Source organism: Aquidulcibacter paucihalophilus (genome assembly GCA_030285985.1).
Taxonomy (GTDB): domain Bacteria; phylum Pseudomonadota; class Alphaproteobacteria; order Caulobacterales; family Caulobacteraceae; genus Brevundimonas.
In genome coordinates, this window is the sequence record CP127384.1 from 113,056 (window position 1) to 169,756 (window position 56,701).

The following is a 56,701-nucleotide window of genomic DNA, read 5'->3' on the forward strand; positions in this document are numbered from 1 at the left end:
GCCGATCGCCCTGACGCACGGGGACCGGACGGTGCGGGGCGAGGCCATGGTGACGCGCTACGGACTCGAGGGCGGGGCGATCTATGCCCTGTCGGCGGGGCTCAGGGACGCGATCGGGCGGGACGGGTCGGCGGCCCTGACCGTCGACCTGCGGCCCGACCTGACGGTCGAGGCGCTGGCGGGGCGGCTGGCGAAGCCGCGCGGCAAGGACAGCGCGACCAACTGGCTGCGGAAGGTGGCGGGGCTGTCGCCGGCGGCGGTGGGACTCTTGCGCGAGATCCCGGGCGAGTTGCCCGCGGGCGCGGACAAGCTGGCGAAACGGATCAAGGCCGTGCGGCTGACCCTGACCGGGGTGCAGGGGCTGGCGCGGGCGATCTCCTCGGCGGGCGGGGTGCGGCTGGACCAGGTGGATGCGGCGCTGATGCTGACCGCCCTGCCCGGCGTCTTCGTGGCCGGCGAGATGCTGGACTGGGAGGCGCCGACCGGGGGCTATCTGCTGCAGGCCTCGATGGCCTCGGGGGTGGTGGTGGCGGACGGGGTGCTGGGATGGCTGGAGGGGCGGCAGGGTCCGCTTTCGGGCTGAGCCGGCGCGCCTGAGCCCGGGGCGGGTCGGAACGGTCGTCGCCTCATGGCCAAGGCGTTGTGTTGCAGAGTGGACCGCCTGAGCCGACAGCGATAATCAACTGTGTATCTCCAACGAACAGGCTGCGATGGCTCCCCCTGATATGCGAACCCTGGCCGCTGTCGCCGGCCTGCTTATTTGCGCATTCATGTTGGCGTCGCTTGTCAGCACCGACTTCCGGCGGTCGGGCCGCAAGATTGCCGCGCGCGGAACCGTCATGGGCCATATGGCGAGCCTCGAGGACGGGGTCCGTACCTATGCCGCGATTGTCCGCTATGAGATCGACGGCAAGTCCTTCGAGCAGATCGATGACGTCTGGTGGCCGTATCGTACGCCCAGGGAAGGTGCCGCGGTGCGACTGCTGTTTCCTGTCGGACACCCGGAACTCGCCTACCGGCCGCGACCCTGGTTGCGGGTCCTCACCTACGCGTTGGTCGGGACCCTCGGGGCCGTGATGATCGCTATCCTGTCAGGGGGCGTTTGAACGCCATCCAGCCACGGCCATGAAACGAGCGGTGGTCGCGAGGCGAGTCTCACCGACTGACGCGGTCCGCTTTCCGCCTTTGGCCCACCGTCCGCTCCCGACCCGTTGCGCACATTCAGGCCGCTATTCCGCGCCACGCTCAGCGATCTGCTTCTTCATGCGATGTCGTGCCCAGAGGGCGACCGGAACCGTCAACACCAGGAATGTGACCACGGTCGCACCGAGCCCGTCTGCGAACCTCCAAGCGAGGAAAGCGCACCAGCCGATCCAGAGCGGCCAAACGATCCAAGGGCTGACTTTCATGTCCTCGGTCCGTATCGCACGACACGTCCGCTTTCCACCTTTGGGCGACCGTCGGCTCCCGACCCAAAGCGGACCTAGGGGCGCTTGAACCGTGACGGCGTCGAGGTGATGGTGAGTTGGGGGAACTGCCATGTTTCGACGAGACGCTTTTGCACTCATCGCCGCGGCATTGGTCGGGAGCGTCATCGCGGTCTATGCGAGCTTTGCGGGCACCCCGTTCTTTCCGGCGTCTTTGCAGACCACAGTGGGGGAGTGCCCTGAGGACGAGTATTATCCCGCTCATAGGCGGCCGGTCCTCGAACCCGACGAGGCTTCGTGGTTTGGCCATCAGTTGATGGCTCTGCATGAGGAGCCGCTCTTTGGGGGCAGCACACCCCAACGACCGACCCTCCGGTTCACGCTTCTGGCTGACATCTCAACAGCGACGGTCCGGGTGACGGAAGTCGAAGGGGGCCGTCTCCATCTCACCGCCAAGTGGATGCGCCCCTGCAAGGACGCGAGCGGATGCGTCGTACACAAGCTTTTGTCACCCGAGGAGGAGGCGCGACTGGAAGCCGCGGTGGAGCCTCTGCTGCGCACACCGCCCTATGGCTGTTACAGGCCGGTCGACAGCGGCAGCGCCATCCTGGAGGCCCGCGGTCGAGACACCTACCGTCTGTGGCACCAAACGGCATCCGCCAACGGTGATGTCGGCGCGGCTGGTCTGGTTGCTCTCGAAATCGCGGGATGGTCGCTCGATGATGCACTTGGACTGCCTGCTCAAGATCCACGGCGGACTGGTTAAGAAGGCCAAGGGCTTCAGGTCGTTGGAGAGTCGGCTATTCGGCGCTATCCGCGAGACCGCTTCCGACCCGTTGCGGACGTTGGTCCGAGGGCAATGCATAGCTTCACAAGCTGGCGACGTTTGGCCCGTAGGCCGGAAGTGGTGTTAGGTCGCTCCATGATCAGGACTGGCCTTCGAGTGCTACTCGCGCTGGCAGTAATTGCCGCATGGTCGCTGATCGCGTTTCACTACCACTTGCCTGTGTGGTTGTTCGCCGCCGTGCTGGTGGGACTGAACGTCGCCGCGATTGCGTGGTTCGAGATCACAGGCCGGCGGGATAAAGCCAGCGATGCGGATTAACGTCCGCTGTCCACCCTGGACGGCCGTCGAATCCCGGCCCGAAGCGGACTTTACCCATGATCAATCGAAGCGTTCAGTGAAGCTATGGGTGCGGAAATCCAGACCGCATCTGCTGCAATAATCCGGGTTGTAAGAATGGTGCATCCTGCTGCGTCGCTCCCGGCCCTTCCTGTCGGTTCTTACCCGACCGGAAGTGGCCAATCCGCACCTTGGACACTTCAACAAACTTCCAGCAATGGCGTAGCCGAAAAGAGCGATGAACGCCCAAAGCCAACTCATCTGGGCGATAGCGACAAAGCCTATGAAGGCCGGAAGAGCCCCAAAGCTGTAGGCCGTCGTGACTGTCTTGATTGACGGCATGGCAAACTCGCCCCTGAGCCATTTTATCCTAACATCGTCACGTCCGCTTTCCACCCATAGCGGACCCGCGCAACGTCCGCTGAGTCGTACCTCCCGGGCTTCGCGGCTGCGCCGCTTGCCGGAGGATGACGAAAGCCAGGGAAGGGCGCTAGAGTTGGGGATGACCCAGCACCGCATCCTCCTCGCCGCCGTCGCCGCCCTCCTGTCGGCATCCCCCGCCTTCGCCCAGCAGGCCGAAGGGGCGCGGCTGAATGAGCATGTGCGGGTGCTGGCCTCGGACGAATTCGAGGGGCGCGGGGTGGCGACGCCGGGCGAGCAGCGGACGGTCGACTATATCGTCGGCCAGTTCCAGGCGCTGGGGCTGGAGCCGGGCGGACCGGACGGCCAGTGGGTGCAGCGGGCGCAGTTGGGGCGGACGCGGCAGGACGGGCCGGCGACGATCACGGTCAATGCCGGCGGCGCGAGCCGGGCGCTGGCGCGCGGACCCGACATTCTGGTGTCGAGCGATCGGCCCGTGGATCGTATCACCGTCGCCAACGCCGAGGTGGTGTTCGCCGGCTATGGCGTCAGCGCGCCGGAGCGCGGCTGGAACGATTTCAAGGGCATGGACCTGCGCGGCAAGGTGCTGCTGGTCATCGTCAATGACCCGGACTTCGGCGCGCCCGAAGGGCATCCGGTCGCGGGGCGGTTCGACGGCAATGCCATGACCTTCTACGGCCGCTGGACCTACAAATTCCAGGAGGCCGCGCGGCAGGGGGCGGCGGCGGTGCTGGTGATCCACGACACGGCGGGCGCCGGCTATGGCTGGAGCGTGCTGGAGGGATCCTCGACCGCACCGAAATTCGACATCGTGCGGGCCAACCCGGACGCCGAGCGGGTGCCGGCGCAGGGGTGGATCCAGGGACCGGTCGCCGAGCAGCTGTTCGCCGACGCGGGCCTCGACTATGCCGCCCTGCGCGCGGCGGCCCGGACGCCGGAGTTTGCGCCGGTGACCCTGACCGGGGTGACGATGTCGATCGATTTCGGCCAGACCGCCGACCGGATCGAGAGCCGCAATGTGCTGGCCCGCATCCCCGGTGCCGGGCATCCGGAGGAGACGGTTCTGTATGGTGCCCACTGGGACGCCTACGGCCGCGCCACGCCGGTCGGGGACGACGACATCTATAACGGTGCCGTCGACAATGCGACGGGTGTGGCCGGGCTGATCGAGCTGGCGCGGCTGTTCAAGGCGGGCGCGGCGCCCGACCGTTCGGTGGTCTTCGCCGCCTGGACGGCCGAGGAGGCGGGACTGCTGGGGGCCGAATACTACGCCGCCAATCCGGTCTGGCCGCTGGAGACGACGGTGGCCAACATCAATATGGACAGCTTCCTGCCCGGGACCGAGATCTCGCCGCAGATCGTGGTCATGGGCGCGGGCAAGAGCGAGACCGACGCCTGGCTGGAGCGGCGCGCGACCGAACAGGGCCGCACCCTGATCCCCGATCCGGCCCCGCAGGCCGGCGGCTTCTATCGCTCCGACCATTTCCCGCTGGCCAAGATGGGCGTGCCGGCGCTGTTCGGCGCGGCGGGCTTCACCGGGCACAACGCCGCCAGCCGCGACTATGTCGCCAACCGCTATCACAAGCCCTCGGACGAATGGACGAGCGACTGGGTGATGGACGCGGCCGCGGTGGACGTGGACCTGCTGTATCTTGTGGGTCGCGATCTGGCCGACAGTCGCGCGTGGCCGGCGTGGAATGCCGGGGCCGAGTTCGAGGCGGCAAGGCAGGCGTCGGCGGAGCGGCGCCGCTAGCCTCTATCGTCATCCTCCGGCGAGCGCAGCGAGACCGGGGGACCCAGCGGCGTGCGATAGCGCGAACCTGTCGGGAGCGCAGTGTTTGACGCTTCGCGCCGCCCGCTGGGTCGCCGCCGTCGCGGCGCCGCTGGGTCCCCCGATCTGCGCCGCTGCGCGGCTTGTCGGAGGATGACGAAAGGGGGTGGGGTGGTTAGTACGGACACATGACCACCCTCCCCGACATCCAAGGCCTCTGCCCGCCCCGCTTCGCCGCCGTGAAGGACGCCTTCGCCGCCAACTTCACCGACGCGCCCGAAGGACTCAACGAACAGGGCGCGCGGTTCAGCGTCTGTGTCGGCGGCGAGGTCGTGGTCGATCTGTGGGGTGGCTGGGCGGATGCGGCGAGGACCATTGCCTATGGCGAGGACACGCTGACGCCGGTGTTCTCGACCGGCAAGGCGGTGATGATGCTGCTGATCGCGACCTGCGTGGAGCGCGGCCTGCTGGACTATGAGCGGCCGGTCGCCGGCTACTGGCCGGCGTTCGGGCAGGCCGGCAAGGCGCAGGTCACGGTCGGGCAGCTGATGAGCCATCAGGCCGGGCTGCCCGGGTTCGACACCTCTGTGGAGCCGTCGATCTGGTTCGACCGCGAGGCCGCGCTGTCGCGGCTGTGCGAACAGGCGCCGATGTGGGCGCCGGGGACGGCGTCCGGCTATCACCCCATCACCATCGGCCTTCTGGCCGGGGAGCTGTTCCGCCTCGTGGACGGACGCAGCATGGGGACGGCGCTGCGTGAGGACTTCCCCGGTCTGGACCTGTGGATCGGCCTGCCCGAGGCCGAGCATGGCCGCGTGGCGCAGATGAAGAAGCCGACGTCGGCGCCCGACCTGGGAACGATTGATGAGGTCAAGCGCGCCGCCTTCCTCGACACCGGCTCGGCCCCGGGCGGGCGCGGCTCGGCGGAATGGCGCACCATGGAGCTGCCCTCGGCCAATCTGCACGGCACGGCGAAGGACCTGGCGCGGATCATGGCGGTGATCGCCAATGGCGGCGCGCTGGACGGCCGGACCGTGCTGTCGCCGGGCGTGCGGGCCGAAATGCTGCGCGAGCGGATTCATGGCCGCGACAGGGTCCTGCCGTTCGACATCAGCTGGGCGGCGGGGCTGATGCGCAATGAGGGCCTGCACATCTTCGGGCCCAATCCGACGGCGGCGGGCCATTGCGGCTGGGGCGGATCGTGCGCCTTCGCCGATCCGGACGCGCGGGTGTCCGGCGCCTATGTGATGACGCGCCAGTCGCCGCATCTGATCGGCGACCCGCGGGCGGTGCGGTTGGTCGAGGCGGTGTACGGGGGGTTGTGAGGGGGTGATTGGTGGTTGGTGATTGGTGGTTGATGCCGCCGCCATTGGTGCAGGACGACACCGGCAGATCGAACCCGAAACCACCAATCACCAACCACCAATCACGTCTTCAGACCGGCTCCGCCGACCGTTTCAGCGCCTCGCGCGCGGCCCTGTGCCGGAAGAAGGCGGCCGCCGCGAAGACGCCGGCGCCGCCCCAGATGAAGGCGAAGCTGATGATCCGCAGGGGCGTCAGGGCCTCGCCCGTCGCCACCCCGACCGCGAACTGCAGCGTCGGGGCGAGGAACTGGATGAAGCCGATGGTCGACAGCGGCAGACGCCGCGCCGACCAGGCGAACAGGGCCAGGGGCAGGACGGTGGCCGGGCCGTTGGCGAGGGCCCACAGGGTGTTGACCGGGCTGTCGAAGGCGACGCCCGCGCCCGTGTGCTGCAGCCACAACACCCAGGCGAGGCCGAAGGGGACCAGCAGCAGGCATTCGACCAGCAGGCCGGCCTGGGCGTCGATGGGCACGCGTTTGCGGATGACGCCATAGCTGGCGAAGCTGATCGCCAGGACGATGGAGATCCATGGCGGGCGACCGAGGGCGGCGGTCTGGAAGGCCACACCGACGGCGGCCAGGCCGATGGCGACCCAGCCCCATTTGTCTATCTTCTCGCGGAACAGCCACAGGCCCACGACCATGTTGAGCAGCGGGTTGATATAGTAGCCGAGGCTGGCCTCGAGCGTCGCGTGGTGGGTGGTGGCCCAGACGTAGAGGCCCCAGTTGACGCCGATCAGCAGGGTCGAGGCCGTCAGCCAGCCGAGGGTCTTCGGCGAGGCGAAGGCGGCCCGCACCTGGCCGCCCTGTTTCGCCAGGAACACCAGCAGGCCCGCGACCGCCACCGACCAGAGGGCGCGGTGGGCGAGGATCTCGAGCGAGTCGAAGCCGAGCGCGCCCTGCCCCATGAAGAGCAGGGGCATGAAGCCCCACATGATGTAGCAGCCGAAGGCCGAGACCAGGGCGGCGCGGGGCGCGACGGGCGGTGCGGATGGCACGGCCGTCAGACCGTGATGCTGCGATACCCCGAGGACGGTTTGATGGTCCCGGTCTCGTCCAGCAGCTGGGCGATCTGGACGGCGTTCAGAGCGGCACCCTTGCGCAGGTTGTCGGAGACGATCCAGAGCGACAGGCCGTTCTCGACCGTCGGATCCTTGCGGATCCGGCTGACATAGACGGCGTGTTCGCCGGCGGCGTCGACGGGGGTGATGTAGCCGTCGTGCTCCTGCTTATCGATGACCATGACGCCCGGGGCGTCGCGCAACAGGGCGCGGGCCTCGTCGGGGCTGATGGGGCGGTCGAACTCGAGGTTCACGGACTCGGAGTGGCCGACGAAGACCGGCACACGCACGCAAGTGACGGTCAGCTTGATCGACGGGTCCATGATCTTGTGGACCTCGTTCCACATCTTGGCTTCCTCGTCGGTGGAGCCGTCGTCGAGGAAGGTGCCGATGAAGGGGATGACGTTGAAGGCGATCTGTTTGGGGAACAGTTTCGGCCGGGCGTCACCGAGGCCGTAGATGGCCTTGGTCTGGTTCCACAGCTCGTCCATGCCCGCCTTGCCGGCACCCGAGACCGATTGATAGGTCGAGACCACGGCGCGCTTGATCCTGGCCGCGTCATGCAGGGGCTTGAGGGCCACGACCAGCTGGGCGGTCGAGCAGTTGGGGTTGGCGATGATGTTCTTCTTCGTCGCCAGCTTGATGGCGTCCGGGTTCACTTCCGGCACGATCAGGGGCACGTCCGGGTCCATGCGGAAGGCCGAGGAGTTGTCGATGACGATGGGGCCGGCCTTGCCGATCTTCTCGGACCACAGGCGCGAGGCGTCGCCGCCGGCGCTCATCAGCACCAGGTCGACCGACGAGAAATCGAACAGTTCGATGTCCTCGCATTTGATCGTCTTGTCGCCCCAGGACACCTCGACGCCCTTGGACTTGCGCGAGGCGACGGCGTGCATCGCGTCGACGGGGAATTCGAGTTCCTCGAGGATGTTCAGCATTTCCCGGCCGACATTGCCGGTGGCGCCCACGACGGCGACTTTGTAACCCATAGGAGTTGGTCCTTCGGACGCCCTGTGTTCGCGACGCGGTCGCTCGCTGCTTGAGGGCGGAATGCGGGGATGAAACTGGGATGTAGGCTTTCGCGGGCGCGAAGCAATCGCTTTTCAGCGGTCGCGGGCGCCGCTAAGCCCGAGAACGATGCCCTCACGCATACGCACCGCTTATGACCGTCGTTTGGCCGAAGGCCGGCTGACGCCCGATCCGTCGCAGATTCCCGTGGTCGAGGCCCTGACCCGGCTGGAGAAGGACCTGGGCCGGCGCGGCCTGTTCGGGGGCCATCCCGAGGTGCGCGGCGTCTATCTCTGGGGCCCGCCGGGGCGGGGCAAGTCCCTGCTGATGGACATGTTCTGCGCCTCCGTCCCCGAGCCGCGGAAGACCCGCGCCCATTTCCACGCCTTCATGGCCCGGGTCCACGATCTGGTCCGCCAGTGGCGCGAGGGGGATGCGAAGGCGCGGAAACGCGTGTTTGGCCAGTCGAAGGGCGACGACCCGATCAAGCCGGTGGCGGAGCTGATCGCCTCGGAGGCGCGGCTGCTCTGTTTCGATGAGCTGCAGGTCACAGACATCGCCGACGCCATGATCCTGGGCCGGCTGTTCGAGGCCCTGTTCGAGCGCGGCGTGGTGCTGGCGGTGACCTCGAACCGGGCGCCGGACCAGCTGTATCTGAACGGCATCAACCGCCAGCTCTTCCTGCCCTTCATCGCCATGCTGGAGCGCAAATGCGTGGTGGTCAGCGTCTCGGGCGCGCGGGACTGGCGGCTGGACCGGCTGATGGGGACGCGGGTCTGGTACACCGGGACCGACATGGGGCGGCGCATGGGGTTCGAGGGCCTGTGGGAGCAGCTGAAGGGCGAGCAGCAGGAATCGCCGACCCGGCTGACCGTACTGGGGCGCGAGGTGGTCATCACGCGCACCGACGGAGGGCTGGCGCGGGCGACCTTCGCCGAACTCTGCGAGACCGCGCTGGGGCCGCAGGACTATCTGGCCATCGCCGAACGGTTCCACACCCTGTTCCTTGAGGATGTCCCGATCCTGGGGCCCGACAATCATCAGGCGGCGCGGCGGTTCGTGACCCTCGTCGACGCCCTCTACGAAGCCGGGACGCGGCTGGTGGTGCTGGCCGGGGCCGCGCCCGAAGCCCTGTACCGCGAGGGGGTCGGTGCCTTCGAATTCGAGCGCACGGTTTCGCGGCTCAACGAAATGGCCAGCGCGGACTGGCTGGCGCGCGAGAGAACAGCGTAGGCCGGCGCCACAATTCCGCTTGGCCGGATCGATCTAACTTCGGCCGTCCCTGGAGATCGCCCATGCGCCTGCCCGTCCTGTTGTCCGCCCTCGCCCTGTCCGTCGCCCTGCCCGGCGCCGCCCTGGCCCAGACGCCGCCGCCCGCGGCGGCCTCGACCAACGGCGTGTCCATCGCCGAGACCCGGGCCTGGCTGACCAGCCTGGGCGGTTCGGTGGGCGAGCCGGTGGTGAGCGACGGGGTGACCAGCCTGAAGGTCGCCGACGAGCCCCTGCCGTGGAACCTGACCTTCTACGGCTGCGGGCCAAGCCTGTGCGACGACGTCCAGTTCAGCGCCATCTTCACGGGCCCGATCACCCAGGATCAGATCAATGCCTGGAACCGCGAAAACCGCTTCCTCAAGGCCTTCCACATTCCGGCCGCGCCCGGCGGAGACGCGACCGCAGTGGTGCAGTATGACGCCGTGCTGCCGGGCACCGGGACGGCCCAGCTGCAGGAGCCGACGGTGATCTGGCTGCAGATGCTGCGCCAGTTCGCCCAGGGGCTGGCGGCGGCCGCCGCGCCGGCGGCACCCGCGCAATAGTATCGTCATCCTCCGGCAAGCCGCGCCTTCGCGGCGCAGACCGGGGGACCCAGCGGCGCGCGTGAGCGCGACCCTGCCGGGAGCGCCAATGCTGGACACAGTGGTGTTTCGCCGCCGTCGCGGCGCCGCTGGGTCCCCCGGTCTCGCTGCGCTCGCCGGAGGATGACGAAAGCAAAAGGGGCCGCAGATCGCTCTGCGGCCCCTTTCAGACCAGTGTGTCGGGTGCGCTTACGCCAGCGAACCGTCGATGTCCTTGCAGGCCTGGATCAGGCCCTGGACCGACTCCACCGACTTGGCGAACATCGCCTTCTCGTCGTCATTGGTGGTGAACTCGATGACCTTTTCCACGCCGTTCGCGCCGATCAGGGCGGGGACGCCGACGTAGAGGTCTTTCAGGCCGTATTCGCCCGACAGCCAGACGGCGCAGGGCAGGACGCGCTTCTGGTCCAGCAGGTAGGAGCGGGCCATGGCGATGGCGCTCTCGGCCGGGGCGTAGAAGGCCGAGCCGGTCTTGAGCAGGGCGACGATCTCGCCGCCGCCCTTGCGGGTGCGGTCGACGATGGCGTCCAGCTCGGCCTGGCTGAGCATGCCGGCCTTGACGGCGTCGGGCAGGGGCAGGCCGCCGACGGTCGAGTGGCGCACCATGGGCACCATGTCGTCGCCGTGACCGCCGAGCGTCCAGGCGTGGATGTCCTGGATGGAGACACCGGTCTTCTCGGCGAGGAACCAGGCGAAGCGGGCCGAGTCGAGCACGCCGGCCATGCCGACGACCTTCTCCTTGGGCAGGCCCGAGAATTTCTGCAGGGCCCAGACCATGGCGTCGAGCGGGTTGGTGATGCAGATGACGAAGGCGTCGGGGGCGTGCTGGCGGATGCCTTCACCCACCGCTTTCATGACCTTGAGGTTGATGCCGATCAGGTCGTCGCGGCTCATGCCCGGCTTGCGCGGCACGCCGGCGGTGACGATGCAGACGTCGGCGCCCGCAATGTCGGCATAGTCATTGGCGCCCTTGAGGGCGACGTCGGTGCCGATGACGGCGGTGGCCTCGGCGATATCGAGCGCCTTGCCCTGGGGCGTGCCCTCGGCGATGTCGAACAGGATGATGTCGCCCAGCGCTTCGCGCGCCGCCACGTGAGCCAGGGTGCCGCCGATCATGCCGGCCCCGATGAGGGCGATCTTCGCGCGAGCCATGAGTTTCTCCGTTGGCCTGTCGCGCTTCGCGCTAGTTGAGGCCGTGTATGGGTGGGGAGGGAAAGCGTTGGCGGCGGTCTAGACCCGTGCGCTTTCGCCTGCAACCGTAACCCCGCGTCACCCGGAGCCGTCATGGCCAGCCTGCCCGAGATCATCGCCGCCGAGGACACGCCGGCCGACCTGATCACCATCGTCGACGAAACCACTGTTCGAGCGGAAGTGGCGGCCTGGCGGGCGAAGGTGCTGAAGCGGCCCGGCCTTTGGGACAAGGCCACGCGCGGGACCCAGGAGCGGATCAACCGGATCATCCCCGAGCGGGTCCACGCCATCATCACGGCCGGCGTCGAGGCCATGACAAAGGGCATCCTGTTCGGCTCGGACCTGATTCCGAACCGGCCCACGGTCGACGGCTCGCTGGCGGCGCGGGAGCTTCGGGCGCGGGCGAGGATCAAGGCCTACCGCACGACGGCCAGCGTCGAGGGCGGGGTCGCGGGCGCGGGCGGCTTCGTGCTGGCGGCGGCGGACTTCCCGGCCCTGATGGCGATCAAGGTGCGGATGCTGGGCGATGTCGCCGGGGCCTATGGCTGGGGCGGCGATACGGTGCGCGAGCGGCTGTTCCTGCTGCACATCTTCCACCTCGCCTTCGCCAGCGCGAAGCGGCGGCCAGAGGCGCTGGCGGAACTGGAGCGCTGGATCGCGGGCGCGGACCAGCCGGAGGCGATCACCGACTACGACTGGCGGCGGTTCCAGATCGAGTACCGGGACTACATCGACCTGGCCAAGCTGGCGCAGCTGATCCCGGTCGTCGGCGCGCCCATCGGGGCCGTGGTCAACTGGCGGCTGGTCGACCGGCTCGGCGAGACGGCGATGATGGCGTGCCGGTTGCGGTGGCTGGGGGAGGCTGGTCCGCCGCCGCCCGGCTGAGGCGCCCCGAACGCGGCCAGGCTTGCGTCGACTCCGGATATCGCGATGTTGCAAAGATCGGGGGGATCACATGCTGAAGCTGATTGTGAGATTGCTTAAACATCCCGGCCGCGCGCACCATTTCACCCAGAGCCGGAGTCGGCCAGGCATGATGACCTGCAAACTCTGCAAGCTGCGCGTCTGGTCCTCTCGCGGGGGCTAGGTCAGGGCCCGATAGACAAGGAAGACGGCGGCGTAAAATATGCCCGGAACGCCGATATAAACTACGGCGAGCTGGGAGACCGGCGCCAGGTCTCGAGGGCGGCGAAGCATCGGGCAATCCTCCGTATACCGGTGGGTATTCTGTGACCCTATTGTTAAGCTTCACTGAAAAATCTTCGTGTCCGAACCTTCACCATTTGTCCGCCCGGCCCGGGCCTCACACTCCGAGCGCTTGACGTTCCTGTTTTGTTCATATTGTCTGATTGTCGAAAGGGAGGGTTTGAACATGATCGGCTATGTGACGCTGGGCACCAACGACCTCGAGCGGGGGGCGAAATTCTATGATGCGATCGCCGCCGAGATGGGGACGTCGCGGATGATGGAATGGCCCGGGGCGATCGCCTGGGGCACGCCGGGCGGCGGCGCCGGGATCGGGCTGACCAAGCCCTTCGACGGGCAGGCGGCCAGCGTCGGCAACGGGGTGATGGTGGCGCTGGAAGCGTCGTCGCGCGACCAGATCCATCGGCTGCACGAGATCGCCCTGGCCCATGGTGGAACGTGCGAGGGACCGCCCGGGCCGCGCGGGGACAGCTTCTACGCCGCCTATTTCCGCGACCCCGACGGCAACAAGCTGAACGCCTTCATGATGGAGCACGGCGCGGTGGCCTGATCCGGCGGGTCGATAGATTTTCCTGTTCCTGATGACAGGGTTTATCGATTTTCCCTCCTGAGGCGAAAGGTCTAGGTTCGATCCAATCGCGCCCAGACGCAGCAGGAGGACACCATGGACGGACACGCCGGCGGAGCCACCCCCCTCAATGATCCGAAGAAGGAGCCGGCCGCGCTGCGCTCGCTGATCGGTCGGACCAACCGCGACTGGTGGCCGAACCAGATCGCCGTGGACATCCTGCACCAGCAGGGCCGGACCGGCGACCCGATGGGCGACGGCTTCAACTATGCCAAGGCCTTCAAGTCGCTGGACTATGCGGCGGTGAAGCGCGACCTGACCGCCCTGATGACCGACAGCCAGCCCTGGTGGCCGGCGGACTATGGCCACTACGGCCCCTTCTTCATCCGCATGGCCTGGCACTCGGCCGGCACCTATCGCACCGGCGACGGTCGCGGCGGCGCGGGTGCGGGGCAGCAGCGGTTCGCCCCGCTGAACAGCTGGCCGGACAACGGCAACCTCGACAAGGCGCGGCGCCTGCTGTGGCCAATCAAGCAGAAATACGGGGCCAGCCTGTCCTGGGCCGATCTGATGATCCTGGCCGGCAATGTCGCGATCGAGAGCATGGGCGGGCCTACCTTCGGCTTCGGCGGCGGCCGGGCCGACGTCTGGGAACCCGAGAAGGACGTCTACTGGGGCACCGAGGAAAAATGGGTCGGCGAGGAGGGCAATGAGACCCGCATCCAGCCCGACAGGGAGATGGCGCTGGAAAGCCCGCTGGCGGCGATCCAGATGGGCCTGATCTATGTGAACCCCGAGGGCCCCGGCGGCGTGCCGGATGCCCTGCAGTCGGCCCGCGACATCCGCGAGACCTTTGCCCGCATGGGGATGAACGACGAGGAGACAGTGGCCCTGACGGTGGGCGGCCACACCTTCGGCAAGGCCCACGGCGCGGGCGACGCGTCCAAGGTCGGCGTCTCGCCCGAGGGGGCCGACATCGCCCAGCAGGGCATGGGCTGGATCTCGGGCCATGCCAGCGGGATGGGTGACGACACCATCACCTCCGGCATCGAGGGTGCCTGGACGCCCACGCCGATCCAGTGGGACATGACCTATTTCGACATGCTGCTGGACCATGAGTACGAGCTGACCCGCAGCCCGGCCGGAGCCAAACAGTGGCACCCCGTCGGCGACCCCGCCGGGACCCTCGCCCCCGCCGCCCATACGGCGGGCAAGCGGGTGCCGACGATGATGACCACCGCCGACATGGCGATGAAATTCGACCCGGAATACCGCAAGGTGATGGAGAAATTCCGCGGCAATCCGGACTATTTCGGCGACGCCTTCGCCCGCGCCTGGTTCAAGCTGTGCCACCGCGACATGGGGCCCAAGGTTCGCTACCTCGGGCCGGAAGTCCCGGCCGAGGACCTGATCTGGCAGGATCCGATCCCGGCGCGGACGGGCCCGGACCTGACCGCCTCGGACATCAGCGCACTGAAGGAGCAGATCGCGGCCTCATCCCTGACCGTGGCCGATCTGGTCTCGACGGCCTGGGCGGCGGCGGCGACCTATCGCGGGTCGGACCACCGCGGCGGGGCCAACGGCGGCCGGCTGCGGCTCCATCCGCAGCGGTCGTGGGAGGTCAACCAGCCGACGAAGCTGGCCCATGTGCTGGAGGTGTATGAGGCCATCAAGGGCGACTTTGACGGCGAGCGCATCGTTTCCATCGCCGACCTGATCGTGCTGGGCGGCTCCGTCGGCGTCGAGAAGGCGGCGAAGGCGGCCGGTCACGCGATCGAGGTGCCCTTCACCCCGGGCCGGGCCGACGCAAGCCAGGACCAGACCGACGTCGAGGGCTTCGCCGTACTGGAACCCAAGGCCGACGGCTTCCGCAACTATCTGCAGGTCCGGTTCAATGTGCCGACCGAGGAGTTGCTGGTCGACCGGGCGCAGCTTCTGGGCCTGACGGCACCGGAGATGACGGTGCTGGTCGGCGGCCTGCGCGTTCTGGGTGCCAATCACGGCGGGTCGAAGCACGGTGTGTTCACGAACCGGCCGGGCCAGCTGACCAACGACTTCTTCGTCCATCTGCTGGACATGCGCACGGGCTGGAAACAGGTCGATGCCAGCGGTGACGAGACCTTCGTCGGCTCGGACCGTCTGACCGGCGAACAACGCTGGACGGCGACGCGCACCGATCTGGTGTTCGGCTCCAACTCCCAGCTGCGGGCCCTGTCGGAGGTCTATGCCTCGGCCGATGCGGGCGAGAAGTTCGTGAAGGACTTCGTCAAGGCCTGGATCAAGGTGATGAACGCCGACCGCTTCGACCTGACCCTGAAGGAAGAGTTCGGGGCGGCGGCCGCCTGAGCCGCTGAAGGGTTCATCACGGCGGGCACAACGGAAGGCACAAGGGACACGACGGGAGCGGTGACGGTTCCTCGTTCGCGGATTCATTCTGGGTCATGAGATCGCGGCTTCGCCGCATCGATTGAAAGGCCCCGGACCCCGTTGTGCCCGTTGTGACCCCGTCGTGCCCGTTGTGATGAACTCGACGCCACCAATCTCATAAGGCGGTCTGATTGTCTTTGGCCAAACGATAGCGAGCGCCTATATGACGGCCATGCTCCCCACCCTTCGTCAGCTCCAGTATCTCAAGCTTCTGGCCGAGCACGCCTCGTTCAGCCGGGCGGCGGAGGCGGCGCATGTCAGCCAGCCGGCGCTGTCGGCCGGGGTGCAGGAACTGGAGAAGATTCTTGGCGCGCCCGTGGTCGAGCGGACGCGCGGCAATATCCAGCTGACCGCCGTCGGGGCCGAGGCCGTCCGGCGCGGCGAGGACGTGCTGGCCCGGACGGAAGATCTGGTCGAGGCGGCGCGCAATGCCGGCAAGCCGCTGTCGGGCCGGTTCCGGCTGGGCGTCATTCCGACGGTCGCCCCCTTCCTGCTGCCGGCCAAACTGCCGGGGGTGAAGGCCCAATGGCCGGCGCTGCGGCTGTTCATCCGCGAGGACCTGACGCCGCGACTGATCGCCGGACTGAAGGCGGGCCAGCTGGACGCGGCGGTGATCGCCCTGCCCTACAGTTCGCACGGCATCGACCACGCCCGCATCGGCGACGACGAGATCCTGGCCGCCGCGCCGGTCGGCCATGTGCTGGCCGGGACCGGGCCGATCCCGGCGGGGTCGCTCAAGGCCGAGGACCTGATCCTGCTCGAGGACGGCCACTGCCTGCGCGACCACGCCCTGGCCGCCTTCGGCATCGAACCGCCGCGCGGCGAGGACGTTTTCGCGGCGACCAGCCTGCATACGCTGGTGCAGATGGTCTCGGCCGGGCTGGGGGTCAGCTTCCTGCCCGAGATGGCGGTGCGGGCGGGACTGGCCGATCTGCCCGGCGTCGTGGTGCGGCCGATCGCGGCCAAGGCCCCGCGCCGCGAGATCGTGGTGGCCTGGCGCGCCGGCTCCAGCCGGGCGGCCGAGGCGAGGCTGCTGGCGGACGCCTTGAAGCTGGACTGAGCGTCCGCTTCATTACGACTCCGTAAGGTGCGCGGCCTTTCGGCCCTGATAGGGTTCGCGCGCCCGCGTGCGCCGGGCGTCCGGAGCCCTGCCCATGAAGTCCCGCCTGTTCGCCGCCGCCTCGATCGCTGCCCTGATGCTGGGCGTGTCCGCCTGCGCCACCCTGTCTGACGCGGACGGCGCAGCGGCTGATGTCATGGCCGCGGCTGAGGTGGCCGAGGCGGAAGAGCGCGCTGCCGCTCCCGGCGAGATCGTCGTCCCGCCGCTGGGCTTCGCCGAGCGGACCCTGCCGAACGGCCTGCGGGTCTTCACGGCGCGCGACACGGCCACGTCCAATGTCACGGTGCAGGTCTGGTACAAGGTCGGGGCCAAGGACGATCCGGAAGGCCGCTCCGGCTTCGCCCACATGTTCGAACACCTGATGTTCAAGGCGACCCGGAACCTGCCGCAGGAGACCTTCGACCGGCTGACCGAGGACGTCGGCGGTTCGAACAACGCCTCCACCGGCCTGGACGTGACCAACTATTTCGAGACCGTGCCGGCCCAGCATCTGGAGCGGATGCTGTTCGCCGAGTCCGAGCGGATGGGGTCGCTGGTCGTCGACGAGGCCTCGTTCGAGAGCGAGCGTGACGTGGTCAAGGAGGAGTTCCGCCTGCGCGTCCTGTCGACGCCCTATGGCCGGTTCCAGCGCCTGCATTCCCAGGCCTTCATCTTCCAGGACAGCCCCTATCGCCGCCCGGGCATCGGCTCGATCGCCGATCTGGACGCCGCCACCATCGATGACGTGCTGCGCTTCCACGAGACCTTCTACCGGCCCGACAACGCCTATCTGATCGTGGCCGGAAACTTCGACCAGGCCCAGCTGGACGCCTGGATCGACGGCTATTTCGGCGGCATCGAGAACCCCGACCGCGCCCTGCCCGTCAACAATGTGCCCGAGAGCTTCGGCACGGCGCGCGAGGCGACCTTCTATGGTCCCAACGTCCCCCTGCCGATGGTGCAGATCACCTGGCCGACCGTGCCCTACAACCACCCGGACCGGGCCGCGCTGGACGTGCTGGACGGCATCCTGTCGACGGGCGAGTCGAGCCGGCTGTACCAGTCGCTGGTCTATCGCCAGCAGATCGCCACCCAAGCGACGTCGTCGAACAGCCAGCAGCAGCAGGTCGGGGTGCTGAACACCTCGGCCATCATGAGCGCCGGCCATACGCCGGATGAAGGCATGGCCGCCCTGCGCGCCGAGGTCGCCCGCATCCGTGACGAGCCGGTCACCGAGGCCGAACTGGCCGAGGCCAAGACCGAACTGATCGCCAGCGCCCTGCGCGGACTGGAGACCATCGACGGCCGGGCCTTCGCCCTGGGCTACACCCTGATCATGACCGGCGAGGCGGCCAGCGCGGATCGGGACGTGGCCAATATCCAGGCCGTGACCGTGGCCGATGTGCAGCGGGTGGCGCGGGCGTACCTGCGCGACGACCGGGCCATCGCCATGCGCTATCTGCAGGCCGACGCCGAAAACCCGGCCTCGCCGGTGCAGGAGGTGTTCACCGCACCGATCACCCTGGCGACCCTGGCTCCGGCCGACGAGCCGGTGACCCTGCTGCCCGAGGGCCAGCGCACGCCGCTGCCGCAACCGGGGCCCGCCGTCGACGCTGCCACGCCGCAGGTGGCCGAGCGCCGTCTGGCCAACGGCATGCGGGTGCTGGTCGCCCGCAAGGCCGGCCTTCCGCTGATCTCGGCCCGGCTGAGCTTCGATGCCGGCACATCGGACGATCCGGCGGGCAAGGCGGGCGTCGCCAACTTCACCGCCTCCCTGCTGACGCAAGGCACCGAAAGCCGCACCGCTCCCGAGATCGCCACCGAGATCGAACGGCTGGGCGCGGACATCGGCGCGGGCGCGGGCGTGGACTTCACCAATGTCTTCGCCTCCTCGCCGTCCAACGTCTTCCCCCAGACCATGGCCCTGATGGCCGATGTGGTCCGCAATCCGGCCTATGCCGCCGAGGAGCTGGACCGCGAGAAGACCCAGACCCTGAACGGCCTGCGGGTGCAGCTGTCGCAGCCGGGACCGGTGTCCAGCCTGGCCGCCGCCCGCGCGGTGTTCGGTGAAGCCCCCTACGCCCTGCCCGGCTCGGGCACGCCCGGCACGATTCCGGGCCTGACCCGCGAGGATCTGGTCGCCTTCCATGAGGGCCGCTACCGGCCGAGCCAGGCCACGCTGGTCTTCTCCGGCGACATCACGCCGGAGGCCGCCTACGCCCTGGCCGAGGAAGCCTTCGGCGACTGGCGCGATCCGGCGGGAACCGTGGCCACGATCGACGATCCGGCCGGGGCGCTGGTCGCACCGCGCATCATCGTGATCGATCAGCCCGGTGCCGGTCAGGCGGCGGTGGTCGCGGCCCTGCGCGGCATCGCCCGCACGGACGAGGACTATTTCCCGCTTCTGGTCGGCAACAGCCTGATGGGCGGCGGCTTCTCCGCGCGTCTGAACCAGGAGATCCGCATCAAACGCGGCCTGTCCTACGGGGCCAGTTCCGGTCTCGGCGCGCGCGCGGACGAGGGAATCCTTTCGGCCTCGGCCCAGACCCGCAACGACGCCGTGCCGGAGGTGGCCGAACTGATCCTGGCAGAGATCACCCGTCTGTCGGCGACCACCGCCACCGAGGCCGAACTGGCCCCGCGCCGCGCGACCCTGATCGGCTCGTTCGGCCGCCAGCTGGAGACCGTCGACGGCCTCGGCGGCCTGGTCGCCAACCTCGCGCTCTACGGCCTGCCGCTGACCAGCCTGGCCAGCTACGACGACGATGTGAACGGCGTGACCCCGGAGGCCATCCGCGCCGCGGCGGCGGAACACCTGCCCGCCTCGAGCGCCAGCCTGGTCATCGTCGGCGACGCCGCGGTGTTCCTGACCGCGCTGCGGGCGAAATACCCGAATATCGAGGTGGTGCCGCTGTCGAGCCTGAACATCGACTCGGTGACGCTGAGGTAGGCCTCAGGCAGACAGACAGACGACCTGCGCGACCCTCAGATCACGGCGCAGGTCGTCGGCGACCAGTCCATAGTTGTCGACGGTGACGAGGCGGCCGGTGAGCGGTTCGTCGGCCTTCTGCACGCCGCGGATGGCCGGGCCGAAGGTGTCGGGCGAGGTGGTGTAGATCCGGCCCCGGCGCGGGCTTTCGGCGATGGTGACGCCGACGGCGCGGCCCTGACGGTCCAGCACCGGCGCGCCCGACAGGCCCGCAAGCGTGCCGCCCAGACCGTCGGTGCGACCAACCTCGGCCCAGGCCAGAACCGGCTCGTCGCGCTGGCCGCGACCCCGGACCCTGAGCGTCTCGCGGCCCAGCAGACGGGAGGCGACCTCGCCGGCGCGTGCCTGGGGGTAGCCGGGATGGAAGCCGCGCTGGCCCTCGCGCAGGCCCTGGGCGGCCTGGACCGGAATGGCGTCCGGTCCGCCCCGGGTCAGCAGGACGGCGATGTCCGCGCGGGGCGCGAGACGCACGTCCGCCGCGACCGCACGCCCGCCGCCGACGAGGATGGCCGGACGCCGGCATCCCTCGACGACGTGACGCGCGGTGACCCAGCGACCGTCGCGCGAGATGGAGAAGGCCGTGCCGGAACTCGGCTGGAAGGGAATGTCCGGCGCATTGACGGTGACGGCGGGATCGAAGGGCGTGATCGGCCCCAGCAGGGCACCCTCGACCTCGTCCGGCGCGGGGGGTGCCGGCGGGGCGTCCGCATTCTCGCGCAGCTGCAGCGACCAGATGACGAGGGCGCTGACGACCAGCGAATAGACGAGCCAGTCCGGCAGTCTGGGGAAACCCACGGCCTCAGCCCGTCAGGGCGGCGGCGAGGATCAGGGCGGTCGACAGCTTGGCACCGACCAGCAGGACGGCGGCGGCGATCTCACCGTCGCGGATGCGCTGCGGCAGGCCGGTCAGGATCATGTCGACGAGACGGAATGCCAGCAGCTGCAGCACCACGGTGGCGACGCCCCACAGGGCGATGTCCTTGAGCGAGGTCGAAACGCTCAGGCTGACCGCCAGCGGAACGGCGAGGCCGACCAGGACGCCGGAGAAGGCCACCGCGGCGGCGGCATTGCCCTCGCGGATCAGGGCGATCTCCTTCCACGGCGTGAACAGGGCGTAGAGGATCGCGCCCATGACCAGCAGGGCGAGCGTGACGCCCAGATGCGCCAGGGTCGTCGGAAAGCCGGTCGCGAAGGCCTGGACCTCGGCGCTTTCAAGCAGGGTGGTGAGGGACGAGGAATCCATGATTGTCCGTTGTCAGAGCCCCGCTGACGATTGCCCGGATTTCGCCCCAATCCGCAAGGGGGGCGGGGACACAGTTGGTGAAGAAGTGTGTCCGAAGGGATGAGGGATGAGGGAGGAGGGAGGAAGGCGGCCCGGATGCCTCATCCCTCATCCCTCAGGCTGCTTCCGCCGCCGCCTTGCGCACCGCCGAGGCCCGGAGCTTCTCGCTCTCGGACTTGAGCTGACCGCAGGCGGCGAGGATGTCGCGGCCACGGGGGGTGCGGATGGGGCTGGCGTAGCCGGCCTTGTTCAGGATGGCCGCGAACCGCTCGATCGTCTTCCAGTCCGAACACTCATAGTCGGTGCCGGGCCAGGGATTGAACGGGATCAGATTGACCTTGGCCGGAATGCCCTCGATCAGTTTCAGCAGGGCGCGAGCCTCGTCGGGGCTGTCGTTGACGCCCTTCAGCATGACGTATTCGAAGGTCACGCGGCGGGCGTTGGACAGGCTGGGATAGGCGCGGATGCCGGCCATCAGCTTTTCGAGGTCGTATTTCTTGTTCAGCGGCACCAGCACGTCGCGCAGGGCGTCATTGGTGGCGTGCAGGCTGATCGCCAGCATGGCCTGGGTGCGGGTCCCGAGCGCGTCGAGCTGCGGCACGACGCCCGAGGTCGAGACGGTGATCCGGCGGCGCGACAGGGCGATGCCTTCGTTGTCCGAGATGATGTCGATAGCGTCGGCGACGTGGTCCAGATTGTAGAGCGGCTCACCCATGCCCATGAAGACGATGTTCGACAGGCGGCGGTCTTCCTTGGGCGACGGCCATTCCTCGAGGTCGTCGCGCGCGACCTGGACCTGGGCCACGATCTCGGCGGCGGTCAGGTTGCGGACCAGCTTCTGGGTGCCGGTGTGGCAGAAGGTGCAGTTCAGGGTGCAGCCGACCTGGGACGAGACGCACAGGGCGCCGGCGCGGCCGACGTCCGGAATGTAGACGGTCTCGATCTCAATGCCCGGGGCTGTGCGGATCAGCCATTTGCGCGTGCCGTCCTTCGACACCTGACGCTCGACGATCTCGGGGCGGGCGAGGGTGAAGACGGCGGCGAGTTTGGCCTGGGTATCCTTCGCGATGTTGCTCATCGCGGCGAAGTCGGTGACGCCGTAGTGGTGGATCCAGCCCCACACCTGCGAGGCACGCATCTTCGCCTTTTCCGGCGGGCAGATGTCGGCGTCGATCAGCGCCTGGCGCAGACCCCCGCGCGTCAGACCGGACAGGTTGACGGGGGCCGCGGGCTTGGCGGCGGACGTGCGGGAAAGGTCGAGCGTCAGGCTCAAGGCGACATCCTGTGGGCGAGGGAGAAGCGGCTTATACCACAGATCGTGCGGGTTTTAAGGCGGGGCGGCTTCGCCGGGTGGTTGGTGATTGGTGGCTGGTGGTTGGCCGCCGCCTGCGGGGCCGATGTGGCGGCGTCGCCCTTCCGCAGGCCGTGAAGCTGCAATCACCAGCCACCAATCACCTATTCGTCTCCGCCCTCCACCTCATCGATCCGGTCGTCATCCAGCCCGAAATGGTGGCCGATTTCGTGGATAAGGACGTGGGCTATGATCTCGGACAGACCGACGTCGCCGCGTTCGCACCATTCGTCGAGGATCGGGCGGCGATACAGGAAGATGCGCGAGGGCTCGGCCGCGGGGCCGAGGGAGTCGCGGCCGCCGAGGTCGACGCCGTGGTAGAGGCCGGTCAGTTCGAACGGGTCCTCCATCTCCATCATCGCCAGCGTCTCCTCGTCGGCGAAATCGTCGATGCGGATGACCACCTCGCCGGCCAGCGACCGGAACGGTTCGGGCAGGGCGTCGAACGCCTCACGCGCCAGCCGGGCGAAGTCGTCGAGGGAGGGGGCGGCTTGGGTGGTCCAGGTCATGGGGATGAGGGATTAGGCATGAGGGATGGGGTTGGGAAGGGTCGTGGCCGCCGCAGGACCCGGCATTCGCGGTCTCTCATCCCTAATCCCTAGTCCCTGTTCCCTCTTCAGGTATGGTTACCGAATCACGCCGGGGAGCTGACAGGACACCATGGCCGAGGCCGACATCGCCTATGTCGCGACCGCGGGCGCCGCCGGGCTGGCCCTGGCCCTCAGCGCCTGGGCGGCACGGCTGCGTGGCCGGCTGGCGGCGCGCAACCAGGTGGCGGAGTCCGAACTGGCCGCGGCCCTCGTCGATCTGGCCGATCGCGACGGGGCGCTGGCGGCATTCGAGGACGTCCGGCTGGCCCTGGCGCCCGACGGTCAGACCAAACGCCTGGGATCGCCGCAGGCCTGGGCGGCCCTGACGCGTGAACTGGCCAGCGAGGAAGATCATGAGCGCGATCCGGGGCTGGTGGTGCTGGACGCCGCGCGACGGGCGGCGGGACCGCGGCTGGACGCCCTCATCGATCAGGGCGAGGCTTTCGACGCGGTCCTTGAGGGCTCGGGCGGGGCGTGGTCGGTCGAGGGCCGGTCCTCGGCAGGCGCGGCCTGGCTGAGGCTGTCACGGCTGGGGCTGGTCGGGACGGCGACCGAGAGTGGCCTGGGCCTGCTCGCCGATTCCTATCCGGCACCGACCTGGATCACCGACGCCGCCGGGCGGCTGGCCTGGGCCAACAAGGCCTGGCTGACCGAGATGAAGGCCGAGAGCGTCGAGGCGGCGCGCGAGAAGGGGCTGAGCTTCGACCGCGGGGCCGATGCCATCGTCGCGGAGGCGGGGCGGACGCACCAGCATCAGGACGGCTTCCGCTGGACCACCGGCGGTGGACGGCGGCGGGCCTGGCGGATCGTGGCCGAGCCGGTGCAGGGCGGTGCCGGCGCGGTGCTGGCCTTCGCGCTGGACATGACCGAGGCGGAGGAGACCCGCGACACCCTGCGCCGTCACGTCGAGGCCCATGACGAGACGCTGAACCACCTCGCCGACGCGGTCGCCATCTTTGGCCCGTCCAAGCGGCTGGCCTTCCACAACACCGCCTTCCAGACCCTGTTCAACATCGATCCGGCCTGGCTGGACGAACGGCCGACCCATGCCGAGTTGCTGGACCGGCTGCGCCAGCGCCGCCTGCTGCCCGAGGTCATCGACTATGCCGGCTGGAAGGCCAAGGAGCTGGACTTCTACGGCGCCTCCGAGGCCGCGCCCGACGACAGCTGGTCCCTGCCCGACGGCCGGACGCTGCGGGTGGTGCGCCAGCCGCATCCGCTGGGCGGTGTGCTGCTGCTGTTCTCGGACATCACCGACGAGCTGAAACTGCGCAGCCGTTTCAACGCCCAGATCCAGGTGCAGACGGCGACGCTCGACAAGCTCAACGACGCCGTGGCCGTGTTCGGCTCGGACGGGCGGATCCGGCTGCACAACGAGGCCTTCGACGCCTTCTGGGGCGTGACCGGAGAGGCGCTGGACGCGGCCGGCGATTTCGATGCCGTCGCCGCCCTGTGCCAGTCGACCATGCCCGATCCGGCCCTGTGGCTGGGGCTGAAGGCGCGGGTGGCGGATCCCGATCCCGAAAGCCGGGTGCCGATCGCGGGCGAGGGCAAGACCACCGACGGCCGCATCGCCTCCTGGCTGACCCGGCCCCTGCCCGACGGCGCCACCCTGGTGGCCTTTTCCGATGTGACCGCCCGGCGCGGACTGGAACAGGCCCTGGCCGCCAAGGCCCAGGCGCTGGAGGAGTCCACGGCGCTGAAGCGCGAGTTCGTGGGCAGCGTCTCCTATGAGCTGCGCACGCCCCTGACCACCATCGTCGGCTATTCGGAGCTGCTGGAGATGCAGGGCGACCTGCCCGAGCGCAGCCGCCAGCACGCCGGCGCCATCCGCGTCGCCGCCAGCCAGCTGGCCAGTTCGATCGACGATGTGCTGGACATGGCCCAGATCGACGCCGGCGAGATGGAGCTGACGCTCGGTGATGTGCGGGTGCGCGACCTGCTGGACGGGGCCGCCGAACGGGTCCGGGCCCGGATCGAGTCCCGCGGCGCCCGTCTGACGGTCCAGGGTCCCGACGGCCTGCGGCCAATCCGGGCCGACGCCCAGCGGATCGGTCAGGCGCTGGATCATCTGCTGGATCACGCCGCGCGCGCGGTGTCGGAAGGCGGTTCGGTCACCCTGGCCGCCGAAGCCTCCTCAACGGAAGTCCGCATCCAGGTCGAGGATACCGGTCGCGGCATTCCCTATCACCTGCAGGCCCATGTCTTTGACCGGTTCGTGCGCCGCGAACGTGGCGGTCCGGGCGTCGGCCTGGCCCTGGTCAAGGCCCTGGTCGAGCTGCACGGCGGCTGGGCCGAGGTGGAGAGCGAGCCCGGCAAGGGCGCGACCTTCATCCTGCACCTGCCGCTGGAAGCCGCGGGCGTGGCGGCGGCACCGGAGCTGCGGCTGGGCTGACAGGTCAGTGGGCGTAGATCGGCGGCGCCTGGATCGTGTTCGGAAGCGCCCCGGACTCCAGAATCGCCCCGCCCGCCGAACGGATCTCGATCGAGCCGCCGCGGCTGTTCTGATTGAACCGCACCGTCACCACCCGGCCATCCGCGAGCGTGACGCTGGCCCCCGTCTGGCCGGCCGCATTGGACGCCACGGCCTGGGTCGCTGATCCATTCAGCCCGATGACATGCAGGAACTCCGAGCTGCCCCCCGCGCCCGGTTCAACCACGTCGAACCGCGTCGCAGTGTTCGGCGGCGGAGGCGGGTTGGACGGGAGCGGCACGTACTGGCTGTTGACGTCCTGCCAACGGGTCATGGTGACGGTGGCCGCCGCCGGGACGATGCGTCTCATGTCAAAGCGGTTGGCGCCTATCACCAGGCTGGCCAGATTGCCGTTCATCGTCGGCGGAGCCGGGAAGTTCATCGTGAAGATGTGGCGGGCGTTCGCGACGCTGGTCTGGGCGCGGTCGTAGACCACGAAGGTCGACGGCTTGATGAAGACGAACTCACGCTCGGATTTGGTCACCCCGGACGCGGCTGTGTACATCGGCGTGATCTGGGCAGACGCATAGGCCCAGCCCGGATTGTTCGCCAGGGCCGCCATGGTGCAGGACCGGTCATAGGCCTGGTTGATCCCGGCGCCGGCGCTGGTCTCGAACCGGACCGTGTTGTGGTATTTCTGTTCCTGCTCGATGCCCGAGCGGCCGTCCATATTGGCGTCGTAGGCGAGCCAGGTGCCCTTGAAGAGCACAAAGCTTCCCTGGTCCTTGTGCGCGTGGCTTTCGGTCAGCGGTCCGCAGATGAAGTTCGCGTAGGCGGCCGTCGTCGTCCAGTCGTCGCGCATGGAGAAGCTGCCTGTGCCGCTGGCCCAATAGGCGGTGGAGAGCTCGGTCAGCGGCCGCGGGGTGATCGCGACCATGTCGTAGATATAGTCCGAGTACCGCATGAAATGCTGGCTCATCTGCCGGACGGACGACTGCCCCAGCAGGGTCTTCACAACGCCCGAAATACGCTCGTCGGGGAAGAGCATCGCCAGTTTCTGGAGGTAGTCGCGATGGTAGTCGAAAAGCAGCGCCTGCTCGTCACGCGCATGGTCGCCCGTCGGGGCGATACGGTCGAGCGTTGGGACGATGGCGTGGAGCAGCCACGGGATCGACGCCAGCGTATGCGGTGAACGCGCCGCCAGTCGCTCGCCTGTGGATCGCTCCCACCAGTCGTACAGCTGCCACAGGTTTTTCATCGCGACCCCGTAGCCGGTGCCCTCGCGCGAGCCCCCGCCCACCAGATCGGCGTTGAAGGTCGGAATCAGCTGGTTCTCGATCTTCGTGGTTCGGAATTGGGTGAGCCAGCCGTCGGCCAGGTCGTTCTCGCCCTGGGTGGCGAGGCCCAGCAGCATCGTGGCTTCAAGGAAGGAATAGTAATAGTTGTTGACCGGATTATCGACCGACCAGCCTGACCAGGGAACGGTTCTCGTGCCCCACCGGGCCTCGCTGTGGTTCCAGACATTCCAGACAGCCTGATTGCCGAAATCCTTCCAGCGCGTGCGCTGGGCGGTCGTCATGCTGGCGCGACACCAGTCGTAGACCATGGCGAGGTTGCCGATGTGCTCCCCGACATAGAGGTAGCTGTCGTAGGCGACCTCGGGCGTCACGCCGTTGGCGATCCGGTTTTCCTCAGCCTGGACATAGGCATCTGTCCTGGAAACGGCATAGGCGCAGTAGCTGGCCGCCCCGGTGACCTGGCCCATCAAGGCGATGTGCCAGGGCTCCATGCCGTAGACGTTGCCGTTCGCGACCTGCAGATCGACCGACTGTCTGAAACGCACCGCAGCCGGCGCGTTGGAGCTGAGCTGGTTCCTGAGATGGGTGATCGTGGGGCTGTTTGACACGATGATGCGCGGCGTGCCGAGCGGCGTGATCACCGCGCCCCCCGGAGGTGGCGGTGGCGGAGGCGGTGGCGGAGGCGGCGGCGGCGTGGTCGGTGGCTGCCCCGGGTCGGCGGCCCCATCGCCTCCACCCCCGCCGCCACCGCACCCGGCCATTACCGCGCACATGAGCACCGCGCAGAGCAGCGCTGCCTTCGATCCGATCCCGCCTGTACGCATGTCTGTCCGGCCGTTCCCGGGCGTTGCAAATGGAGCGCCCGCCCGGCCCTAGCATCCTGATCCGGCAGCCTCCTGTGCCGTTCGATGAACCAGCGCCCCGGCACGACGAAAGACCAGGATGCACGCTGAAGCGGGTGACAGGCAGGACGGGGGACAGCCTCGATCAGGCCTTCTCGCGCTGTCCGGGCCGGCGCAAGCGCGATACGTGCGCTGGAGGTTTTCTGGTATGGACCCTGATCTCCGCCACCCTGGACATCCGATGGCCGCTTCGCCCAAACGCCTCAAGACCGCGCTGATCTATGATTTCGACGGCACGCTCGCGCGCGGCAACATGCAGGAAGTGACCTTCATTCCGTCGATCGGCATGGGGATCGGCGACTTCTGGGGGGCGGCGGACAAGCTGACCCGTGATGCCGACGGCGACAACATCCTGATGTACATGCAGTTGATGCTGAAGCAGGCGCGCGAGAACAATGCGCCGATCACGCGCAAGCTGTTGGCCGAGCATGGCGAGGACGTGAAGCTGTTCGACGGCCTGAAATCCGATCTGACCGGCAAGGGCTGGTTCGACCGCATCAATGCGATGGGCGAGAAATACGGGCTGGAGATCGAGCACTACATCATCTCCGCGGGGCTCGAGGAGATGATCGACGGCTGTCCGATCCGGCCGGAGTTCCGGCACGTTTTCGCATCCAAGTTTGTCTATGACGACCATGGCGTGGCGATCTGGCCGGCGGTCGGGGTCAACTACACGACCAAGACCCAGTATCTGTTCCGCATCAACAAGGGCGTGCTGAACCACTGGGAGCACGACAAGATCAACCGCTTCATGGCCGACGACGACCGGCCGGTGCCGTTCGAACGGATGATCTTCCTCGGCGACGGCGACACCGACGTGCCGACCATGAAGATGATGCACACCAAGGGCGGCTATTCGATCGCGGTCTATGACCCGCGCAACTCCGAGCGCGACCAGCAGAAGATCTACGGCCTGATCTCCGAGGACCGGGTCAATTTCGTCGCCGCCGCCGACTATCGCGAGGGCTCGGCCCTGGACCTGATCGTCAAGGGTCTGATCGGCCGGATCGCCATCACGGCCGGGACCGTTCCGGACGTTCTCTGAACCGGAAGCCGGTCGTCAGATCGCGTTCAGCGGCAGCTTCAGGAACCGCTTGCCCGAGGCTTCGGCCGGCGGCAGGGCCCCCGCACGTATGTTGATCTGGAGCGAGGGCAGGATCAGCGCCGGGACCTTGAGGGTGGCGTCGCGGGCCTCGCGCAGGGCGACGAACTCGTCTTCGGACCGCCCGCCGCCAAGGTGGATGTTCGCGGCTCTCTCGGCACCCACCGTCGTCTCCCAGCGGAAGTCGGTGCGGCCCTCGGGCAGGTAGTCGTGGCCGACGAAGACGCGGGTCTCCGGCGGCAGGGCGAACAGGCGCTGGATCGATTTGTACAGCGTCCGGGCGTCGCCACCGGGGAAGTCGCAGCGCGCCGTGCCGTAGTCGGGCATGAACAGGGTATCGCCGACGAAGGCCGCGTCGCCGATCACATAGCTGACGCAGGCCGGCGTGTGGCCGGGTGTGTGCAGCACCTCGACCGGCAGCGATCCGAGTTCGAAGCGCGCGCCGTCGGCATAGAGACTGTCGAAGACCACGCCGTCGGCGGTGACGTCATGCGCCTCGAACAGGACGCCGAAGACCTTCTGTACCTCGGTGATGCGGCTGCCGATGCCGATGGGGGCACCGGTGCGGCGGCGGATTTCATCCGCGCCGGTCAGGTGGTCGGCGTGGGCGTGGGTCTCGAGCACCCGCTCGAGCGTCAGGCCGCGTTCGGCGATGCGGGCGAGGACCTGTTCAAGCGAGACCGTCGAGGTCCGGCCGCTGGCCGCCTCGAAATCGAGCACCGGGTCGATGACGGCCGCGGCCCCGGTCACGGGGTCGGCGACAAGGTAGGTGATGGTGTGGGTCGCGGCGTCGAAGAAGCCTTCAACGATCGGGGCATTGATGGACATGCGGGAGCTCCCTTGTTGGCCTCAACATATTAGGTATTGCTAATTTAGCAAGTCCTGATATATGTCCCGCCATGAACGACGCTCACACCCTGTCTCCCGACCAATTTCAAGCCAGCGCCGGCGCGGCCGCCCGCCTTCTGAAGGCGCTCTCGAACGAACGGCGCCTGATGATCCTGTGCCAGCTCGGCGACGGCGAACGCGCCGTGGGCGAGCTGCTGCCGCGGGTGGGCCTGTCCCAGTCCGCCCTCTCGCAACACCTTGCTGTGCTGCGTGAGGAGGGCCTGGTCGCCGGACGGCGCGAGGGCGTCTCCATTCTCTACCGCATCGCCGACCCGGCGGCCCTGAAGGTCATCGCCGTCCTCGCCGACATCTATTGCCCTCCTCCCAAAGGAAACTGACCCATGGCATCCCTCACCTCCCTGTCCCCGGCCGAGGTCTCGGCCCGCATCAAGGCCGGCAAGGCCCTGCTGGTCGACATCCGTGAACCCGACGAAGTCGCGCGCGAGCGGATCGCCGGCAGCGTCGTCGCCCCCCTGTCCCTCTTCGAGGAGGCCCATCTGGACCTCCGGCCGGGTCGGGACGTGGTCTTCATGTGCCGCACCGGCAATCGCACCGGGTCGAACTGCGTGCGGCTGGCCGACCGTATTCCCGGCGAGGCCTTTGTACTGGACGGCGGGCTGGACGGCTGGAAGGCCCAGGGCCTGCCGACGCTCACCAATGCCAAGGCGCCGCTGGAGCTGATGCGGCAGGTGCAGATGACGGCCGGCGGATTGATCCTGATCGGGGCGCTTCTGGGCCTGCTGGTCCATCCCGGCTTCTGGGGTCTGTCGGCCTTTGTCGGCGGCGGCCTGTTCCTGGCCGGCGCGACCGGCTTCTGCGGCATGGCACGGCTTCTGGCCGTGATGCCCTGGAACCGGGCGATGCGGGCCGCGTGACCGGATGGACCCGACGCTCGCCCAGCTCGCGCTGGCCATCCTCAGCGGCGGCATCGTCGCCCTGCTGCTGACCGTGTTCGGCGGCGGCGGCTCGGTTCTGGCCGTGCCGCTGCTGCTCTATGTCGTCGGGGTCCAGGATCCGCATGTCGCCATCGGTGCCTCGGCCGCGGGGGTCGCGCTCAACGCCCTGACGGCGCTGGCCGGTCAGGCCAGGGCCGGACGGGTGCGCTGGCCCTGCGCCCTGCTGTTCGCCGCCACCGGTTCGGTGGGGGCCTTCGCCGGCTCGTCCGTGGCCAAGGCCATCGACGGCCATGCCCTGCTCATCTTCTTCGCCCTGGCCATGGGTCTGGTCGCCCTCGCCATGCTGAGGCCGACCGCGCCGGTCGGAGCCGAGAACGTGCGGCTGACGCCGGCCATGGCACCGCGGGTCGCGGTCTCGGGCGCAGGCGTCGGCGCGGCGGCGGGCTTTTTCGGGATCGGCGGCGGCTTTCTGATCGTGCCCGGCCTGATGGGGGCCGCGGGCATGACCCTGGCCCTGGCGCAGGCCTCGTCCCTGGTCAGCGTGGCGGCCTTCGGGGCGACGACGGCAGCCAACTACGCCCTGTCGGGCCTGATCGACTGGCCGATCGTAGCCGCCATGGCCGCGGGCGGCACGGTTGGAACGCTCGCGGGCCTGCCCATCGCCAGACGGCTGGGGGCCAACGCCCTGCTCGGGCGGCGTCTGTTCGCGGGACTGATCCTGATCGTCGCCGTCTATGTGGCGATCAAGGCGCTGACCGGGATCTAGCGCCCGCCCGCCCGTATCCAGGCCGCGCGGGCATCGGAGAGGCGCGAGGGGACCAGGCCCCGCAGCGACGCCTGACCGGTGCGTTTGAGGCCGGCCTCCTGGCCCTTCTGCCAGGCCACTTGCGCCTCGATGGCCATACCCATGGCGATGTCGATGACCATCACCGTCTTCGGCAGGACCAGGTTCCGGTCGAGCCGGATGCGACCGCCCTGGGCCGACTGGTCGACCAGAAGGCACGACAGTTCGAAGCCGGGCGCGACCACCACCGCCCGGGTGTTGGCGGCGGAGCGGGGCTCGAAACGACGATCCTGCGGCGGGCTCATGCCGACATAGAGCCCGGCAGACGGTTTCGATCCAGTTGCACCACGACATCGGCCCGGACGCCGCCGGCCAGCATCCGCCGTGTGATCCGTTCGAAATACTGGATGAAGCCGGCCAGCCGTTCGCGCTCGGCCGCGGGCAGGTCGGCCGGTGCGACGCCCAGCAGGTCGGCCTCCTGCTGGCAGCGCCAGTCCAGCACGACGTCGAACGACGGCGCGCGCAGGTAAAGGACGGCGTCGAACCGGGCGATGAAGTCGGCACAGGCCCCGTCGACGAAGCCGTTGACGGCGCGCCGCCAGCCGCCGTCGGCGTCCTGTTCGGCCTCGAGGGCATTGACCGGCGCGACCAGTGCCGCCGCCTCTTCTGGCAGGGCCCCCAGGCACCAGGCGTCGATCAGTATGGCCGAGGGCCGGCCCCGGAAGACTCGCCAGGCCTCCACGGGCCGGCGATCGTCGCCGCGCTTGTCGAAATCGGGGATACGCGTCTCGTCATCGGGCCCGGCGGCCGAGAGGGCATCGATGAGCTGTTGCAGCAGACCGAGGTCATGCGTCCCCGGCGGGCCACGGGTGACGAACAGCGGGTGGACGTCGCGCGCCATGGCCTCGCGTTCGGCGCGGGTCAGATAGACGTCGTCGATGGAAATCTGGGCGGCACCGAACCGGTCGGCGGCGGCGCGGGCGAGGGTGGTCTTGCCCGACCCCTGCGCGCCGACGATGGCGATCAGGGGCGGGCGAGCCTTCGGGCCCCCGGCGATCAGCCGGCCGACCCGATCGACGAGCTCAGGATTGGCCCGGCCCACGGCCGCGGCTCAGTGCTGGTTTTCGGGCAGGCGGACGATCAGGCCGTCCAGATCGTCGGACACCCGGATCTGGCAGGACAGGCGGCTGTTCGGCTGGACGTTCTCGGCGAAGTCCAGCATCGACTCCTCCATGGCCGAGGCGCGGCCGGTCTCGGCGGCGAAGGCCTCATCGACATAGACGTGGCAGGTGGCGCAGGCACAGGCCCCGCCGCAGTCGGCGTCGATGCCGGGGACGTTGTTGCGGATCGCCCCCTCCATGACGGAGAGGCCGTTCTTGACCTCGACCGTGTGCTCGCGGCCGTCGTGTTCGATGTAGGTAATTTTCGCCAAGTCAGGCGGCCTCGGTCTTCTTGCGTGACGGTGCCACCATCAGCTTCTTGGTCTTGGCGATCGCCTCGGCGGGGTTCAGCCCCTTCGGGCAGACCTGGGCGCAGTTCATGATGGTGTGGCAGCGGTAGAGTTTGAACGGGTCCTCGAGGTCGTCGAGCCGCTTGTCCGTGGCATCATCGCGGCTGTCGGCGATCCAGCGGTAGGACTGAAGCAGGGCCGCGGGGCCGAGGTATTCCGTCTGGTTCCACCAGTAGCTCGGGCAGGAGGTCGAGCAGCAGGCGCACAGGATGCATTCGTACAGGCCGTCCAGCTTGGCGCGGTCTTCCGGCAGCTGGATGCGCTCCTTCTCCGGGTCCGGCTCGTCGGACTGGAGGTAGGGCTGGATCGAGTCGTACTGGGCGTAGAACAGGGTCAGGTCCGTCACCAGATCCTTGACCACCGGCTGATGCGGCAGCGGCGCGATCGAGATGGTCGAGGAGGAGCATTCCTCCCAGCCCTTGGTGCAGGCCAGGGTGTTGCGTCCGTCGATGTTCATCGAGCACGAGCCGCAGATGCCCTCGCGGCACGACCGCCGGAAGGTCAGGGTCGGGTCGATCTCGTTCTTGATGTGGATCAGGGCGTCGAGCAGCATCGGGCCGTGATCGTCGGCCGAGATCTCGAACGTGTCCCAGCGCGGGTCGGCGTCGACCTCGGGGTCGTAGCGATAGACCTTGTAGGTCTTGACGTTCTTCGCGCCGGCGGGGGCCTTGTGAACCTTGCCGCGCGAGGGCTTGGAGCCCTTCGGAAGAGTGAGTTGAACCATCAGTACACCCGTGCCTTGGGCTCGATGTAATCGATGTCCCTGGACATCGTGTAGTTATGCACCGGCCGGTAATCGATCTTCACTGCATCGCCGGGGACCTTCCAGGCGAGGGTGTGTTTCATCCACTCGACGTCGTTGCGGTCCGGATAGTCCTCGCGGGCGTGGGCACCGCGGCTTTCGGTGCGGTTCAGGGCACCCTCGATGGTGACCAGGGCCTGATCGATCAGGTTGTCGTATTCGAGGGTCTCGACCAGATCGGTGTTCCAGATCAGGCCGCGGTCAGTGGTCTTGATGTCGTCGCCGGCGGCGTGGATGGCGCGCAGTTTGGCGACGCCCTCCTCCAGGGTCTTGCCGGTGCGGAAGACGGCGGCGTCCGACTGCATGGCGCGCTGCATGTCGATGCGCAGCTTCGACGTAGGGGTCGAGCCGTTGGCGTTGCGGAAGCGGTCGAGGCGGGCCAGGTGGCCGTCCGTCGTCGAGGCCGGGGCGTCCGGCACCTTCGAGGCCTTGTCGACCACCTCGCCGCAGCGCAGGCCGGCGGCGCGGCCGAAGACGACCAGGTCGGTCAGGCTGTTGGAGCCCAGACGGTTGGCGCCGTGCACCGAGACGCAGGCCGCCTCGCCGACGGCCATCAGGCCGGGGACCACGGTGTCGGCATTGTCGCCGACCTTGGTCAGGACCTCGCCGTGATAGTTCGTGGGGATGCCGCCCATATTGTAGTGGACGGTCGGCAGGACCGGGATCGGCTGCTTCGTCACATCGACGCCGGCGAAGATCTTGGCGCTCTCGGAAATGCCCGGCAGGCGTTCGTGCAGGACGGCCGGATCGAGGTGATCGAGGTGCAGGTGGATGTGGTCCTTGTTCGGGCCCACCCCGCGGCCTTCGCGGATCTCGATGGTCATGGAGCGGCTGACCATGTCGCGCGGGGCCAGATCCTTCACGGTCGGCGCATAGCGCTCCATGAAGCGCTCGCCTTCCGAGTTGGTCAGATAGCCGCCCTCACCGCGGGCGCCCTCGGTGATCAGACAGCCGGCTCCGTAGATGCCGGTCGGGTGGAACTGCACGAACTCCATGTCCTGCAGCGGCAGGCCGGCGCGCAGCACCATGGCATTGCCGTCGCCGGTGCAGGTGTGGGCGCTGGTGGCCGAGAAATAGGCCCGGCCGTAGCCGCCGGTGGCCAGGATGACGAGCTTGGCGCGGAAGCGATGCATCGTGCCGTCGTCGAGCTTCAGCGCGGTCACGCCGGTGCAGGCACCGTCCTGCATGATCAGGTCCAGCGCGAAATATTCGACGAAGAACTCGACCTCGCGGCGGACCGACTGGCCGTAGAGGGTGTGCAGGATGGCGTGGCCGGTGCGGTCGGCGGCGGCGCAGGTGCGCTGCACCGGGCCCTCACCGAAATTGCGGGTCATGCCGCCGAAGGCGCGCTGGTAGATCTTGCCTTCCTCGGTGCGCGAGAAGGGCACGCCCCAGTGCTCGAGCTCATAGACGGCCTTGGGCGCGTTGCGGACGAGGTATTCGATGGCGTCCTGGTCGCCGAGCCAGTCCGACCCCTTGACGGTGTCGTACATGTGCCACTGCCAGCTGTCCTCGCCCATGTTGCCGAGCGAGGCGGAGATGCCACCCTGGGCCGCGACCGTGTGCGAACGGGTCGGGAAGACCTTGGTGACGCAGGCGACCTTCAGCCCCTGCTGGGCCGCGCCGAGGGCGGCGCGAAGGCCCGAGCCGCCCGCGCCGACGACGACGACGTCATAGGCGTGATCGACAAATTCATAAGCAGCCATCAGCCGTCAGATCCCGAAGCCGGCAGGCAGGGGCGCAGAGCCCAGGGCCAGCCGTACGATGAAGAATACGCCCGCCGCTGCGATGAGGACGCAGAGCAGGCCGATCAGGCCGAGCAGCGCGCCGCGCGAGCCGGGCTTGTGGATATAGTCGTCGACGATGACCTTCAGCCCCATCTGCATGTGCCAGACGCTGACCAGCAGGGTGACGGCCAGCAGGACGGCGTTCACCGGCGAGCGGAACCAGGCGAGCGCCGCGTCATAGCCGCCGCCCGACAGGGCGTAGCCGCTCCAAAGGCCCCAGAGGGTCAGGGGAACGAGGATGGCAGACGACAGCCGTTCGGCGGTCCATTCCCCGGCGCCGTGGCGCTCGGAAACCTTGACGCCCTTCACGAAGGTCTTGGTGTGGCGGCTCACAGTCCGACCCTCCCGGCGCTGAACAGCAAGGCCCAGAAGGCCACGGCGATGAGGACGCCGCCGACGATCGAGGCCCAGGACAGGGCATCGGCGGCCTTGGGCGACAGGCCGCGGCCGGCGTCCCAGATCAGGTGGCGGATGCCGCCGGCCAGGTGCAGGCAGAGCGCGACGGTCAGGCCGAACCAGACGAACAGGCCCAGCGGGGACCCCATCCAGCCGGTGAAGGTCGCATAGGCCTCAGGGCCGAAGGCGAGGGCCATCAACCAGACGAAGACCAGCACCGCCCCGACCGAGAGCGCACCGCCGGTCATGCGGTTGAGGATCGAGGCGAGCATGGTGACATGCCAGCGCCAGATCTGCAGATGCGGCGACAGGGGACGGACACGGCCGTTGGGCTGGACCACAAAACGGCCGGTCTGATCGTCAGACGAGTCGTTGGAGGCGTCGCCCGGCAAGGGGGAGGTCGACATATTGCGAATGGTTCTCAGAAACCTGAGCGAATTCAGCCGCTCGAAACCGGTGAATGGGGTTTAGTCAGCGTGGCGGCGGGGGTCAACGAAACGTGAGCAGGTGCGGCATTCCGGATCACGAATTCGCGGGCGGGGTGCACGGCCTTTGTCATTCGCGCCCTTTCACGTCAGTCTGAAGCCATGTCGGGTTTGATCGTCCTCGCCTTCGCCGGCCTGCTGATGCAGGAAGCCGCGCCGCATCCGTCCACCCAGGCCGCCTATCAGGCGCCGGTAATCCGGCCGTTCGAGCCGGGCCGGGATTTCGCCCGTGAACCGGCCCAGGGCGATGCGGACAGCGACCTGTACCGCCGTCCGCTGGAAGCGCCGGTGGTGGTCGAGGCCTATGTCCGCTCCTATGAGTTTACGCCGAGCGACGTCGAGGCGGCCTATGAGCAGGGCGTGACATCCGCCGAGATCCGCGCCGATCAGGCCGCGGGGCGGCTGGACGGGGCATGGCGGCTGGTCGATGCGGCGGGGCAACGGCTCTATGACCTGGTTCTTAGCGATCCGGGCGCTGGACCGGTCGAGGGCGGCTGGCGCGGTCCCGCGGGTTGGGGACCGGCGACCTCGGACGGCGCGACCCTGACGCTCGAGGGCGTGGGCGCGATGACCCTGGAGCGGACCGGGAGCGGCTGGCGCGGGCAGCTGACAATCCGCGGCGAGACCCGACCCGCAAGCCTTATCCGCCCGAACTGAGCCGGACGCGCGACACCGCCGCCTGAAGCCCGTTGGCACCGTAAGGCACAGCCGCGCCGCGCCCCCAGACCGGATCCGGCCACTGGTCGTCGTCATGGCGGCGGCCGACGACATGGACATGCAGCTGGGCGGTGACATTGCCGAGGGCGGCGACGTTCAGCTTCTGCACCGGCCGACCGGCGGCCTGCCCCAGGTCGCGCACCCGTTCGCCGGCGCGGACGACCTCGTCCATCAGAACGGCGCGCTCGGCGGGGCTGAGGTCCTCGATCTCGTGCAGACCGGCGCGGCGCGGGATCAGGATCAGCCACGGATAGCGGGCGTCGTCCTGCAGCCGCACCTGGCACAGGGTCCAGTCGCAGGCGATGACGGAGCCCGTCTCGAAGGCCGGGTCAGCTTTGAACACAGCGGTCATGCCCTTCGGTCGCCCGGAGGCGGTGCCGGGTCAAGCCGGACGGGTCAGTTCAGCGCATAGACCACGCAGGCGCGGTCGGTCAGTTCGCGCAGGGGCGGCTGCATGGCCAGTCGGGCCGCCTCGATCTGATCCTCGGTCGGCGCGGCCGCACCGGGAGGCGGGGGCGGCGGTGCCGGGGCCGCGCTGCGCACGACCCGCGACCCGGTGACCACAACCTCGTCGACGGTGGTCGCCTGCTCGGAGCCGGAGGAATAGGACGGCCAGCCCGCCAGGACATCGGTTTCGCAGGCGCGGCCGGTCGGATCGATCACCCGGACGCCGCCGAGGCTGGCCCCGGCGTTGGTCGCCGCCTCACGCGCCCGCCGGGCCGCGTCCTTGACCGCCTCGGCCTGAAGCCAGGTGTTGGTCGCGTTGTCCGGATCGAGGCTGAAGCTGACCCGGCTGGTCGAGGTCGGCTCGGAGGCGATCACGGTCGCATAGACCCGCTCGAGCACGGACACGTCGCGGACGGTGATGCTGACCGAGGCATCCGCCTGGTAGCGGGCGATGCGATCCGGGCGGACGTTGTCGCGCAGGACGCCGGCCTCGTCGCGATACTGGTCATAGATCGGGCGGGTGGTGATGGCGGTCTCGACCCGGACGGCGTCGACGCCATAGGCCGCGAGGGCCTGGCTGAGGGCGCGGATCTGGTCGGCCGCCTTGCGCGAGGCGTCGGCGGCGCTGCGGTCGATGGACTGGAAAGTCGCCCCGAAACCGGCGCGGTTGGCAGGGACCTCGGCGCGGACATAGCCGACCGAGGCGATGACCGGATCGCGCATCCACCAGGGGGCCGGCACATAGCGGTCGCCCATGCTGGCCGTTGGCGTCTGGGCCGTCGCGGCCGCGGGCAGGACGACAGGCAGGGCCGTGGCGATCAACAGGGCGGCGGTCAGTCGGCGCATGGGGGACATCCTTCGATTGCCCGCTGACCCTGGGGCACCTGAAAGCACGGGTAAAGCCGCGATCCGCTTTCGTCGGAACTGCGGAGTCACCCCACCTATCGCTGCGATAGAAATTATCTATCAAACAAACCCGTTTCCAATCATTGACTTTGTGCACTGCACAAGCCATTTCGCGGTTGCGGCGCCTCTCCCCGGCGCAATCCCTTTCAGACATCTCAGGAGCACCCGCCATGCTGGGCGTTGGACAAACACTGCCGGACTTCAAGATCATCGGCGTCAAGCCGGGCTTCAACAGCCACGAAGAGAACGGCGTCTCGGCCTTCGAGCCGATCACCAAGGACAGCTTCGAAGGCAAGTGGAAGGTCATCTTCTTCTACCCGAAGGACTTCACCTTCGTGTGCCCGACCGAGATCGCCGAGTTCGCCTCGCTGGCCCGCGAGTTCAACGACCGCGACACCGTGGTGATGGGCGGCTCGACCGACAATGAGTTCGTGAAGCTGGCCTGGCGCCGCGACCACGCCGACCTGTCCAAGCTGCCGATCTGGCAGTTCGCCGACAACGGCGGCAAATTCGCCCGCGACCTCGGCGTTCTGGACGAGGCCGAAGGCGTCGCCCTGCGCGCCACGTTCGTGGTCGACCCGCACAATGTCGTGCAGCACGTCTATGTCACCAACCTGAACGTGGGCCGCGCCCCGGCCGACACCCTGCGGGTCGTCGACGCCCTGCAGACCGACGAACTGTGCGCCTGCAACCGCCCGGTCGGCGGCGAGACGCTGGCGGCCTAAGCGCCGCAGGGACGAGGGTCGGGGGGCGAGGGACGAAAGTCCCGGCCTCTCGACCCCTGCCTTCTGCCTCGACCCTCATCCCTCGACCTTGAGAGTATCCATGTCCCTCGACGCCCTTCGCGACCTGATGCCGGCCTATGCCAAGGACATCTCCCTGAACCTCGGCTCGCTCGCCTCGGAGACCGTGCTGAACGACCAGCAGAAATGGGGCTGTTTCCTCGCCTCGGCCCATGCGGTCGGCGTCGCGTCGGTGGTCAAGGCGATCGAGGCCCAGGCGGCGACGGTGCTGACGCCCGAGGCGATGACCGCGGCCAAGGCCGCCGCCGCCATCATGGGCATGAACAACATCTACTACCGGTCGCTGCACCTGATGAAGAACCACGAGTACACGACCATCCCCGCCCGGCTGCGGATGAACATCCTGGCCAATCCGGGCGTGGACAAGATGGATTTCGAGCTGTGGTCGACGGCCGTCTCGGCCATCAACGGCTGCGGGGCCTGCCTCGACGCCCACGAGGGTGCCCTGCGCCAGCACGGCGTGCCGGCGACCCATGTCCAGACGGCCCTGCGCATTGCCTCGGTGGTCCACGCCGCCAGCCGGATCGCGGCCTCGGAAGCGGCGCTGGCGGGCTAGAGGTCCAGCCGGTCCCCGAGCCGGCGGAACTGCTCGGTCATGACGGCGTCGATGGCGTCCGCCATGGCACCGGTTCCCGGCCCGTTGACCACAAAGGTCCATCGGAGCACCCGCTCGCCGCCGTCGGGCGGATCGGACCAGGTCATGGTCAGGACAGCGTCAGCGCCCATGCCCTGCAAGGGGCCGAACGGGGCATCGAAACGCACCATGCGGCGCTCGGGCCAGACCATCACGACCTCGGCATGTTTGATCCCGCCACCGGGCAAGGCTTCGCACCAGCAGCCGCCGGGGATGAGATCCAGACGGATATTGGCGGCATCGCCGGAATAGGTGTGCTCGCTGCTCCACCAGCCGGCGGGCATGGCCACGGTTTCAAGTACCGTCTCCGGCGCGGCCCGGACCGGGCGCTCGAAGGCGAGCGTGAAGCCGTTTTCCGTCCGCGCCCTGATCTCGGCCGAGGCGGTGGTTGCAAGCATCGCCAGCGCCAGGCCGGCCGAAATGGTCTTGAGCATCCATGATCCTCCCGGCCCGCATGGGCGGCGGTCGGACCCGAAGTGTCAAGCCGGGGTGAAGGTCAGCGGGGCGCCCCAGAACTGGCTGACCAGATCGGACTGTGGTCCGGCCTTGCCGCTGGTGAGGAAGTCGCGGCGACCCGAGCCGCCGAGGTCGTACTCGGGGTGGCGCTCGAAATAACGGGCGAGGGCGTCGGCGACGGCGGTGGGCTGGTGGATCACCGGCGTGCCGGGCGGCAGGGCGGCGGCGAACAGGTCGGCCACGATCTCATAATGGGTGCAGCCGAGGATGGCCTGGTCGGGATGGCGGCCGATGCGGCGGCGCAGGGCGTCGACATGGTCGTCGACCACCACCTTCAGTTCCTCGGCCGGGGCGCCGAGTTCGATCAGGCCGGCAAGGCCCGGGCAGGGTTCGGAGAAGACGGCCAGGTCCTCACGACGCTTGTCGATCTCGATCTCATAGACCCGGCTCATGGCCGTGGCGGCGGTGCAGAAGACGCCGGTGATGTCGATCGCCTCGATCTTGTCGTCCAGCGGCGTCCGCTCATAGGTCCAGGGCAGGCCGGTCGCGGCCTCGATGGTCGGAACGATGATGCCCAGAACATTGATCGCCCGGCCGTGACGGGCGCGGGCCTCGGGCACCCAGCTCTGCTGCAGGCGGCGCAGGGCGATGGCGGAGGCCGTATTGCAGGCGAGGACGATGACATTGGCCCCGGCCTCGAACAGCCGCTCGCAGCCGGCCCGGGTCAGGTCGACGATCTCCTCGCCGCCGCGGCCGCCATAGGGGGCGTTGGCCTGGTCGGCCAGATAGACGAAGTCCCGCTCGGGGAACCGTCGTGTCAGTTCGCGGTGGACGGTGAGGCCGCCCACGCCGGAGTCAAAAACGCCAATCGCCATGGCGCGGCGTTTAGACGCCCCGCCGGACCGCGTCCACCAGCGAAGATTACGGCCCGTTCATGTGACAGTCAGGCCGGGAAGGGCCTACGGTCCGCACAATTCCCATTTCGGACGGAGTTTACCCATGCACAGACGCCAGCTTCTTGTCGCCGGAGGCAGTCTGCTCGCCCTGTCGGCCTGCGCCTCCAACGGCATGTCGATGGGCGGGGGCACCCCGGCCGCGACCCTGGCGGCGGACGCCGCCATCGCCCGCGCCGTCCTGCCGGTCCAGACGCCCCGGGCCGAACTGTTGCAACCCTGGACAGGCGCTTACGGCGGCACCCCGCCCTGGGACCGGGTGACCGCAGCCAAACTGCGCGCCGCCATGCTGGAAGGCATCGAGCTGCAGCGCGCCGAGATCGAGGCGATCGCCAACAATCCGGAACCCGCCACCTTCGCCAACACCATGGTCGCCCTGCAGATGGCCGGCGAACCGCTGGACCGGGCCGGCTCCATCTACGGCGTCATGACCTCGAACATCGGCTCGGACGACTACAATGAGGTCGATACCGAACTGTCGCCCCTGCTGTCGGCGTCCGGCGACGAGATCACCTTCAATGAGCGGCTGTTCGCCCGTATCAAGGCCGTCGCCGACGGTGCCGCGGCCGCCGGCCTGACCGCCGAACAGACCCGGATCGCGACCCGCAGCCGCGACAGCTTCGTGCGCAACGGCGCCGCGCTGGACGCCGCCGGCAAGGCCGAGCTGGGTCGGATCAACACCGCCCTGGCCAATGCCTTCACCAGCTTCGGCCAGAAGGTCGTGGCCGACGAAAACACCTGGACGGTCATCTCGACCGAAGCCGGCGTCGCCGGCCTGCCCGCCTCGAACAAGGCCGCCGCGGCCGCCGCGGCCCGCAGCCGCAACGTCCAGGGCTGGGCCATCGTCAACACCCGCTCGAGCGTCGATCCCTTCCTCAGCTTCGCCGACGACCGCGGCCTGCACGAAGTGGTCTGGCGCAAATTCGTCAACCGCGGCGACAACGGCGACCGCAACGACACCAATGCGACCATCGCCGAGATCGTGAAGCTGCGTCAGGACCGCGCCCGTCTGCTGGGCTTCGGCAACCACGCCGAATGGCGGATGCAGGACACGATGGCGAAGACCCCGCGCGCGGCCATGGATCTTATGAACCGCGTCTGGGCACCGGCCAAGGCGCGGGTGGCGGAAGAGGTCGCCGACATGCGCGCGATCGCCGGTCACGACATCGAGCCGTGGGACTACCTCTACTATGCGGAGAAGGTCCGGAAGCAGAAGTACGACCTCGACCAGAACGAGCTGAAACCCTATTTCGAGCTCAACAACGTCCGCGCCGGCTCGTTCGAGATGGCGCGTCGCCTGTACGGCTTCACCTTCGAAAAACTGCCCGCGGGCACCGTGCCGGTCTTCCATCCGGACGTCACCGTCTATGAGGTCAAGGACGCCGGCCGGCCGATCGGCCTCTACTACGCCGACGACTATGCCCGCGCCGGCAAGCGGTCCGGGGCCTGGATGACGACCTACCGGTCTCATTCGACCTTTGACGGCGAGAAGAACACCCTCGGCTCGAACAACAACAATTTCGTCAAGGCCGAAGGCAGCGAGCCGATCCTGATCTCGCTCGACGACGCCGAGACCCTGTTCCACGAGTTCGGCCACACCCTGCACGCCTATTCGTCGAAGGTGACCTATCCGGCCCTGGGCGGCACGCCGCGCGACTATGTCGAATATCCGTCGCAGGTCCACGAGCACTGGGTGCTGAGCCGGCCGATCCTCGACGGCTTCATGAAACACTACCAGACCGGCGAACCCATGCCGCAGGCGCTGGTCGACAAGGTGCAGGCCGCCCAGACCTTCAACCAGGGCTATGCGACGGTCAGCTATCTGTCCTCGGCCCTGGTCGATATGGACCTGCACACCCAGGCGACCCCGCCGACCGACATCGACGCCTTCGAGCGCGAGAGCCTGGCCCGCTACGGCATGCCGAAGGAGATCGTGATGCGGCACCGCCTGCCGCAGTTCAATCACCTGTTCACTTCGGACGCCTATTCGGCGGGCTACTATTCCTACCTCTGGTCAGAGGTCATGGACGCCGACACCTGGGCCTATTTCGAGGACTCCGGCGACGTCTTCAATCCGGACATCGCCAGCCGCTACAAGGCGATCATCCTGGCCGAGGGCAACACCACCGACCGCGCCGAGGCCTATCGCCGCTTCCGCGGCCGCGACCCGGACGTCACGGCCCTGCTGAAGGTGCGGGGCTTCCCGGTTTCCTGACCGGGTCGCGAGCGTCAGCGACAATAACAAGGGGGCCGGCGGAGTGATCCGCCGGCCCTTTTGTCTGTCCGCGCCGGCGATCAGAGAATGACCGGCACGCGGCTGAGCGCATAGTCCACCTGAACGGCTCCCGGCAGCTGCCGGACCGCCTCATTGCGGAAGGCTGTGCGGCAGAAGGCGCGGTCGCTGATACGGCTGCCCGGGCGTTTGACACCCCGGCAAGCCCGGCTGGCCGCGGCCGAAACCCGGGCGTCGAAGGCGTCGGCGCCGGCGGCGCTGGCCAGGTCGAGGTCCCCCCACCGGACACGCGCTTCCTGGGCGGAGGCGGCACCGGCGGCGAGGCTGACAGTCAGGGCGGCGACGAGAGAAGCGGGGATTTTCATGGCGATCTCCTGCGGAGGTCTGCGTCGCTCGTGGCGGCGACGAGGCGGGAGATACGGCCGGGCTGTTTCAGGCCCGTGTGGCTTCCGCGGCGAAATCGCGACGGCGGATGAATTCGCGGAAAGCTGAACGGTGATCATCGTTTGGCGGCGCATCAAACAGACCCGGGGTTCATCACAACGAACACAACGACTCCACAACGGACACGACGGCAGCATGGGTGCGGCGCGAACGCGCCATTCCTCCCTGGATGAGAAGGCGCTGCGCGCGACGGCGGAGCGCCGGCCCCGTCGTGTTCCCTGTGCTCTCGTTGTGTTCGTTGTGATGAACCAGCCGGCCGCTGCCGCCCCGCGCCTTGTCTTCGCCCCCCTTTTCCGCCATAAGCCGCCGCTTCCGACGCAAGTGAACCTCGCGTCTCCACCATCACGACCCCGGTTCCGGCCGGACGAGGATGGCGAGAACCCTCCGCCGACGTGATCGTCGCCGGAGGCCATTTCGCTATGGAGACCGTTTCACCCGCCGGAAGCAGGTGGCCTTCGGGCTGACGAGGTAGTGAATGTTCGAGGCTCTGAACGAGCGGCTGACAGGCGTCTTCGACCGGATCACCGGGCGCGGTGCCCTGTCCGAAAAGGACGTCTCCGAGGCGATGCGCGAAGTCCGCGTGGCGCTGCTCGAGGCCGACGTCGCCCTGCCCGTCGTCAAGGACTTCATCGCCTTCGCCACCGAACGCGCCACGGGCGAGGACGTCATCCGCTCGGTCAAGCCGGCCGATCAGGTGGTCAAGATCGTCTATGACGGCCTGGTCGAGATGCTGGGCGGCGATGAGCCGACCCCGATCAATCTGAACGCCACCCCGCCCGCCGTGATCCTGATGGCCGGCCTGCAGGGCTCGGGCAAGACGACGACCTCGGCCAAGCTGGCGCTGCGCCTGACCAAGTTCGATCGCAAGAAGGTCATGATGGCCTCGCTGGACACGCGTCGTCCGGCGGCCATGGAGCAGCTGCAGACCCTCGGCAAACAGATCGAGGTCGCGGTCCTGCCGATCGTGGCCGGCGAGTCGCCGATCCAGATCACCAAGCGCGCGCTGCAGTCGGCGAAACTCCAGGGCTTCGACGTCCTGATCCTCGACACCGCCGGCCGGATCACGCTGGACGAGGCCCTGATGGCCGAGGTGGCCGAGGTCGCCGCCGTTTCGAAGCCGGTCGAGACCCTGCTGGTCGCCGACAGCCTGACCGGCCAGGACGCCGTCCGCACCGCCAAGGCCTTCCACGACCGCCTGCCCCTGACGGGCCTGGTCCTGACCCGCGCCGACGGCGACGGGCGCGGCGGGGCCATGCTGTCGATGCGCGCCGTCACCGGCCTGCCGATCAAATACATCGGCGCGGGCGAGAAGGTCGACGCGCTGGAAGTGTTCGACGCCCGCCGCGTCGCCGGCCGCATCCTCGGTCAGGGGGACATCGTCGCCCTGGTCGAGAAGGCGTCGCAGGAGCTGGACCAGTCCAAGGCCGAGGCCATGGCCCGCAAACTGGCCAAGGGCCAGTTCGACCTGAACGACCTCGCCGGCCAGCTGCAGCAGATGAAGCGGATGGGCGGTCTTCAGGGCATCATGGGCATGCTGCCCGGCGTGGCCAAGATGAAGAACCAGATGGCCGAGAGCGGCGTCGACGATCGGATGATCGCCCGCCAGGAAGCCATCATCTCCTCAATGACCAAGGCCGAGCGCAAGAAGCCCGACCTGCTCAACGCCAGCCGCAAGAAGCGCGTCGCCGCCGGCGCCGGCGTCGAGGTCCAGGACATCAACCGCCTGCTCAAACAGCACCGCCAGATGGCCGACATGGTCAAGTCCATGTCGCGCGGCGGCGGCAAGGGCATGAAGCAGATGGCCGCCATGATGGGCGGCCTCGGCGGCGGCATGGGCGGCGGCCCCGACATGGCCCGCCTCAAGGCGATGGGGGGCGGCCGCATGCCCGAGCCCAGCGCCGACGAAATGAAAGCCCTTCAGGACCGGCTCGCCGGCCTGGGCGGCGGACAACTTCCGGGGGGCCTTCCGGGCCTGCCGGGCTTCCCTCCCAAGAAATAATCCGAATTAACGAAAGAGACTGAAAATGCTGAAGATTCGTCTGGCCCGCGGCGGCGCCAAGAAGCGCCCCTACTATTACATCGTCGTTGCTGACAGCCACGCTCCGCGCGACGGCAAATTCATCGAGCGCGTCGGCACCTACAACCCGATGCTGCCGCGCGACGGCGAGCAGAAGCGCGTCAATCTGAAGACCGACCGGATCGCCGAATGGCTCGGCAAGGGCGCCCAGCCCACCGACCGCGTCGCGCGCTTCCTGAGCCAGGACGAAGCCCTGGCCGGCAAGGTCAAGTGGACCCAGGGCAACAACCCGAAGAAGGCCGAGCCAGGCAAGAAGGCCCAGGAACGCGCCGCCGAGCGCGCCCAGCGCGAAGCCGACCGCGCCGAGGCCGAAGCCGCCGCCAAGATCGAGGCCGCTGAAGCCGCTGTCCGCGCCAAGGAAGAAGCGGCTGCTGCCGCCGAAGCCGCCAAGAACGCGCCGCCGGCTCCCGAGCCCGAAGCCGCTGCTGAAGAAGCCCCGGCCGCTGAAGCTGAAGCCGTGACGGAAGAGGCCCCGGCCGAAGCCGCCGCCGAAGAAGCCCCGGCTGCTGAAGCGACCGAAGAAGAAAAGACCGAGGCCTAAGGCTTTCGGGTTCCGCTCCGGCGGGACACAGACGAACGGAAAGCAGCGTCCGGACCACCGGGCGCTGCTTTTCATTTATTGGGGTGCGCTACCGCGCTTCGCGCTACTTGAGCGCAGGATCCTTGAATGAGGCGGCGATGACGACCGACAGCAAACTCATCCTCGTCGGCCAGGTCGCCGGCGGGTTCGGGGTCAAGGGCGAGGTGCGGGTGACCGCTTACACCGCCGAGCCGATCACCCTGCTGTCCTATGGCGTCCTGCTGCGCGCCGACGGTTCGACCGGCCTGACGCTGACCGGTGGCCGGGCGGAGAAGTCCGCCGTCGTCGGCCGGGCGAAGGAGATCGCCACCAAGGAACAGGCCGACGCCCTGCGCGGGCTGAAGCTCTACATCCCCCGCGACAAGCTGCCGGAACCCGACGAGGACGAATTCTACCTGACCGATCTGGTCGGCCTGGAAGCGCGCGACCCGGAAGGCGTGGTCCTCGGGACCGTGAAGTCCGTGCAGAATTTCGGTGCCGACGACATGCTGGAGATCGCCCCGGCACTGGGCGGCCCGACCTGGTACCTGCCCTTCACCAGGGACGCCGTGCCCGACCTGCACATCACCGACGGCTGGCTGCTGGCGGTGAAACCGACCGAGATCGGCGAACGCGAGCCGGACTAGGCTTCCTCGTCCGCCGCCATGCCCATCATGTGGAAGCCGGCGTCGACGTGGATGACCTCGCCCGTGGTCGAGAAGCCGAGGTCGGAACACAGCCACAGGGCAGCGCCGGCGACGCCTTCCATGGAGGTGTCTTCCTTCATCGCCGACATGGCCCGGCCCTGGGCGATCATGCCGCGGCCGCCCGAGATGCCGGCCAGGGACAGGGTGCGCATGGCTCCGGCCGAGATGGCGTTGACGCGGATGCCGCGCGGGCCCAGGTCGCGGGCGATGTATCGGGTCGCCGCTTCCAGACCGGCCTTGGCCACGCCCATGGTGTTGTAGTTGGGGATGGCCCGCTCCGAGCCGAGGTAGGTCATGGTCACCATCGACCCGCCGTTGGGCATCAGTTTCGACGCCCGTTTGGCGACGTCGACGAAGCTGAACACCGAGATATTCATGGCCAGCAGGAAGCTGTCGCGGGTGGTGTTGTCGACGAAGGAGCCCTGCAGCTCGTTCTTGTTGGCGAAGGCCACCGAATGGACGACGAAATCGATCGTGCCGAAGGCCTTTTCCAGCTCGGCAAAGGCCAGGTCCATCGAGGCGTCGTCGGTGACGTCGGCCTGGATCAGCAGCTTGGCGCCGACGCTCTCGGCCAGCGGGCGCACGCGGCGCTCCAGACCCTCGCCCATATAGGTGAAGGCCAGTTCGGCGCCCTGGGCGGCCAGCTGGGACGCGATGCCCCAGGCGATGGAGTTGCTGTTGGCGACCCCCATGATCAGGCCCTTCTTGCCCTTCATGAGTTCACCGGTGGGCATGTTCCAGCCGCTCTCGCTCGCCATCTTGTGTCTCCGTGTTTTGAACGCCGAGGGTTAGCAGCGCCCGGCTTTGGGGGGAAGCGTCAGCCCGCCTCCGCCTCGCGCCGCCGGGCCAGCCGCTGAAGCAGGGGCGCGGCGGTGACGCCGTGGACGAGGATCGAGACAAGGATGATGAAGCCGACGATGGCCCAGAGCCGTTCGCTGTCGCCGAAATCCCCGTGATTGAGGCCGTAGGCGACGTAGTAGACCGAGCCGACGCCGCGGATGCCGAGGAAGGCGAGCAGCAGCCGCTCCCGCATCGGCTGGCCGGATCCGGTCATGGCGATCAGCCCGGCGGCAGGCCGCACCACAAACACCACGGCCAGACCGATCAGGGCGTCGATCCAGGTCAGGCTGGCCAGCAGGCCGTTGGCGAGGGCCCCGCCGAACAGGACCAGCAGCAGCATCATCAGCAGGCGTTCGATCTGGTCGGAGAAGTCGTGCATCTCCTGATGGATCTCGTGATCACGCTCGGCCGCGCGGATCGTCAGGGCGCAGACGAAGACGGCGAGAAAGCCATAGCCGTGCGCGAGTTCGGTGGCCGCATAGGCCACCAGGGTGGCGGCCAGGGCGACGAGGCCGTCGCCGAACCGGGTCCCGCCGCCACGGAAGATCAGCCGCGCGAACGCCAGGCCGGTCAGCACCCCGACGCCGAGCCCGGCCAGCAGCTTCCAGCCGACCTTGATGGTGAACCAGTCCGTCAGACCACCGGTCGAGGCCAGCCCCCCGGCCGCCGCCAGGATGGCCAGATGGACGAAGGGGAAGGCCAGGGCGTCGTTGAGCCCGGCTTCCGAGGTGAGGCCGAAACGCACCTCGTCCTCGTCGCCGGACTTCGGCGGCCCGACCTGGACGTCAGCGGCCAGCACGGGGTCGGTGGGTGCCATGGCCGCTCCCAGCAGCAGGGCCATGGCCAGGCTGAAGCCGAGGCCGGCGACCCCGAGCCAGGCCACCGCCACGATGGTCAGCGGCATGGCTATGGCCAGCAGCCGCCAGGTCGTCGCCCAGCGTCGCCAGCCGAGGGGGCGGTCGAGTTTCAGCCCCGCGCCCATCAGGCTGATGATGACCACCAGCTCGGTCAGCCGCTCGGTCGCCGTGTCCCAGGTCCGCGGGTCCGGATTGAAGGACAGCAGGCCGGTGCTGAACACCAGCACGCCGACGGCGACACACAGGATGGCGAGGGTCAGCGGCAGGCGCTTCAGCCCCACCGGTGCCCAGGCCACCAGCAGGACCACGGCGCCGAGGCCGAGCAGGAACAGGATGTAGGGGTCGAGGGTCAGGGGTGATCCATCCGGTTGGGCGGGACCATCCTAGCGCGCCGGAAGCCGGTTGGCTCCCGGGCTCAGACCTTCGACAGGATCAGCGTGCCGTTGGTGCCGCCAAATCCAAACGAGTTGGACATGACATGCTTCAACTCGCCGTCGTGGCGTTTGCGCAGGATCGGCATGCCCTCGAACTCGGGGTCGAGGTTCTCGATGTGGGCGCTTTCGGCGGCGAAGCCGTGCTTCATCATCAGCAGGCAGTAGATGGCCTCCTGGGCGCCCGCAGCCCCAAGGGAGTGGCCCGTCAGCGACTTGGTCGAGGAGATCATCGGCATCTGGTCACCGAAGACGTTGCGGACCGCCCCCATCTCCTTGGAGTCCCCGACCGGCGTCGAGGTGCCGTGCGGGTTGAGGTAGTCGATCTTCGGATTGCCGGCCATTTCGAGCGCGATCTTCATGCAGCGCTCGGCACCCTCGCCCGAGGGGGCGACCATGTCATAGCCGTCGGAATTGGCGCCGTAGCCGGTGACCTCGGCATAGATGGTCGCGCCGCGGGCCACGGCCCGCTCATATTCTTCCAGCACCACGATGCCCGCGCCGCCGGCGATGACGAAGCCGTCGCGGTCCTTGTCATAGGCCCGGCTGGCGCGGCCCGGCGTCTCGTTGAAGTTCGAGGACATGGCGCCCATGGCGTCGAACATGTTGGACATGGACCAGTCGATGTCCTCGACGCCGCCGGCGAAGACCACGTCCTGCTTGCCCCAGGCGATCTGTTCGGCGGCCGCACCGATGCAGTGGGCGCTGGTCGCGCAGGCCGAGGAGATCGAATAGTTGATCCCCTTCAGCTGGAACCAGGTGGCCAGGACGGCCGAGGGGCCCGAGGCCATGGCCTTGGGCACGGCGAACGGCCCGATGCGCTTGGGCGAGTTTTTCTCGACCGTGGTGGCGGCCGCCTGGAGGATGATCTGGGTCGAGGGGCCGCCCTCGCCGACGATCAGGCCGATGCGCTCGGACTGGATCTCCTCGGCGGTCATGCCGGAGTCCTTCAGCGCCTCCTCGAAGGCGATGTGGCCCCAGGCGGTGCCGTTGGCGAGGAAGCGGGCGGCGCGGCGGTCGACGTGCGGGGCCCAGTCCTCGGCCGTGGCACCCAGCGCCGGCGGAGCCCAGACCTGCGAGCGGAAGCCGTACTGGATGTGGTCCGGCGCGGCGACGACGCCGGAGCGCGCCTCGCGCAGGGAGGCTGCAACCTCATCCTGGCCGGTGCCGATGGAGGATACGATGCCCAGACCGGTGACGACGACACGCCGCATGGTGGTTTCCTTCTTGATGCCGAAATCGCCGCGTTGGCCGCGGTCTGTAACGAGGGTGATCAGCCGCCGACGGGTTCGGTCGCGCCAAACAGACCGACCCGCATGTCGGTCGCCGTATAGATGGGGACGCCGTCGGCTTCGAGAACCCCGTCGGCGATACCCATGACCAGCCGGCGGTTGATGACGCGCTTGAGGTCGATCTTGTAGACGACCTTCTTGATGTCCGGCGTGACCTGGCCGGTGAATTTGACCTCGCCCACGCCCAGCGCCCGGCCTTTGCCGGGGCCGCCGATCCAGCCGAGGTAGAAGCCGACCAGCTGCCACATGGCGTCGAGACCCAGGCAGCCGGGCATGACCGGGTCGCCGATGAAGTGGCACTGGAAGAACCAGAGGTCCGGATGGATATCCAGCTCGGCCTCAATATAACCCTTGCCGTGGGCTCCGCCGTCCGCGTTGATGGTCACGATCCGGTCGAGCATCAACATGGGCGGGGCCGGCAGACGGGCGTTGCCGTTGCCGAACAGCTCGCCCCGGCCCGAGGCCAAAAGGGCCTCGTAGTCGAACGACGACGGATATTGCGACTGGCTCAATGCGGCTCTCCAGCGGGTGTTGCTGCCGGGTTACACGACGGGAACCGACGGCTCAACTTTTTAGCTGTGGGAGCGGACAGCGGCGATCAGCGACCGCGGCCGGCCGGGCGGGCGGCGCTGCACAGGGCGCGTTCCTGGCCGCCGAAGACCTCGTTCTGGCGCACGAAGCCGTGCATCCGGCGCACCCGCACCTCGCACCAGCCGTCCTCGCAGTCTTCCATGGCCACGACCGAATGCGGCGTCAGCCGGGCCCGCAGGGCGGCGGTGTCGGACGGGCCGGAGCGGATCGGGATCTCGGCGTCCGAGGCGTTGAAGGCGCTGCGACGGCTGGAGACCACGCTGCGGTGAACCCAGGCGACGCCACCTTCCGGGTCGCAGATCTTGCGCCATTCCGTGGTCTCGGCGACCACCTGCACGGGCAGGCCCGAGACCTGGTATTCCCACAGGATCCGGTAATCGAGGCCGGGGCCGAACCGCGCCCGAACCTCGTCGGACTTCAGCGACAGCCACCGCGGCACCGGTTGTCCGCTGGGGGTCGGCCGACCATCGGGCATGGCCTGGCCCGCCCCGGCCAGGGCGGCCGCGGCAAGGACGCCGGCGAGGACGGCCAGTCGTTGGAAGCGGGAGCGAGCCTTGCCAGACACGGGATGCGCCAATAAGCCGAAGCGATTGAAACCGAAGGCCGCCAATGTCCGCGCCCAGACTTAAGGTGGTGTTAACCAGACGACTGCCCGACGCGGTCGAGACGCGCATGCGCGAGCTGTTCGACGCCGAACTGAACCTGACCGACCGGCCCATGGATCGCGCAGCGCTCGAGGCGGCGGTGCAGCGCGCTGATGTGCTGGTCCCGACCATCACCGACACGATCGACGCCGCCCTGATCGGCGCGGCCGGCGAGCAGCTGAAGATGATCGCCAATTTCGGCGCGGGCGTGGACCATATCGACATCGACGCGGCCGTCGGACGCGGCCTGATCGTGACCAATACGCCCGGCGTCCTGACCGAGGACACGGCGGACCTGGCCATGGCCCTGATCCTCGCGGTGAGCCGCCGCATCGTCGAAGGTGCCCAGGTCGTGGCCGAGGGCCGGTTCGAGGGCTGGACCCCGACCTGGATGACCGGGCGCAAGCTGTGGGGCAAGCGGCTGGGCATCGTCGGCATGGGCCGGATCGGCCAGGCGCTGGCGCGGCGTGCGAAGGCGTTCGGGATGCAGGTCCACTACCACAACCGCAAACCCGTCCCGGCCATGATCGCCGAGGAGCTGGGGGCGACATACTGGGACGATCTGGACCAGATGCTGGCGCGGATGGACCTGATCTCGCTGAACTGTCCGGCGACGAAGGATACCTGGCACCTGCTGTCGGCCGAGCGGCTGGCCCGTTTGCAGCCGCACGCCCTGTTGATCAACACCGCCCGCGGCGAACTGATCGACGAGGCGGCCCTGTCCGATGCGGTGGCGCGCCGCGCGATCGCCGGGGTCGGGCTGGATGTCTATGAGCACGAGCCGGCCATTCATCCGGGCCTGCTGGGCCACGCCAATGTGGTGCTTCTGCCCCATCTTGGGTCGGCGACGCTGGAGGCCCGGCAGGACATGGGCGACCGGGTCATCACCAATATCCAGACCTTCCGCAACGGCCACCGGCCGCCGGACCGGGTCATCCCGGCCATGCTCTGACTCCTTGCGCTTGACGCCTGACCAAACCTTGGGTTGGTAGGGGGCGAGTAGCGTTTCGGGGTGGAACCATGACAACCGGATTGACCAAGGCCGCGCGGGCCGCCCTGTCGCGGCGCGGCCTGCTGGCTGGAACCGTGGCACTGGCCGGGGCGTCAGCCTTGCCTGCGGGCGTGGCGCGCGCCCAGGGCGGCGCCTATCCGCTGGCCGAGTTCTTCAAGCCGACCATGAGCAGCGGCGCGGCCCTGTCGCCGTCCGGAAACCGGATCGCCGTGGCCGAAAACCTCGGCACCGATGAAAACCCGGTCAGCGCCATCGACTTCATCGACGCCGCCGATCCGGAAGGCCAGCGTCGCCGGGTTCCGCTCGGCGCGGTCATGGTCAGTTTCATCGACTGGGCCAGCGACGACCGCCTGCTGGTAAGCGTGATCCTCAAGGCCGAGACCTCGGCCCGATCCCAGGCCGGATCGAACCGGCGGGTCGAGGGCGTCGAATACTATATGCGCCGGACGATCTCGGTGCACGCCACGAGCGGTGAAGTGGTGTTGCTGTTCAGCGATCAGCGCAACCGCATGCGCAACTCGTTCGACATGGGCCGCATCATCGACATGCTGCCCGGCGATCCGGACAATGTCCTGATGGCCGCGTGGGAGTCCGACGGGGTCATGGGCCTGCACCGCGTGAACGTGACCACGGGGGCGGCGACGCGGATCGAACGCGGCGGCTCGGGGACCTATCACTGGCGGGCCGTCAACGGCGTCCCCGTCCTGCGCCATGACATGAACAGCCGCGGCACGGTCGAGACCATCATGGTCCGGGCGCCGGGCGAGACCGAGTGGAAGATGGCGCGCCGCACCCGTGTGCGCGAGGCCCCCGACTTCGAATGGGTCGGCGGCAGCGAGACGCCGGGCAAGGTGCTGGTCATCGCCCGCTTCGACCATGAGGACGTCCAGAGCGTCCGCGAGATGGACCTGACGACGACGGCGCTCGGTCCGCCGCTGAACCCGCGCCCCGGCCGGGACGTCGCCTACGGCCTGCCGGACTCGGCCGGCAACTATCTGGGCGCGGCCTACTATGGCGAGCGACTGGAGTATGAGTTCACCGACCCCGCGCTGGCCGTCCACCACCGCGCGCTGAACCGCTTCTTCGGCAACAGCTGCAACGTCCATTTCACGGACGTCGACATGGCCCGCAACCGCTTCATCGCCCGGGTCGACGGGCCGGCGGAGCCCGGTGCCTGGTTCTTCTACGACAAGACCGCGCGGGCGATCGTCAACCTCGGCCAGGCGCGGGATCTGGACCCCGCGCGACTGGGCGCGGGCGAGGTCCTGCAGGTGCAGACACGCGACGGCGCGGCCATCGAGGCTTATCTGACGGCCCCGCCCGGAGGCCGGCCCGGCCCGCTGGTGGTCCTGCCGCATGGCGGACCCGAGGTGCGTGACACGCCGGGCTGGGACCGGCAGGTGCAGGTGCTGGCGGCGCAGGGCTGGTGGGTGCTGCAGCCCAATTTCCGCGGCTCGGGCGGCTATGGCCAGGCCTTCGCCCAACAGGGCTGGACCCGCTGGGGCGACCGGATGCAGGACGACGTCGAGGACGCCGTCGCCCACGCCATCGCCACCCGGGGGCTGGACGGCTCGAAGGTCGCGATCATGGGCACCAGCTACGGGGCCTATGCGGCCCTGATGGGGGCGGTGAAGCGGCCGGACCTGTACAAGGCCGCCATCGGCATCTGCGGCGTCTACGACCTGCCCGACGTGCTGGCGTGGGAAGACCGCGAGGACGACACCCCCGGCAAGCCGATCTATGAATTCTGGACCAAGCGTATCGGCGACCGGTCGGTCATGGGCCCGGCGCTGGAGGCGGCCTCACCCCGTCGCCGGGCCGGCGAGATCACCTGCCCGGTCTTCCTGGTGCACGGGGTCGACGATCCCGTCCTGCCGCTGAGCCAGTCCCGGCGCATGCGCGACGCCCTGCGCACCGCCGGCAAGACGGTCGAGCTGATCGAGGTCGAGGACGCCGGGCACGCGGACTGGGAGGACGCCCGGGAGCAGGAACTGATGACCCGCTACGTCGCCCTCCTGCGCCAGGCCTTCGCCCAGGCCTAGGCGCAGACCGGACAGTCGGGGTCGGCAGCGACCGTGACCGTCCGGGCGGTCCCGGCCAGGCCGTCATAGATCAGCAGCCGGCCCGTCAGCGCCTCGCCCGCGCCTGTGATCAGCTTGATGGCCTCGAGCGCGGTCATGGAGCCGACCACGCCCGCCAGCGCCCCTATGACGCCGACGCGGGCGCAGGTTTCGGCGTCGGGCGGGGCGGCGGGCACGAGGCAGCGGTAGCACGGGCGACCGGCAAAGACGCCGACCTGGCCGCTCCACCGGCCGAGCGCGCCTGACACCAGTGGAATGCGCGCCGCCACGCAGGCGGCGTTGACGGCGAACCGGGCCGCAAAATCGTCGGTGCCGTCGATGACGACGTCGCAGTCCCGGATCAGGCGCGCGGCGTTCGTATCGCCGAGCCGTTCGCCCACCGGTTCGATGCGGATGTGGGGGTTGAGCGCGGCAAGCGTATCGGCCCCGGCCTCGACCTTGGGCCGGCCGATATCGGCGACGTCGAAGGCGATCTGGCGCTGGAGATTGGACAGGGCGACCGCGTCATCGTCGATCAGGCGCAGCGTGCCGACTCCGGCCGCTGCCAGATAGAGGGCCGCGGGAGCGCCGACGCCGCCGAGCCCGATCAGGCCGACGCGCGCGGCCTTGAGCCGCTGCTGGCCGGGTCCACCGACCTCGGACAGCACCAGATGGCGGGCGTAGCGCTCGATTTCATCGTCGGAAAAGGTCACGCCCCCAGTTAGGGGGTGCGCACCCGGACGTCCACGCCGTCAGGCGGCCTTGCGGATATCCAGCAGGACTTCGGCCTCATTGGCCGACAGGCGGGAGATGCACGTCAGGCCGATCCGCTCCAGCAGGGCGGCGGGATCGGCGGTCAGGGCGATCGGCTCCTGAAGGCGGCGCTCGGGGATGGGCATGTCGGACAGGACCCGCAGGCCCGTATGGCGCGGATCGGCGATGATGCGGCGCATCAGCCGGTCCAGATCGGCGCGTCCGCCCTCGAGGGCCTGGAGGATATGGCCCTGATGGAACATGAGGCAGCCGCACACGCGGTCGCGCCGGTTGTTGCGGTCCGAGACGCCCAGAATCTGGGCGATCGACAGGGTCGAGGCCCCGGTCGCGCCAACGGCTTCGCTGGCGTAAATCACGCGATGAAGCACGACGCTTCCCTTATATATCAAGTTATGGGGTATGATTGAGCAATGTAACGGGTTACATTGGTCATAATGTGGCTGGACGCAGCCCTTGTAATTCGGTCGCTTTCCGCTTGCCGCGCCGCATTTCGGTCGCCATCTGCAACGGATGATGAACGCGAACCCCAACTTCCCGGACTGGCACGGCACCACCATTCTGGCGGTGCGCAAGAACGGTCGAACCGTCATCGCCGGCGACGGCCAGGTCTCCATGGGGCCGACCATCGTCAAGGGTGCCGCGCGCAAGGTGCGGGTGCTGGCGGGCGGCAAGGTGCTGGCAGGCTTCGCCGGCGCCACGGCCGACGCCTTCACCTTGATCGAACGGCTCGAAGCCAAGCTGGAGCAGTATCCCGACCAGCTGGCCCGCGCCTGCGTCGACCTCGCCAAGGACTGGCGCACTGACCGCTATCTGCGCCGGCTGGAAGCCATGCTTCTGGTCGCGGACAAGAGCTCGATCTTCACCGTCACGGGCGTCGGCGACGTGCTGGAGCCGGAACACGGTGTGGCCGCGGTCGGCTCCGGCGGCAATTTCGCCCTGTCCGCCGCCCGCGCCCTGATCGAACACACCGACATGGACGCCGAAACCATCGCCCGCCGGGCCATGGAGATCGCGGCGGAAATCTGCGTCTACACCAACGGCAACCTGACGGTTGAGACGCTGGGGTGATTTATGGTTGTGTCAACGCTGTGGGTGTCGAGGTTCATCACAGCGGGCACAACGGATGCACAACGAACACGACGGGACCGAAGCGGTTTCGGCCCACGTGAACCATGCAGGAAGAGCGGTGATGGACGCCGCGTTCGCGGTGCATCGGGCACTGGGCCCCGGGCTGCTTGAGTCGGTCTATGAGGCATGCCTCTCCGAAGAGCTGAGACAGGCCGGCCTGACTGTAGAGCGAGAGGTGGGCAT

The 56,701-nt window shown here is 68.5% G+C and carries 57 protein-coding genes (2 of these 57 running past the window's edge); 29 read left to right on the forward strand and 28 right to left on the reverse strand.

The window, feature by feature from the left end:
• The 6 genes from KB221_00650 to KB221_00675 all read left to right on the forward strand — a co-directional run.
• Positions 1-583, forward strand: the final stretch of a protein-coding gene (locus tag KB221_00650) for a TIGR03862 family flavoprotein (GenBank protein WIY69548.1). Its footprint begins 647 nt before the window's first position; 583 of the gene's 1,230 nt are visible here — the last part of the coding sequence; the start codon falls outside the window, past its left edge; its stop codon occupies positions 581-583.
• Between the two features lie 187 nt (positions 584-770).
• A complete protein-coding gene (locus KB221_00655; GenBank protein WIY69549.1) occupies positions 771-1,106 on the forward strand; it encodes a hypothetical protein in 336 nt (111 codons plus the stop codon).
• A 433-nt stretch (positions 1,107-1,539) separates the two neighbouring features.
• Positions 1,540-2,193: a hypothetical protein gene (locus KB221_00660; protein ID WIY69550.1), complete on the forward strand. Its 654-nt coding sequence runs from the start codon at positions 1,540-1,542 to the stop codon at positions 2,191-2,193.
• A gap of 177 nt (positions 2,194-2,370) precedes the next feature.
• Positions 2,371-2,532, forward strand: coding sequence for a hypothetical protein (locus KB221_00665; protein WIY69551.1), 162 nt, complete (start codon positions 2,371-2,373; stop codon positions 2,530-2,532).
• Between the two features lie 520 nt (positions 2,533-3,052).
• On the forward strand, positions 3,053-4,684 hold the full coding sequence (locus tag KB221_00670) for a M28 family metallopeptidase (GenBank protein WIY69552.1): 1,632 nt from the start codon (positions 3,053-3,055) through the stop codon (positions 4,682-4,684).
• A 206-nt stretch (positions 4,685-4,890) separates the two neighbouring features.
• Positions 4,891-6,027, forward strand: a complete 1,137-nt coding sequence (locus KB221_00675; protein WIY69553.1) for a serine hydrolase domain-containing protein — start codon at positions 4,891-4,893, stop codon at positions 6,025-6,027.
• Positions 6,028-6,136: 109 nt separating this feature from the next.
• Here the strand turns inward: KB221_00675 and rarD are convergent, their stop codons facing one another.
• Positions 6,137-7,063: an EamA family transporter RarD gene (gene rarD / locus KB221_00680; GenBank protein WIY69554.1), complete on the reverse strand. Its 927-nt coding sequence runs from the start codon at positions 7,061-7,063 to the stop codon at positions 6,137-6,139.
• 5 nt (positions 7,064-7,068) lie between these two features.
• Positions 7,069-8,115 carry an aspartate-semialdehyde dehydrogenase gene (locus KB221_00685; GenBank protein WIY69555.1) on the reverse strand — a complete coding sequence of 349 codons (1,047 nt, stop codon included), beginning with the start codon at positions 8,113-8,115 and terminating at the stop codon, positions 7,069-7,071.
• 148 nt (positions 8,116-8,263) lie between these two features.
• Between KB221_00685 and zapE the strand changes: the two genes are divergently transcribed.
• Both zapE and KB221_00695 read left to right on the forward strand, forming a co-directional pair.
• Positions 8,264-9,367 (forward strand): cell division protein ZapE, encoded by a 1,104-nt coding sequence (zapE, locus tag KB221_00690; protein ID WIY69556.1) that lies wholly within the window; start codon positions 8,264-8,266, stop codon positions 9,365-9,367.
• A gap of 62 nt (positions 9,368-9,429) precedes the next feature.
• Positions 9,430-9,948, forward strand: a complete 519-nt coding sequence (locus KB221_00695) for a YbjN domain-containing protein (GenBank protein WIY69557.1) — start codon at positions 9,430-9,432, stop codon at positions 9,946-9,948.
• A gap of 228 nt (positions 9,949-10,176) precedes the next feature.
• Here the strand turns inward: KB221_00695 and mdh are convergent, their stop codons facing one another.
• Entirely contained in the window at positions 10,177-11,139 is a 963-nt protein-coding gene (gene mdh, locus KB221_00700; protein ID WIY69558.1) for a malate dehydrogenase, read from the reverse strand.
• A gap of 132 nt (positions 11,140-11,271) precedes the next feature.
• On the opposite strand from mdh, the gene KB221_00705 reads away from it, so the two are divergent.
• From KB221_00705 to KB221_00725, 5 genes are all read left to right on the forward strand, one after another.
• Positions 11,272-12,063, forward strand: a complete 792-nt coding sequence (locus KB221_00705; protein ID WIY69559.1) for an EcsC family protein — start codon at positions 11,272-11,274, stop codon at positions 12,061-12,063.
• 487 nt (positions 12,064-12,550) lie between these two features.
• Positions 12,551-12,934: a VOC family protein gene (locus tag KB221_00710; protein WIY69560.1), complete on the forward strand. Its 384-nt coding sequence runs from the start codon at positions 12,551-12,553 to the stop codon at positions 12,932-12,934.
• Between the two features lie 114 nt (positions 12,935-13,048).
• Positions 13,049-15,298 carry a catalase/peroxidase HPI gene (gene katG, locus KB221_00715; GenBank protein ID WIY69561.1) on the forward strand — a complete coding sequence of 750 codons (2,250 nt, stop codon included), beginning with the start codon at positions 13,049-13,051 and terminating at the stop codon, positions 15,296-15,298.
• A gap of 253 nt (positions 15,299-15,551) precedes the next feature.
• The gene (locus tag KB221_00720; GenBank protein ID WIY69562.1) at positions 15,552-16,439 is read left to right on the forward strand and encodes a hydrogen peroxide-inducible genes activator; all 888 of its coding nucleotides are present in this window, start codon (positions 15,552-15,554) and stop codon (positions 16,437-16,439) included.
• Between the two features lie 94 nt (positions 16,440-16,533).
• Positions 16,534-19,428, forward strand: a complete 2,895-nt coding sequence (locus tag KB221_00725) for a pitrilysin family protein (GenBank protein WIY69563.1) — start codon at positions 16,534-16,536, stop codon at positions 19,426-19,428.
• Between the two features lie 3 nt (positions 19,429-19,431).
• Here KB221_00725 and KB221_00730 read toward each other — a convergent pair whose 3' ends face one another.
• The 4 genes from KB221_00730 to KB221_00745 form a co-directional block, all read right to left on the reverse strand.
• On the reverse strand, positions 19,432-20,262 hold the full coding sequence (locus KB221_00730) for a serine protease (GenBank protein WIY69564.1): 831 nt from the start codon (positions 20,260-20,262) through the stop codon (positions 19,432-19,434).
• A 4-nt stretch (positions 20,263-20,266) separates the two neighbouring features.
• Positions 20,267-20,710, reverse strand: a complete 444-nt coding sequence (locus KB221_00735; GenBank protein ID WIY69565.1) for a DUF350 domain-containing protein — start codon at positions 20,708-20,710, stop codon at positions 20,267-20,269.
• Between the two features lie 154 nt (positions 20,711-20,864).
• Positions 20,865-22,022, reverse strand: coding sequence for a 23S rRNA (adenine(2503)-C(2))-methyltransferase RlmN (gene rlmN, locus KB221_00740; protein ID WIY69566.1), 1,158 nt, complete (start codon positions 22,020-22,022; stop codon positions 20,865-20,867).
• A 182-nt stretch (positions 22,023-22,204) separates the two neighbouring features.
• The gene (locus KB221_00745) at positions 22,205-22,609 is read right to left on the reverse strand and encodes a metallopeptidase family protein (protein ID WIY69567.1); all 405 of its coding nucleotides are present in this window, start codon (positions 22,607-22,609) and stop codon (positions 22,205-22,207) included.
• A gap of 151 nt (positions 22,610-22,760) precedes the next feature.
• Here KB221_00745 and KB221_00750 point away from each other — a divergent pair, with 151 nt between their 5' ends.
• A complete protein-coding gene (locus KB221_00750; protein ID WIY69568.1) occupies positions 22,761-25,085 on the forward strand; it encodes an ATP-binding protein in 2,325 nt (774 codons plus the stop codon).
• A gap of 4 nt (positions 25,086-25,089) precedes the next feature.
• On the opposite strand, the gene KB221_00755 is transcribed toward KB221_00750, so the two are convergent.
• Positions 25,090-27,042 carry a hypothetical protein gene (locus KB221_00755; protein ID WIY69569.1) on the reverse strand — a complete coding sequence of 651 codons (1,953 nt, stop codon included), beginning with the start codon at positions 27,040-27,042 and terminating at the stop codon, positions 25,090-25,092.
• A gap of 442 nt (positions 27,043-27,484) precedes the next feature.
• On the opposite strand from KB221_00755, the gene KB221_00760 reads away from it, so the two are divergent.
• Complete coding sequence (locus KB221_00760) at positions 27,485-28,348, forward strand: HAD family hydrolase (GenBank protein WIY69570.1); 864 nt, start codon at positions 27,485-27,487, stop codon at positions 28,346-28,348.
• Positions 28,349-28,363: 15 nt separating this feature from the next.
• Here KB221_00760 and KB221_00765 read toward each other — a convergent pair whose 3' ends face one another.
• The gene (locus KB221_00765; GenBank protein ID WIY69571.1) at positions 28,364-29,233 is read right to left on the reverse strand and encodes an MBL fold metallo-hydrolase; all 870 of its coding nucleotides are present in this window, start codon (positions 29,231-29,233) and stop codon (positions 28,364-28,366) included.
• A 71-nt stretch (positions 29,234-29,304) separates the two neighbouring features.
• On the opposite strand from KB221_00765, the gene KB221_00770 reads away from it, so the two are divergent.
• Genes KB221_00770 through KB221_00780 form a run of 3 tightly spaced genes read left to right on the forward strand, consistent with a single transcriptional unit; the run spans position 29,305 to position 30,955 of the window.
• The gene (locus KB221_00770; protein ID WIY69572.1) at positions 29,305-29,631 is read left to right on the forward strand and encodes a metalloregulator ArsR/SmtB family transcription factor; all 327 of its coding nucleotides are present in this window, start codon (positions 29,305-29,307) and stop codon (positions 29,629-29,631) included.
• A 3-nt stretch (positions 29,632-29,634) separates the two neighbouring features.
• Positions 29,635-30,168 (forward strand): rhodanese family protein, encoded by a 534-nt coding sequence (locus tag KB221_00775; GenBank protein WIY69573.1) that lies wholly within the window; start codon positions 29,635-29,637, stop codon positions 30,166-30,168.
• A gap of 4 nt (positions 30,169-30,172) precedes the next feature.
• A complete protein-coding gene (locus KB221_00780; protein WIY69574.1) occupies positions 30,173-30,955 on the forward strand; it encodes a sulfite exporter TauE/SafE family protein in 783 nt (260 codons plus the stop codon).
• Here KB221_00780 and KB221_00785 read toward each other — a convergent pair.
• Genes KB221_00785 through sdhC form a run of 7 tightly spaced genes read right to left on the reverse strand, consistent with a single transcriptional unit; the run spans position 30,952 to position 35,875 of the window.
• On the reverse strand, positions 30,952-31,278 hold the full coding sequence (locus KB221_00785) for a PilZ domain-containing protein (GenBank protein ID WIY69575.1): 327 nt from the start codon (positions 31,276-31,278) through the stop codon (positions 30,952-30,954). The genes KB221_00780 and KB221_00785 overlap by 4 nt on opposite strands.
• The gene (locus KB221_00790; protein ID WIY69576.1) at positions 31,275-32,075 is read right to left on the reverse strand and encodes a kinase; all 801 of its coding nucleotides are present in this window, start codon (positions 32,073-32,075) and stop codon (positions 31,275-31,277) included. Before KB221_00790 ends, KB221_00785 begins: the two co-directional genes overlap by 4 nt.
• A gap of 9 nt (positions 32,076-32,084) precedes the next feature.
• Complete coding sequence (locus KB221_00795) at positions 32,085-32,405, reverse strand: 2Fe-2S iron-sulfur cluster-binding protein (protein ID WIY69577.1); 321 nt, start codon at positions 32,403-32,405, stop codon at positions 32,085-32,087.
• A gap of 1 nt (position 32,406) precedes the next feature.
• On the reverse strand, positions 32,407-33,207 hold the full coding sequence (locus KB221_00800) for a succinate dehydrogenase iron-sulfur subunit (protein WIY69578.1): 801 nt from the start codon (positions 33,205-33,207) through the stop codon (positions 32,407-32,409).
• Complete coding sequence (gene sdhA / locus KB221_00805) at positions 33,207-34,991, reverse strand: succinate dehydrogenase flavoprotein subunit (GenBank protein ID WIY69579.1); 1,785 nt, start codon at positions 34,989-34,991, stop codon at positions 33,207-33,209. Before sdhA ends, KB221_00800 begins: the two co-directional genes overlap by 1 nt.
• A 6-nt stretch (positions 34,992-34,997) precedes the next feature.
• Positions 34,998-35,405: a succinate dehydrogenase, hydrophobic membrane anchor protein gene (gene sdhD / locus KB221_00810; GenBank protein ID WIY69580.1), complete on the reverse strand. Its 408-nt coding sequence runs from the start codon at positions 35,403-35,405 to the stop codon at positions 34,998-35,000.
• Positions 35,402-35,875, reverse strand: coding sequence for a succinate dehydrogenase, cytochrome b556 subunit (gene sdhC / locus KB221_00815; protein WIY69581.1), 474 nt, complete (start codon positions 35,873-35,875; stop codon positions 35,402-35,404). The genes sdhD and sdhC overlap by 4 nt, the downstream gene beginning before the upstream one ends.
• A gap of 180 nt (positions 35,876-36,055) precedes the next feature.
• Here sdhC and KB221_00820 point away from each other — a divergent pair, with 180 nt between their 5' ends.
• On the forward strand, positions 36,056-36,610 hold the full coding sequence (locus KB221_00820) for a hypothetical protein (protein ID WIY69582.1): 555 nt from the start codon (positions 36,056-36,058) through the stop codon (positions 36,608-36,610).
• Here KB221_00820 and KB221_00825 read toward each other — a convergent pair.
• Together KB221_00825 and KB221_00830 are read right to left on the reverse strand one after the other, a co-directional pair.
• Complete coding sequence (locus KB221_00825; protein ID WIY69583.1) at positions 36,594-37,022, reverse strand: HIT domain-containing protein; 429 nt, start codon at positions 37,020-37,022, stop codon at positions 36,594-36,596. The two genes, KB221_00820 and KB221_00825, sit on opposite strands and share 17 nt — an antisense overlap.
• Positions 37,023-37,066: 44 nt before the next feature.
• Entirely contained in the window at positions 37,067-37,963 is an 897-nt protein-coding gene (locus tag KB221_00830; GenBank protein ID WIY69584.1) for an SIMPL domain-containing protein, read from the reverse strand.
• A 230-nt stretch (positions 37,964-38,193) separates the two neighbouring features.
• On the opposite strand from KB221_00830, the gene KB221_00835 reads away from it, so the two are divergent.
• The gene (locus tag KB221_00835; GenBank protein ID WIY69585.1) at positions 38,194-38,748 is read left to right on the forward strand and encodes a peroxiredoxin; all 555 of its coding nucleotides are present in this window, start codon (positions 38,194-38,196) and stop codon (positions 38,746-38,748) included.
• 100 nt (positions 38,749-38,848) lie between these two features.
• Positions 38,849-39,382: a carboxymuconolactone decarboxylase family protein gene (locus tag KB221_00840; protein WIY69586.1), complete on the forward strand. Its 534-nt coding sequence runs from the start codon at positions 38,849-38,851 to the stop codon at positions 39,380-39,382.
• Here KB221_00840 and KB221_00845 read toward each other — a convergent pair.
• Complete coding sequence (locus tag KB221_00845) at positions 39,379-39,894, reverse strand: hypothetical protein (protein WIY69587.1); 516 nt, start codon at positions 39,892-39,894, stop codon at positions 39,379-39,381. The genes KB221_00840 and KB221_00845 overlap by 4 nt on opposite strands.
• A 45-nt stretch (positions 39,895-39,939) precedes the next feature.
• Positions 39,940-40,791: an aspartate/glutamate racemase family protein gene (locus KB221_00850; GenBank protein WIY69588.1), complete on the reverse strand. Its 852-nt coding sequence runs from the start codon at positions 40,789-40,791 to the stop codon at positions 39,940-39,942.
• 124 nt (positions 40,792-40,915) lie between these two features.
• Here KB221_00850 and KB221_00855 point away from each other — a divergent pair, with 124 nt between their 5' ends.
• Positions 40,916-43,084, forward strand: coding sequence for a M3 family metallopeptidase (locus tag KB221_00855; GenBank protein WIY69589.1), 2,169 nt, complete (start codon positions 40,916-40,918; stop codon positions 43,082-43,084).
• 80 nt (positions 43,085-43,164) lie between these two features.
• On the opposite strand, the gene KB221_00860 is transcribed toward KB221_00855, so the two are convergent.
• Positions 43,165-43,467, reverse strand: a complete 303-nt coding sequence (locus KB221_00860) for a UrcA family protein (GenBank protein WIY69590.1) — start codon at positions 43,465-43,467, stop codon at positions 43,165-43,167.
• 554 nt (positions 43,468-44,021) lie between these two features.
• Between KB221_00860 and ffh the strand changes: the two genes are divergently transcribed.
• The 3 genes from ffh (at position 44,022) to rimM (ending at position 46,829) form a co-directional block, all read left to right on the forward strand.
• Entirely contained in the window at positions 44,022-45,545 is a 1,524-nt protein-coding gene (gene ffh / locus KB221_00865; protein ID WIY69591.1) for a signal recognition particle protein, read from the forward strand.
• Between the two features lie 25 nt (positions 45,546-45,570).
• Positions 45,571-46,164: a 30S ribosomal protein S16 gene (rpsP, locus tag KB221_00870; protein ID WIY69592.1), complete on the forward strand. Its 594-nt coding sequence runs from the start codon at positions 45,571-45,573 to the stop codon at positions 46,162-46,164.
• Between the two features lie 137 nt (positions 46,165-46,301).
• A complete protein-coding gene (gene rimM / locus KB221_00875; protein WIY69593.1) occupies positions 46,302-46,829 on the forward strand; it encodes a ribosome maturation factor RimM in 528 nt (175 codons plus the stop codon).
• On the opposite strand, the gene KB221_00880 is transcribed toward rimM, so the two are convergent.
• The 5 genes from KB221_00880 to KB221_00900 all read right to left on the reverse strand — a co-directional run bounded on the left by KB221_00880 (position 46,826) and on the right by KB221_00900 (position 51,465).
• Positions 46,826-47,623 (reverse strand): enoyl-ACP reductase, encoded by a 798-nt coding sequence (locus tag KB221_00880; GenBank protein WIY70954.1) that lies wholly within the window; start codon positions 47,621-47,623, stop codon positions 46,826-46,828. The two genes, rimM and KB221_00880, sit on opposite strands and share 4 nt — an antisense overlap.
• Before the next feature lie 83 nt (positions 47,624-47,706).
• A complete protein-coding gene (locus KB221_00885; protein ID WIY69594.1) occupies positions 47,707-48,894 on the reverse strand; it encodes a cation:proton antiporter in 1,188 nt (395 codons plus the stop codon).
• 107 nt (positions 48,895-49,001) lie between these two features.
• A complete protein-coding gene (fabB, locus tag KB221_00890) occupies positions 49,002-50,231 on the reverse strand; it encodes a beta-ketoacyl-ACP synthase I (GenBank protein WIY69595.1) in 1,230 nt (409 codons plus the stop codon).
• 59 nt (positions 50,232-50,290) lie between these two features.
• Complete coding sequence (gene fabA, locus KB221_00895) at positions 50,291-50,821, reverse strand: 3-hydroxyacyl-[acyl-carrier-protein] dehydratase FabA (GenBank protein WIY69596.1); 531 nt, start codon at positions 50,819-50,821, stop codon at positions 50,291-50,293.
• Between the two features lie 86 nt (positions 50,822-50,907).
• On the reverse strand, positions 50,908-51,465 hold the full coding sequence (locus tag KB221_00900; protein WIY69597.1) for an SH3 domain-containing protein: 558 nt from the start codon (positions 51,463-51,465) through the stop codon (positions 50,908-50,910).
• A 44-nt stretch (positions 51,466-51,509) separates the two neighbouring features.
• On the opposite strand from KB221_00900, the gene KB221_00905 reads away from it, so the two are divergent.
• Positions 51,510-52,496: a D-glycerate dehydrogenase gene (locus KB221_00905; protein ID WIY69598.1), complete on the forward strand. Its 987-nt coding sequence runs from the start codon at positions 51,510-51,512 to the stop codon at positions 52,494-52,496.
• Positions 52,497-52,564: 68 nt separating this feature from the next.
• The gene (locus KB221_00910; protein WIY69599.1) at positions 52,565-54,598 is read left to right on the forward strand and encodes an alpha/beta fold hydrolase; all 2,034 of its coding nucleotides are present in this window, start codon (positions 52,565-52,567) and stop codon (positions 54,596-54,598) included.
• On the opposite strand, the gene moeB is transcribed toward KB221_00910, so the two are convergent.
• Positions 54,595-55,329: a molybdopterin-synthase adenylyltransferase MoeB gene (gene moeB / locus KB221_00915; protein ID WIY69600.1), complete on the reverse strand. Its 735-nt coding sequence runs from the start codon at positions 55,327-55,329 to the stop codon at positions 54,595-54,597. The two genes, KB221_00910 and moeB, sit on opposite strands and share 4 nt — an antisense overlap.
• A 39-nt stretch (positions 55,330-55,368) precedes the next feature.
• Positions 55,369-55,746: a BLUF domain-containing protein gene (locus KB221_00920; GenBank protein ID WIY69601.1), complete on the reverse strand. Its 378-nt coding sequence runs from the start codon at positions 55,744-55,746 to the stop codon at positions 55,369-55,371.
• 154 nt (positions 55,747-55,900) lie between these two features.
• Between KB221_00920 and hslV the strand changes: the two genes are divergently transcribed.
• On the forward strand, positions 55,901-56,458 hold the full coding sequence (gene hslV / locus KB221_00925; GenBank protein ID WIY69602.1) for an ATP-dependent protease subunit HslV: 558 nt from the start codon (positions 55,901-55,903) through the stop codon (positions 56,456-56,458).
• A gap of 121 nt (positions 56,459-56,579) precedes the next feature.
• Positions 56,580-56,701: the 5' portion of a GxxExxY protein gene (locus KB221_00930; protein ID WIY69603.1), read on the forward strand. 220 nt of this gene lie beyond the right edge of the window; the window shows 122 of its 342 coding nt (coding positions 1-122); it begins with the start codon at positions 56,580-56,582; the stop codon falls past the right edge of the window.

Coding starts and splice junctions, on each gene's coding strand:
- KB221_00860 (WIY69590.1), bottom strand. CDS start 43,467: ATGAAAATCCCCGCTTCTCTCGTCGCCGCCCTGACTGTCAGCCTCGCC.
- fabB (WIY69595.1), bottom strand. CDS start 50,231: ATGCGGCGTGTCGTCGTCACCGGTCTGGGCATCGTATCCTCCATCGGC.
- KB221_00820 (WIY69582.1), top strand. CDS start 36,056: ATGTCGGGTTTGATCGTCCTCGCCTTCGCCGGCCTGCTGATGCAGGAA.
- KB221_00705 (WIY69559.1), top strand. CDS start 11,272: ATGGCCAGCCTGCCCGAGATCATCGCCGCCGAGGACACGCCGGCCGAC.
- KB221_00775 (WIY69573.1), top strand. CDS start 29,635: ATGGCATCCCTCACCTCCCTGTCCCCGGCCGAGGTCTCGGCCCGCATC.
- zapE (WIY69556.1), top strand. CDS start 8,264: ATGCCCTCACGCATACGCACCGCTTATGACCGTCGTTTGGCCGAAGGC.
- sdhC (WIY69581.1), bottom strand. CDS start 35,875: ATGTCGACCTCCCCCTTGCCGGGCGACGCCTCCAACGACTCGTCTGAC.
- KB221_00835 (WIY69585.1), top strand. CDS start 38,194: ATGCTGGGCGTTGGACAAACACTGCCGGACTTCAAGATCATCGGCGTC.
- KB221_00855 (WIY69589.1), top strand. CDS start 40,916: ATGCACAGACGCCAGCTTCTTGTCGCCGGAGGCAGTCTGCTCGCCCTG.
- rimM (WIY69593.1), top strand. CDS start 46,302: ATGACGACCGACAGCAAACTCATCCTCGTCGGCCAGGTCGCCGGCGGG.
- KB221_00660 (WIY69550.1), top strand. CDS start 1,540: ATGTTTCGACGAGACGCTTTTGCACTCATCGCCGCGGCATTGGTCGGG.
- KB221_00880 (WIY70954.1), bottom strand. CDS start 47,623: ATGCCCACCGGTGAACTCATGAAGGGCAAGAAGGGCCTGATCATGGGG.
- KB221_00905 (WIY69598.1), top strand. CDS start 51,510: ATGTCCGCGCCCAGACTTAAGGTGGTGTTAACCAGACGACTGCCCGAC.
- KB221_00785 (WIY69575.1), bottom strand. CDS start 31,278: ATGAGCCCGCCGCAGGATCGTCGTTTCGAGCCCCGCTCCGCCGCCAAC.
- ffh (WIY69591.1), top strand. CDS start 44,022: ATGTTCGAGGCTCTGAACGAGCGGCTGACAGGCGTCTTCGACCGGATC.
- KB221_00745 (WIY69567.1), bottom strand. CDS start 22,609: ATGACCTGGACCACCCAAGCCGCCCCCTCCCTCGACGACTTCGCCCGG.
- hslV (WIY69602.1), top strand. CDS start 55,901: ATGATGAACGCGAACCCCAACTTCCCGGACTGGCACGGCACCACCATT.
- KB221_00800 (WIY69578.1), bottom strand. CDS start 33,207: ATGGTTCAACTCACTCTTCCGAAGGGCTCCAAGCCCTCGCGCGGCAAG.
- KB221_00910 (WIY69599.1), top strand. CDS start 52,565: ATGACAACCGGATTGACCAAGGCCGCGCGGGCCGCCCTGTCGCGGCGC.
- rpsP (WIY69592.1), top strand. CDS start 45,571: ATGCTGAAGATTCGTCTGGCCCGCGGCGGCGCCAAGAAGCGCCCCTAC.
- KB221_00830 (WIY69584.1), bottom strand. CDS start 37,963: ATGCGCCGACTGACCGCCGCCCTGTTGATCGCCACGGCCCTGCCTGTC.
- KB221_00725 (WIY69563.1), top strand. CDS start 16,534: ATGAAGTCCCGCCTGTTCGCCGCCGCCTCGATCGCTGCCCTGATGCTG.
- KB221_00845 (WIY69587.1), bottom strand. CDS start 39,894: ATGCTCAAGACCATTTCGGCCGGCCTGGCGCTGGCGATGCTTGCAACC.
- KB221_00750 (WIY69568.1), top strand. CDS start 22,761: ATGGCCGAGGCCGACATCGCCTATGTCGCGACCGCGGGCGCCGCCGGG.
- sdhA (WIY69579.1), bottom strand. CDS start 34,991: ATGGCTGCTTATGAATTTGTCGATCACGCCTATGACGTCGTCGTCGTC.
- katG (WIY69561.1), top strand. CDS start 13,049: ATGGACGGACACGCCGGCGGAGCCACCCCCCTCAATGATCCGAAGAAG.
- KB221_00840 (WIY69586.1), top strand. CDS start 38,849: ATGTCCCTCGACGCCCTTCGCGACCTGATGCCGGCCTATGCCAAGGAC.
- mdh (WIY69558.1), bottom strand. CDS start 11,139: ATGGCTCGCGCGAAGATCGCCCTCATCGGGGCCGGCATGATCGGCGGC.
- KB221_00675 (WIY69553.1), top strand. CDS start 4,891: ATGACCACCCTCCCCGACATCCAAGGCCTCTGCCCGCCCCGCTTCGCC.
- KB221_00655 (WIY69549.1), top strand. CDS start 771: ATGTTGGCGTCGCTTGTCAGCACCGACTTCCGGCGGTCGGGCCGCAAG.
- KB221_00780 (WIY69574.1), top strand. CDS start 30,173: ATGGACCCGACGCTCGCCCAGCTCGCGCTGGCCATCCTCAGCGGCGGC.
- KB221_00765 (WIY69571.1), bottom strand. CDS start 29,233: ATGTCCATCAATGCCCCGATCGTTGAAGGCTTCTTCGACGCCGCGACC.
- KB221_00670 (WIY69552.1), top strand. CDS start 3,053: ATGACCCAGCACCGCATCCTCCTCGCCGCCGTCGCCGCCCTCCTGTCG.
- KB221_00770 (WIY69572.1), top strand. CDS start 29,305: ATGAACGACGCTCACACCCTGTCTCCCGACCAATTTCAAGCCAGCGCC.
- KB221_00695 (WIY69557.1), top strand. CDS start 9,430: ATGCGCCTGCCCGTCCTGTTGTCCGCCCTCGCCCTGTCCGTCGCCCTG.
- KB221_00685 (WIY69555.1), bottom strand. CDS start 8,115: ATGGGTTACAAAGTCGCCGTCGTGGGCGCCACCGGCAATGTCGGCCGG.
- KB221_00850 (WIY69588.1), bottom strand. CDS start 40,791: ATGGCGATTGGCGTTTTTGACTCCGGCGTGGGCGGCCTCACCGTCCAC.
- KB221_00720 (WIY69562.1), top strand. CDS start 15,552: ATGCTCCCCACCCTTCGTCAGCTCCAGTATCTCAAGCTTCTGGCCGAG.
- KB221_00825 (WIY69583.1), bottom strand. CDS start 37,022: ATGACCGCTGTGTTCAAAGCTGACCCGGCCTTCGAGACGGGCTCCGTC.
- KB221_00760 (WIY69570.1), top strand. CDS start 27,485: ATGGCCGCTTCGCCCAAACGCCTCAAGACCGCGCTGATCTATGATTTC.
- KB221_00735 (WIY69565.1), bottom strand. CDS start 20,710: ATGGATTCCTCGTCCCTCACCACCCTGCTTGAAAGCGCCGAGGTCCAG.
- KB221_00710 (WIY69560.1), top strand. CDS start 12,551: ATGATCGGCTATGTGACGCTGGGCACCAACGACCTCGAGCGGGGGGCG.